Annotated in this window: 56 protein-coding genes and 2 pseudogenes (1 of these 58 cut by a window edge); 26 read left to right on the top strand and 32 right to left on the bottom strand. The window is 72.9% G+C overall.

The window, feature by feature from the left end:
* From ACIOD1_RS09720 to ACIOD1_RS09710, 3 genes and pseudogenes are all read right to left on the bottom strand, one after another.
* Positions 1-842 (bottom strand): annotated as a pseudogene (locus ACIOD1_RS09720) (carotenoid oxygenase family protein); it reaches 386 nt to the left of the window's first position.
* A gap of 134 nt (positions 843-976) precedes the next feature.
* Positions 977-1837: an alpha/beta fold hydrolase gene (locus ACIOD1_RS09715; protein WP_401901309.1), complete on the bottom strand. Its 861-nt coding sequence runs from the start codon at positions 1835-1837 to the stop codon at positions 977-979.
* A 185-nt stretch (positions 1838-2022) separates the two neighbouring features.
* Complete coding sequence (locus tag ACIOD1_RS09710) at positions 2023-3504, bottom strand: MFS transporter (protein ID WP_401901307.1); 1482 nt, start codon at positions 3502-3504, stop codon at positions 2023-2025.
* A gap of 210 nt (positions 3505-3714) precedes the next feature.
* Here ACIOD1_RS09710 and ACIOD1_RS09705 point away from each other — a divergent pair, with 210 nt between their 5' ends.
* Positions 3715-4332 carry a helix-turn-helix domain-containing protein gene (locus ACIOD1_RS09705; protein WP_365630489.1) on the top strand — a complete coding sequence of 206 codons (618 nt, stop codon included), beginning with the start codon at positions 3715-3717 and terminating at the stop codon, positions 4330-4332.
* 63 nt (positions 4333-4395) lie between these two features.
* Here the strand turns inward: ACIOD1_RS09705 and ACIOD1_RS09700 are convergent, their stop codons facing one another.
* Positions 4396-5127 carry a hypothetical protein gene (locus ACIOD1_RS09700; protein ID WP_401901305.1) on the bottom strand — a complete coding sequence of 244 codons (732 nt, stop codon included), beginning with the start codon at positions 5125-5127 and terminating at the stop codon, positions 4396-4398.
* Between the two features lie 114 nt (positions 5128-5241).
* Positions 5242-6033 (bottom strand): TetR/AcrR family transcriptional regulator, encoded by a 792-nt coding sequence (locus tag ACIOD1_RS09695; RefSeq protein WP_401901303.1) that lies wholly within the window; start codon positions 6031-6033, stop codon positions 5242-5244.
* A 150-nt stretch (positions 6034-6183) separates the two neighbouring features.
* On the opposite strand from ACIOD1_RS09695, the gene ACIOD1_RS09690 reads away from it, so the two are divergent.
* From ACIOD1_RS09690 to ACIOD1_RS09670, 5 genes are all read left to right on the top strand, one after another.
* Positions 6184-7131, top strand: a complete 948-nt coding sequence (locus tag ACIOD1_RS09690; RefSeq protein ID WP_401901407.1) for an NAD(P)-dependent alcohol dehydrogenase — start codon at positions 6184-6186, stop codon at positions 7129-7131.
* 339 nt (positions 7132-7470) lie between these two features.
* A complete protein-coding gene (locus ACIOD1_RS09685; RefSeq protein ID WP_401901301.1) occupies positions 7471-9075 on the top strand; it encodes a TROVE domain-containing protein in 1605 nt (534 codons plus the stop codon).
* Between the two features lie 331 nt (positions 9076-9406).
* Complete coding sequence (locus ACIOD1_RS09680; protein WP_401901299.1) at positions 9407-11014, top strand: alpha/beta hydrolase; 1608 nt, start codon at positions 9407-9409, stop codon at positions 11012-11014.
* A gap of 226 nt (positions 11015-11240) precedes the next feature.
* Positions 11241-12464, top strand: a complete 1224-nt coding sequence (locus ACIOD1_RS09675; RefSeq protein ID WP_401901297.1) for a sensor histidine kinase — start codon at positions 11241-11243, stop codon at positions 12462-12464.
* A gap of 48 nt (positions 12465-12512) precedes the next feature.
* A complete protein-coding gene (locus ACIOD1_RS09670) occupies positions 12513-13166 on the top strand; it encodes a response regulator transcription factor (RefSeq protein WP_365630474.1) in 654 nt (217 codons plus the stop codon).
* 24 nt (positions 13167-13190) lie between these two features.
* Here the strand turns inward: ACIOD1_RS09670 and ACIOD1_RS09665 are convergent.
* Positions 13191-13616 (bottom strand): annotated as a pseudogene (locus ACIOD1_RS09665) (hypothetical protein); the annotation flags it as partial.
* Between the two features lie 172 nt (positions 13617-13788).
* Here ACIOD1_RS09665 and sigJ point away from each other — a divergent pair.
* Positions 13789-14796 carry an RNA polymerase sigma factor SigJ gene (sigJ, locus tag ACIOD1_RS09660; protein ID WP_401901295.1) on the top strand — a complete coding sequence of 336 codons (1008 nt, stop codon included), beginning with the start codon at positions 13789-13791 and terminating at the stop codon, positions 14794-14796.
* Between the two features lie 102 nt (positions 14797-14898).
* Here sigJ and ACIOD1_RS09655 read toward each other — a convergent pair whose 3' ends face one another.
* The gene (locus tag ACIOD1_RS09655; protein ID WP_401901293.1) at positions 14899-16404 is read right to left on the bottom strand and encodes an adenosine deaminase; all 1506 of its coding nucleotides are present in this window, start codon (positions 16402-16404) and stop codon (positions 14899-14901) included.
* A 227-nt stretch (positions 16405-16631) separates the two neighbouring features.
* On the opposite strand from ACIOD1_RS09655, the gene ACIOD1_RS09650 reads away from it, so the two are divergent.
* The 5 genes from ACIOD1_RS09650 (at position 16632) to ACIOD1_RS09630 (ending at position 20446) form a co-directional block, all read left to right on the top strand.
* Positions 16632-18104: an MFS transporter gene (locus ACIOD1_RS09650; RefSeq protein WP_401901291.1), complete on the top strand. Its 1473-nt coding sequence runs from the start codon at positions 16632-16634 to the stop codon at positions 18102-18104.
* Entirely contained in the window at positions 18101-18718 is a 618-nt protein-coding gene (locus tag ACIOD1_RS09645; RefSeq protein WP_365630462.1) for a TetR family transcriptional regulator, read from the top strand. Before ACIOD1_RS09650 ends, ACIOD1_RS09645 begins: the two co-directional genes overlap by 4 nt.
* Positions 18719-18837: 119 nt before the next feature.
* The gene (locus tag ACIOD1_RS09640) at positions 18838-19221 is read left to right on the top strand and encodes a hypothetical protein (RefSeq protein ID WP_365630459.1); all 384 of its coding nucleotides are present in this window, start codon (positions 18838-18840) and stop codon (positions 19219-19221) included.
* 49 nt (positions 19222-19270) lie between these two features.
* The gene (locus ACIOD1_RS09635) at positions 19271-19999 is read left to right on the top strand and encodes a restriction endonuclease (RefSeq protein WP_401901289.1); all 729 of its coding nucleotides are present in this window, start codon (positions 19271-19273) and stop codon (positions 19997-19999) included.
* 129 nt (positions 20000-20128) lie between these two features.
* Positions 20129-20446: a hypothetical protein gene (locus ACIOD1_RS09630; protein ID WP_365630029.1), complete on the top strand. Its 318-nt coding sequence runs from the start codon at positions 20129-20131 to the stop codon at positions 20444-20446.
* Between the two features lie 83 nt (positions 20447-20529).
* On the opposite strand, the gene ACIOD1_RS09625 is transcribed toward ACIOD1_RS09630, so the two are convergent.
* The 3 genes from ACIOD1_RS09625 to ACIOD1_RS09615 form a co-directional block, all read right to left on the bottom strand.
* Positions 20530-20907 (bottom strand): VOC family protein, encoded by a 378-nt coding sequence (locus ACIOD1_RS09625; protein ID WP_401901287.1) that lies wholly within the window; start codon positions 20905-20907, stop codon positions 20530-20532.
* Positions 20908-20984: 77 nt separating this feature from the next.
* Complete coding sequence (locus tag ACIOD1_RS09620; RefSeq protein WP_365630023.1) at positions 20985-21194, bottom strand: hypothetical protein; 210 nt, start codon at positions 21192-21194, stop codon at positions 20985-20987.
* Between the two features lie 73 nt (positions 21195-21267).
* Entirely contained in the window at positions 21268-22635 is a 1368-nt protein-coding gene (locus tag ACIOD1_RS09615) for a mycothione reductase (RefSeq protein WP_401901285.1), read from the bottom strand.
* A 202-nt stretch (positions 22636-22837) separates the two neighbouring features.
* Between ACIOD1_RS09615 and ACIOD1_RS09610 the strand changes: the two genes are divergently transcribed.
* Complete coding sequence (locus ACIOD1_RS09610; RefSeq protein ID WP_365630017.1) at positions 22838-23101, top strand: protealysin inhibitor emfourin; 264 nt, start codon at positions 22838-22840, stop codon at positions 23099-23101.
* 39 nt (positions 23102-23140) lie between these two features.
* Here ACIOD1_RS09610 and ACIOD1_RS09605 read toward each other — a convergent pair whose 3' ends face one another.
* A complete protein-coding gene (locus ACIOD1_RS09605; RefSeq protein ID WP_365630014.1) occupies positions 23141-23914 on the bottom strand; it encodes a response regulator in 774 nt (257 codons plus the stop codon).
* Between the two features lie 119 nt (positions 23915-24033).
* Here ACIOD1_RS09605 and ACIOD1_RS09600 point away from each other — a divergent pair, with 119 nt between their 5' ends.
* From ACIOD1_RS09600 to ACIOD1_RS09585, 4 genes are all read left to right on the top strand, one after another.
* Positions 24034-25761 (top strand): ATP-binding protein, encoded by a 1728-nt coding sequence (locus ACIOD1_RS09600; protein ID WP_401901283.1) that lies wholly within the window; start codon positions 24034-24036, stop codon positions 25759-25761.
* Complete coding sequence (locus ACIOD1_RS09595) at positions 25758-26987, top strand: SpoIIE family protein phosphatase (protein WP_365630009.1); 1230 nt, start codon at positions 25758-25760, stop codon at positions 26985-26987. Before ACIOD1_RS09600 ends, ACIOD1_RS09595 begins: the two co-directional genes overlap by 4 nt.
* A gap of 260 nt (positions 26988-27247) precedes the next feature.
* Positions 27248-28375, top strand: a complete 1128-nt coding sequence (locus ACIOD1_RS09590) for an AraC family transcriptional regulator ligand-binding domain-containing protein (protein WP_401901281.1) — start codon at positions 27248-27250, stop codon at positions 28373-28375.
* Between the two features lie 174 nt (positions 28376-28549).
* Positions 28550-28993 (top strand): DUF2267 domain-containing protein, encoded by a 444-nt coding sequence (locus ACIOD1_RS09585; RefSeq protein WP_401901279.1) that lies wholly within the window; start codon positions 28550-28552, stop codon positions 28991-28993.
* 36 nt (positions 28994-29029) lie between these two features.
* Here the strand turns inward: ACIOD1_RS09585 and ACIOD1_RS09580 are convergent, their stop codons facing one another.
* A complete protein-coding gene (locus tag ACIOD1_RS09580; RefSeq protein WP_365630003.1) occupies positions 29030-29257 on the bottom strand; it encodes a hypothetical protein in 228 nt (75 codons plus the stop codon).
* A gap of 337 nt (positions 29258-29594) precedes the next feature.
* Positions 29595-30065, bottom strand: coding sequence for a hypothetical protein (locus ACIOD1_RS09575; protein ID WP_401901277.1), 471 nt, complete (start codon positions 30063-30065; stop codon positions 29595-29597).
* Between the two features lie 244 nt (positions 30066-30309).
* On the opposite strand from ACIOD1_RS09575, the gene ACIOD1_RS09570 reads away from it, so the two are divergent.
* Positions 30310-30780: a DNA starvation/stationary phase protection protein gene (locus tag ACIOD1_RS09570; protein ID WP_365629998.1), complete on the top strand. Its 471-nt coding sequence runs from the start codon at positions 30310-30312 to the stop codon at positions 30778-30780.
* Between the two features lie 137 nt (positions 30781-30917).
* Here ACIOD1_RS09570 and ACIOD1_RS09565 read toward each other — a convergent pair whose 3' ends face one another.
* The 5 genes from ACIOD1_RS09565 to proP form a co-directional block, all read right to left on the bottom strand.
* Positions 30918-32078: an oxygenase MpaB family protein gene (locus ACIOD1_RS09565; RefSeq protein ID WP_401901276.1), complete on the bottom strand. Its 1161-nt coding sequence runs from the start codon at positions 32076-32078 to the stop codon at positions 30918-30920.
* Between the two features lie 25 nt (positions 32079-32103).
* Entirely contained in the window at positions 32104-33168 is a 1065-nt protein-coding gene (locus ACIOD1_RS09560; protein ID WP_401901274.1) for a polyprenyl synthetase family protein, read from the bottom strand.
* Complete coding sequence (locus ACIOD1_RS09555; protein WP_401901273.1) at positions 33158-33496, bottom strand: polyprenyl synthetase; 339 nt, start codon at positions 33494-33496, stop codon at positions 33158-33160. Before ACIOD1_RS09555 ends, ACIOD1_RS09560 begins: the two co-directional genes overlap by 11 nt.
* A 172-nt stretch (positions 33497-33668) precedes the next feature.
* Positions 33669-34466 (bottom strand): GNAT family N-acetyltransferase, encoded by a 798-nt coding sequence (locus ACIOD1_RS09550; protein WP_365629986.1) that lies wholly within the window; start codon positions 34464-34466, stop codon positions 33669-33671.
* Positions 34467-34556: 90 nt separating this feature from the next.
* The gene (gene proP / locus ACIOD1_RS09545) at positions 34557-36053 is read right to left on the bottom strand and encodes a glycine betaine/L-proline transporter ProP (protein WP_365629983.1); all 1497 of its coding nucleotides are present in this window, start codon (positions 36051-36053) and stop codon (positions 34557-34559) included.
* A gap of 506 nt (positions 36054-36559) precedes the next feature.
* Between proP and ACIOD1_RS09540 the strand changes: the two genes are divergently transcribed.
* The 5 genes from ACIOD1_RS09540 to ACIOD1_RS09520 all read left to right on the top strand — a co-directional run bounded on the left by ACIOD1_RS09540 (position 36560) and on the right by ACIOD1_RS09520 (position 40378).
* Positions 36560-37096 carry an NUDIX hydrolase family protein gene (locus tag ACIOD1_RS09540; RefSeq protein WP_365629980.1) on the top strand — a complete coding sequence of 179 codons (537 nt, stop codon included), beginning with the start codon at positions 36560-36562 and terminating at the stop codon, positions 37094-37096.
* Between the two features lie 88 nt (positions 37097-37184).
* Positions 37185-38741, top strand: coding sequence for an alpha/beta fold hydrolase (locus ACIOD1_RS09535; protein ID WP_401901271.1), 1557 nt, complete (start codon positions 37185-37187; stop codon positions 38739-38741).
* 11 nt (positions 38742-38752) lie between these two features.
* A complete protein-coding gene (locus ACIOD1_RS09530) occupies positions 38753-39208 on the top strand; it encodes a hypothetical protein (RefSeq protein WP_401901269.1) in 456 nt (151 codons plus the stop codon).
* Positions 39209-39213: 5 nt separating this feature from the next.
* A complete protein-coding gene (locus ACIOD1_RS09525; RefSeq protein ID WP_401901268.1) occupies positions 39214-39699 on the top strand; it encodes a hypothetical protein in 486 nt (161 codons plus the stop codon).
* A 55-nt stretch (positions 39700-39754) separates the two neighbouring features.
* Positions 39755-40378 carry an alpha/beta hydrolase gene (locus ACIOD1_RS09520; protein WP_401901267.1) on the top strand — a complete coding sequence of 208 codons (624 nt, stop codon included), beginning with the start codon at positions 39755-39757 and terminating at the stop codon, positions 40376-40378.
* Between the two features lie 39 nt (positions 40379-40417).
* Here ACIOD1_RS09520 and ACIOD1_RS09515 read toward each other — a convergent pair whose 3' ends face one another.
* Together ACIOD1_RS09515 and ACIOD1_RS09510 are read right to left on the bottom strand one after the other, a co-directional pair.
* Positions 40418-40927, bottom strand: a complete 510-nt coding sequence (locus ACIOD1_RS09515; protein WP_365629972.1) for a DUF4232 domain-containing protein — start codon at positions 40925-40927, stop codon at positions 40418-40420.
* Between the two features lie 176 nt (positions 40928-41103).
* Positions 41104-41667, bottom strand: coding sequence for an NAD(P)H-dependent oxidoreductase (locus ACIOD1_RS09510; protein ID WP_365629969.1), 564 nt, complete (start codon positions 41665-41667; stop codon positions 41104-41106).
* Positions 41668-41799: 132 nt separating this feature from the next.
* Between ACIOD1_RS09510 and ACIOD1_RS09505 the strand changes: the two genes are divergently transcribed.
* Positions 41800-42474, top strand: a complete 675-nt coding sequence (locus ACIOD1_RS09505) for a TetR/AcrR family transcriptional regulator (protein WP_401901265.1) — start codon at positions 41800-41802, stop codon at positions 42472-42474.
* 87 nt (positions 42475-42561) lie between these two features.
* Positions 42562-43359 (top strand): hypothetical protein, encoded by a 798-nt coding sequence (locus ACIOD1_RS09500; protein WP_401901263.1) that lies wholly within the window; start codon positions 42562-42564, stop codon positions 43357-43359.
* A 10-nt stretch (positions 43360-43369) separates the two neighbouring features.
* On the opposite strand, the gene ACIOD1_RS09495 is transcribed toward ACIOD1_RS09500, so the two are convergent.
* From ACIOD1_RS09495 to ACIOD1_RS09475, 5 genes are all read right to left on the bottom strand, one after another.
* Positions 43370-44371: an SMP-30/gluconolactonase/LRE family protein gene (locus ACIOD1_RS09495; protein WP_401901262.1), complete on the bottom strand. Its 1002-nt coding sequence runs from the start codon at positions 44369-44371 to the stop codon at positions 43370-43372.
* An 89-nt stretch (positions 44372-44460) separates the two neighbouring features.
* On the bottom strand, positions 44461-45285 hold the full coding sequence (locus ACIOD1_RS09490; protein WP_401901261.1) for a class I SAM-dependent methyltransferase: 825 nt from the start codon (positions 45283-45285) through the stop codon (positions 44461-44463).
* A gap of 50 nt (positions 45286-45335) precedes the next feature.
* Positions 45336-45683, bottom strand: a complete 348-nt coding sequence (locus ACIOD1_RS09485) for a hypothetical protein (RefSeq protein ID WP_401901260.1) — start codon at positions 45681-45683, stop codon at positions 45336-45338.
* Positions 45684-45877: 194 nt separating this feature from the next.
* Complete coding sequence (locus ACIOD1_RS09480; protein WP_365629951.1) at positions 45878-46561, bottom strand: M15 family metallopeptidase; 684 nt, start codon at positions 46559-46561, stop codon at positions 45878-45880.
* Positions 46562-46605: 44 nt separating this feature from the next.
* Positions 46606-47010 carry an SsgA family sporulation/cell division regulator gene (locus ACIOD1_RS09475; RefSeq protein ID WP_365629948.1) on the bottom strand — a complete coding sequence of 135 codons (405 nt, stop codon included), beginning with the start codon at positions 47008-47010 and terminating at the stop codon, positions 46606-46608.
* A gap of 251 nt (positions 47011-47261) precedes the next feature.
* Between ACIOD1_RS09475 and ACIOD1_RS09470 the strand changes: the two genes are divergently transcribed.
* Complete coding sequence (locus tag ACIOD1_RS09470; RefSeq protein WP_365629945.1) at positions 47262-47819, top strand: pyridoxamine 5'-phosphate oxidase family protein; 558 nt, start codon at positions 47262-47264, stop codon at positions 47817-47819.
* A gap of 58 nt (positions 47820-47877) precedes the next feature.
* Here ACIOD1_RS09470 and ACIOD1_RS09465 read toward each other — a convergent pair whose 3' ends face one another.
* From ACIOD1_RS09465 to ACIOD1_RS09435, 7 genes are all read right to left on the bottom strand, one after another.
* Complete coding sequence (locus tag ACIOD1_RS09465) at positions 47878-48282, bottom strand: UBP-type zinc finger domain-containing protein (RefSeq protein ID WP_365629942.1); 405 nt, start codon at positions 48280-48282, stop codon at positions 47878-47880.
* A complete protein-coding gene (locus ACIOD1_RS09460) occupies positions 48279-49736 on the bottom strand; it encodes an ATP-binding protein (RefSeq protein ID WP_401901258.1) in 1458 nt (485 codons plus the stop codon). Before ACIOD1_RS09460 ends, ACIOD1_RS09465 begins: the two co-directional genes overlap by 4 nt.
* Positions 49733-51409 (bottom strand): FAD-dependent oxidoreductase, encoded by a 1677-nt coding sequence (locus tag ACIOD1_RS09455; protein WP_365629937.1) that lies wholly within the window; start codon positions 51407-51409, stop codon positions 49733-49735. The genes ACIOD1_RS09460 and ACIOD1_RS09455 overlap by 4 nt, the downstream gene beginning before the upstream one ends.
* 172 nt (positions 51410-51581) lie before the next feature.
* Positions 51582-52082 carry a VOC family protein gene (locus tag ACIOD1_RS09450; protein ID WP_401901255.1) on the bottom strand — a complete coding sequence of 167 codons (501 nt, stop codon included), beginning with the start codon at positions 52080-52082 and terminating at the stop codon, positions 51582-51584.
* Between the two features lie 135 nt (positions 52083-52217).
* Positions 52218-53300 carry a glycosyl hydrolase family 18 protein gene (locus ACIOD1_RS09445; RefSeq protein ID WP_401901254.1) on the bottom strand — a complete coding sequence of 361 codons (1083 nt, stop codon included), beginning with the start codon at positions 53298-53300 and terminating at the stop codon, positions 52218-52220.
* Between the two features lie 100 nt (positions 53301-53400).
* Complete coding sequence (locus tag ACIOD1_RS09440) at positions 53401-53838, bottom strand: VOC family protein (protein ID WP_401901252.1); 438 nt, start codon at positions 53836-53838, stop codon at positions 53401-53403.
* Positions 53839-53879: 41 nt separating this feature from the next.
* Positions 53880-54875 (bottom strand): YhjD/YihY/BrkB family envelope integrity protein, encoded by a 996-nt coding sequence (locus ACIOD1_RS09435; protein WP_401901250.1) that lies wholly within the window; start codon positions 54873-54875, stop codon positions 53880-53882.
* Between the last annotated feature and the right edge of the window lie 275 nt (positions 54876-55150).

Below are 55150 nucleotides of genomic sequence, written 5' to 3'. Positions count from 1 at the left end.
CGATGTCGGCGTCGTCGAGCCGGGTGCGGCGCATCGTGCCCGCCCGGGGGCTGATCACGGCGCGCACGAGGCCGCCGGGGTTGGGGCCGCCGCTCGTGGGCCCCAGCGCCAGGTGGTCCCACTGGACGTAGTCGAGGACGACGTCCCCGCCGCCGGGACCGGCCTCCCGGCCCTCGTCCTCGCCCAGGTCGTACGCGTTCACCGTGTGCCACATCCAGTACGCCTCGTCGGCTGCCTGCCGCACCGGGCCCCCGTCACGCGGAACCAGCAGGATCCGCGTACCGCGTTCGGGACGCCACGTCACGAACGAGCCGGTCCCGGCCATCGCCCCCGCGATGTCGAAGAAGGCGGGCGCGAGGACCATGACGACGAAGCGCGTCGTCAGCGCCATGTCGTGGATCAACATCGGTTCGTCGACGGTCTCGACGGTCGTCGGACCGCGCCGCACCGCGCCGTCGGGACCGATCACCGACCAGGTCGGCGGGTACGTCGGGCTCCCTCGGCATGATCAGCGATTCGAGCCCGCCCCAGAGCGCCCGGCCGGCCCGTTCCTCGGCACGGACGGCGGGGGTGCGTACGAACCGGTTGCGGTAACGGACCCTGCCCTCGGAGATCCACGCACCGTGCAGCATGCCGTCGCCGTCGAGGGGGTACAGGTAGGAGCCGATCGGGCTGAAGCGGGGATTCGGGCCGTTGCGCAGGTACGTGCCGTCCAGGCCGTCGGGCAGCCGCCCCTCCACCCCCAGGTCGACCTCGTCGACCTCCTCCGTCACCGGAGCGAACGCTCCGCCGAGGTGGGCGACCCGGGTGGGGTCGAAGGGGCGGGTGGTGTGCGGACCCATGGCAGCCTCCGGAGCGCACCGGCAGCGGTGCCGGGGACGGCACGGCTCCCGTGCGCCACATTTCAGTCAAGCCCCCCGACCCCGGTGGGGCAACCAGGGGCGCTCCAGAGCAGGCAGAAGCGACCGGGGTCAGCTCAGCCGGCGCTCTCCCGGGTGGCGGTGTGTTCGAGGATCGCGGGGACGACCGTCGGCCAGTCGGCCCGCTCGATCCCGTGGCCGGCGTCCTCCAGGGCAAGGAGTCCGGCCCGGGGGATCTCGGCCGCGAGGGCCTCCCCGTGCCGGAAGGGGAACAGCGGATCGGCGGTCCCGTGGATCACGAGCGTGGGCACGGTGATCGAGGACAGCGGCACGCGCATGGGCTCGCCGTCCGCGAGCGTGTCGTGGTTGCGGACGGCGGTGAAGTCGTGAGCGCGCTCGACGTCGCCGCGGACGAGCCCGCGGGCGGCGGTCTCGTCGAAAGGACGGCGGCCACCCGCGAGGACGCGCGCGTACGCGACCTGGTGGTCGACCACAGAGTCGGCATCCGACCAGTCCGCCTCCGCCGTGGAGGCGACGAACCGGGTGAACTCCGCGGTCGGCGCGGGGAGATCGGGGCCACCGGGCATCGCGCGGGACGTGCTGATCAGGACGAGCGAGAGCACGCGCGCGGGGTGGTCGAGCGCGAACGACTGCGCGAGGGCCCCTCCGGCCGAGATACCGACGACATGCGCGGCGGCGATCTCGTGGGCGTCGAGCACGCGGGCGGCGTCACCGACCAGGTCCGCGCCGGTGTATCCGGGACGGCCCGGCGGGTAGGTGACCGACCGGCCGGTGTCGCGGTGGTCGTAGCGGATCACGAAACGGCCGCCCTCGGCGAGCATCCGGCAGAAGCCCTCCTCCCACCAGAGCATCGACGCCCCCAGCCCCATGACGAGCAGAAGGGGCGGATCCGCCCGGTCCCCGAAGGCCTCGACGCACAGCCGGACCCCGTCCACCTCGACCACGCGCTCGGCCATCGTGCCCTCTCCTCTCCCCCGCCCCAGGGTGTCACTCCGCAGCGGGGAGGGCGGGCCCCGAGTGGGACGGTGGGGTCGCAGTGCGTCGTCGACCGCAAGGTCGACGACGCAGCACCGGTCCACAGATCCCTCGACCCGCCGGCCGGACGGCCCGCCCGTTCAAGCGACCCGCCGGCCCGCCGGAGCTACTTGCTCACCACCGTGTGGGCGGTACCGGCCGTCGGGTCCGCCGGGGCCCCCGGGTCCGCCAGGACCGGCGGGGTCAGCCGTGGCGTGCGGGGGGCCGGGATGAGGGCGGCGACGATTCCGGACAGCAGGGCGAGGGCGCCGCCCATCAGCAGGCCGGTGCGGAAACCGCTCTCGGAGGTGAAGGTGACGCCGCCGACGGTGGTGGTCATCTGGGCCAGGACGACACCGACGACCGCCGCGCCGACGGACGTACCCAGGGAACGCATGAGTGCGTTGAACCCGTTGGCCGCGCCGGTCTCCGCGAGGGGCACCGCACCCATGATCAGGGCGGGCATTGCGCCGTAGGCCAGGGCGACACCGCTGTTGATGACCATCGTGGCGACCATCAGGCCGGGGGCCGTGCCGGACAGCAGCAGCGCGGCGCCGTAGCCCGCGGCGAGGACGACCGCGCCGCAGACGAGGGTGACCTTCGGGCCTCGGGCGTTGGTGAGCCTGCCTCCGAGGGGGGAGACGGCCATCATCATCAGGCCGCCGGGGAGCATCCACAGGCCGGCCGCCAGCATGGTCTGACCGAGGCCGTAGCCGGTGGCCGCGGGGAACTGGAGCAGCTGCGGGACGACCAGCATGCCCGCGTACATGCCGAAGCCGATGCAGACCGACGCGAGGTTGGTCAGCAGGACGCGGGGACGGACCGTGGTGCGCAGGTCGACCAGCGGGTAGGTGGTCCGCCACTCGTACCATCCCCAGGCGGCCAGGCTCACCACGGCGGCGGCGATCAGGCCGAGGGTGGTGGTCGAGCCCCAGCCCCAGTCGGCGCCCTTGGACACGGCGAGCAGCAGGCACACCAGACCGATCGCGAGGCCCAGGGCGCCGACCACGTCGAAGCGCTGGCCCTTGGCGGCGGCGGGGACCTCGGGCACGAAGGCCACGATCATGACGGCGACGGTGACGGCGAGCGCCGCGGCACCCCAGAAGAGGAAGCGCCAGTCGGCGTACTGCGCCACGGCCGCGGCGAGGGGGAGGCCTATGCCGCCGCCTATCCCCATCGAGGCGCTGACCAGGGCGATGGAGGAGCTGAGCTTCTCCGCGGGAAGGACGTCGCGGAGCAGGGCGATGCCGAGGGGGATCATGCCCATGCCGATGCCTTGCAGCCCGCGCCCGATGATCATCGGGACGACGCCGTTCGACAGTGCGCAGACCACCGATCCGATGATCAGCGGCACGCAGCACGCCAGGAGCATCCGGCGCTTGCCGATCATGTCGCCCAGTCGCCCGCTGATGGGCACGCACACGCCGGCGACCAGGAGGGTGGCGGTGACGACCCACGCGGCGTTGGACGGGGAGGTGTGGAGGATCTTCGGCAGGTCGGCCAGCAGAGGGGTGACCAGGGTCTGCATGACGGCCGCGGTGACACCCGCGAGCGCGAGGGTCGCGATCACCTTGCCGGTGCGGGGGACGGCCGTGGGCGGCTGTGGCATGGGGGTCCTTGAGGCGTGTCGCCCGTCCGGCCGGCCGGACGGCGCGGGACGTACGGGGTGGGGTGCGGGGTGGTGGTGCTGAGGGGACTGACCGGCGGCGTGTGGGTGCGGGGTCGGCGCACCGCACAATCAGTAGCCAACTATCACTTCGAGGTGGTCGGCGTGTCAACATCATCCGATGGTCGACTATCAGTTGGTATGGTCTTCAGTGTGCCGATCGACCATCCCAAACCCCTGCGCGCCGATGCCGTGCGCAACATCGAGAAGATCCTGAGGGCGGCACGCGACGTCTACGCCGAGCAGGGGCCCGAGGCGCCGCTCGACGAGATCGCCCGCCGGGCCGGCGTGGGCATCGCGACGCTCTTCCGCCGCTTCCCCGACAAGGCGGCCCTCCTGCGAGCGGTGCTGGAACAGCAGTTCACCCAGGACGTGCTTCCCGCCATAGACCGGGCGCTCAAGGACGAGGACCCCCGTCGCGGCCTGGCCGGCGTGATCGAAGCCGCCCTGACCTCGGCGGCCGACGAACACCACGTGCTGACCGCGGCGAGGAACGCCGGCGTCGCCTCGGCGGAGACCAGCGCCCGCTTCTTCGACGCGCTCGACCCGCTCGTGGCGCGGGGCCAGCAGGCCGGGGTGATCCGGGGGGACCTCGTACCGGACGACCTCAAGCGGATCATGGCCATGCTCGTGAGCGTGCTGTGGACGATGGATCCGACCGAAGGCGGCTGGCGTCGCTACGTGACCCTGGTGATGGACGGCCTCACCCCCGCCGCGGCCACCCCCCTGCCGAACCCCGCTCCCCCGCTCCTGCGGAGGCAGACGGCGTAGACCGTCTCTTTCGGACCGTTTCGGAGTCTTCCGAACTCTTTGGGATCGTGCCGTTCGGTTCGGTCAGACCGGGGCGGTCCAGGCGGTGGTGAGTCCGTCCAGCCACGCCGGCGGCAGCTCCGCGGCGTCCCACTCCTCCCGCAGCTCCTGCGGCGCGGCGACGAGCCGCTCCAGCACGGCGATGCTCGTGGCGGAGTGGACGAGCGAGTAGCGGCCGTGCACCGTGATGGCGCTGCCCGGTCCGAACGCCGCGAACAGCCGCTCCAGGCGGGCCCGGTGGGCCGTGGCGAACTGCGTCAGGCGGCCGGCGTACCCGGCCCGCCAGCGGGGGGTCATCGTGGTGAGGACGGCGGCGAGCACCTCGTCGGTCACCTCCGGGTCCAGCTCCGAGACCTCGCTGAAGGCCAGGTACAGGGGTGTGACCGCCACGCGCGCCCGCTCCACCTCCATGCGCCCGGCCCGCGGACGCTCCCCGGCCGGTCCCGACTCCCCGTCCGCCCCCACGACCCGCTGCAGGGTCCGCTCGGTGACCTCGGCGAGCCCGTCCAAGACGTCCCCGGCGCCGTCGAACCGGCCCGACTCGTACGCCTCGCCCTTGCCGCCCGGCGCGGTACGGGCGCCTCCGCTCAGCTCCTCGTACGCGAGGGCCAGCGCGCCCGCCTCCAAGAGCCCGATCAGTTCCCGCGCGTCGCCGGCCGGGACCCCCGCCCGTGCGACCAGCTGCAGCAGCGTCGCCCTGGCGTTGTCGACACTGACCTCGTCCGGCCACTGCCGTCCCTCGTCGGCCGTGCTCATCGGGTCCTCCTCATCGCTCGGGTGGTGGTGCGGTGTGTCCAACTAGAGCGCGCCCCTCGACGGTTCGACGTTCGACGATTCGACGGCCCGGGTGCGCCCATGGCGGCCATGACATCAGATCGTCGGCGTGACGGTGGGAACGGGCCCCGGGGAACCGGCTCCCGGGGGTCGGGCCGGCGGGGCCCGGTGGATCTGGTGCAGGCCGAGGGGGGCCGGCGGGGGCAGCGGGGTGGGACCGGCGCCGCGGTCGGCGCGGAAGGACTGGATGAGGTAGGCGACCAGGCGGCGGGAGGCCGCCAGCGGGGCGTGCGGGGAGCCTTCGGCCGCGCCGCAGTTGGCGAGGAGCAGGAGGGTGATGTCGCTCGTGTCGAAGTCCGCGCGCAGTCCCCCGGCCTCCTTGGCACGCCGGACCAGCCGCTCCAAGGCCTCTTCGGCGTGGGTGCGTTCGTGGTCGAAGTCGACGGCGTCGGGGAAGCGCGAGAGGAACGCCGCGGTGAATCCGCGGTCGGTGGCCTGCATGGCGCACACCTTTTCGATGACGGAGCAGAACCCGCGCCAGGGATCCGGGTCGTCCAGCGCCTCGTCGAGGACCGCCACGCAGTGCGCGAGCTGTTCGGCGAAGGCCTCCGTGACGAGGTCGGCCCGGGTGGGGAAGCGCCGGTACAGGGTGGCGACGCCGACTCCGGCCCGGCGGGCGATGGTGGCGACGGGTACGTCGATCCCGTGGGCCGCGTAGGCCTCCCTGGCGGCTTCGAGGATCCGCTCGCGGTTGTGCCGGGCGTCGGCGCGCAGGGTCGGCGCCGGAGTCGACACCGCAGCCCGCGCCGGAGCCGATGCCGGAACCGACACCGCAGCCGGAGCCGGTTCCGCGACCGTCGGCCGCTTCCGATAGCGCTGAGCAGGCATGTCTCTCACTTGACCGTAAATGGAAGATGCCGTCCGTTTCGCTGGTTAGCGTACGTGGAGAAGCAAGCGGAAACCACCTTCCACTTGCGTCGCCACCCTTCCGCGTCCACCCCGATGCGCAGACCCCGTGAGGACACGACCGTGAACGAGATGCGCGCAGCCCTGTACGACCGCTACGGCCCCCCGGAGGTGCTGTACGTGGGCCGGGTCCCCGTGCCCGCCGTCCTGCCCGACCAGGTGCTGGTCCGGGTGCACGCGGCCGGTGTCAACGGCGGCGAGCTGTTCGGACGGGCCGGGAAGGTCCGCCTGGTGACGGGCCGTCGCTTTCCCCAGCGCACGGGCATCGACTTCGCCGGCGAGATCGCCTCGACCGGCGCCGAGGCGACCGGGGTGCGGGTGGGCGACCGGGTGTGGGGCATCCTGCCGCGTCGGCTCGGCAGCATGGCCGAGTACGTCGCCGTCCACCCGCGCCAACTGAGCACCGCGCCCGACAACGTCACCCTTGCGCAGGCCGTATCACTGCTGGCGGGCGGTACGACCGGCCTGACCGCACTGCGGGACAAGGCCGGACTGCGGCCGGGCGAGCGCCTCCTCGTACGCGGCGCCAGTGGCGGAGTCGGCAGCGTCGCGGTGCAGCTCGGCAAGCTCCTCGGCGCGCACGTCACCGCCCTCGCCGGGGCCGGGAACCTGGACTTCGTCCGTGGGCTGGGGGCGGACGAGGCCTTCGACCACCGTGCGACGGGTCCGCGCCGACTGGGCACCTTCGACGTGGTCCTCGACACCGTCGGCACGGAACACCCGGCCTTCCGCCGACTGCTGGCCCCGGGCGGCCGGATGGTGGCCATCGCCTTCGACGTCGACCGGATGCTGCCCTCCCTGGGCTACCTCCTCGGCTCGACGGTGTACGGGACCGGCCGGGTCAGGTTCTTCAGCGGCAACCCCCGGCACGAGTCGTTCGCCGAGCTGGCGCGGTACGTCAAGAACGGCGACCTCCGCCACGTGGTCGACACCGTCCACCCGCTGAGCGACATCGCGGTCGCCCACCGGGCCCTGGAAGCGGGCGGCGTACGCGGGAAGCACGTCGTGCGGATCCTGTGACCGCGGTGCAGCGTCGCGCCCGGATGCCGTGGACCGTCACGACCCGTCCGGCACGCCTCGGCGTGGACGGAGGCCGACGTTCAATTCGCTGGTGCGGGCCGCGGCCGTCCGCTTAGAGTGGCGCCGCGACCGCGCCCCCGATGCGCCCGGCTGCGGCTACTTCCTTCTGAAACCAAGTGACGCCGCCGCCCCTTTTGATCTCGGGAGGCGCGGCCGTCCGCATCCCGCCGTCCATCCGTCGGATCCGTCCGACGTCGCGGCCGGCGCTGTCCGTTCCTTTGGATCCGGGGGGATTCACTGCCTCGTCACACCCAACGCGTTTCCAAGGTCTGGTCCGAGATGCTCGTGGCCCCGCACGTCTCGGCGGCCGCCCGCACCGCGCCCGATCCGGTCATCCACCACGGAGGCACCGGGCAGGAGCGCCCCACCGGGGCAGCCTCCCCGACCTTCTTCCGGGAGCCCCGGGAGGAACTCTTCCTGCTGGCCATCGGCAACTTCGTCTCCCAGAAGACCTTCTACGAGGGCGGCCGGGAGCGCGACTCCCGCTACGCCCGCCTCGTCGGTGCGCTCGCCCTCGAAGACCCCGTGTGGACGGCCGGCCTGCTGCGCTGGCTCCGCGGCGAGGGCAACATGCGTACGGCGTCCCTGGTGGGCGCCGCCGCGTACGTCCGGGCCCGGCTGGAGGCCGGGGCGTCCGGCGGCCCGTCCAACCGGTCGGTGATCGACTCGGTGCTCCGGCGCGCCGACGAACCGGGCGAGCTGCTCGCCCACTGGATCTCGGAGTACGGGCGGAAGGTGCCGCAGCCCGTGAAGCGGGGCGTCGCCGACGCCGTGCGCCGGCTGTACTCCTCCCGGTCGCTGCTGAAGTACGACACCCCGTCCAGGGAGTTCCGCTTCGGTGACGTGCTCAACCTGGTGCACGCCTCTCCCGACCCGGAGAAGCCGTGGCAGGGGGCGCTCTTCCGGTACGCCCTGGACCGCCGCCACCACCCGGAGACAGCGGTCGCGCCGGCCTCCGACCGGCTGCTGAGCGCCCACCGGGCGTTGACGGAGCTGCCGGTGGAGGAGCGGCGGGCCGTGGTGGCGGGGCCGGGCGGCGCCGAGCGACTGGCCGGGGCGGGCATGACCTGGGAGGCCCTGGCGGGGTGGCTACAAGGGCCGATGGACGCCGTCGCGTGGGAGGCCGTGATCCCGTCGATGGCGCCGATGGCGCTCCTGCGGAACCTGCGGAACTTCGACGCGGCCGGGGTCTCGGACGCGGTGGCGGCCGGGGTCGCCGCACGCCTCTCGGAGCCGGCCGAGGTCGCCCGATCCCGGCAGTTCCCCTTCCGCTACCTGGCCGCCCGCCGGCACGCGCCCGCGACGCGCTGGGCGGAGCCGCTGGAGCGGGCGCTGGGCCATGCGCTGGCCAACGTACCGGCCCTGCCCGGCCGGACGCTGGTCATGGTGGACCGGTCCGACTCGATGTTCTGGGACACCGTCGGCGAGCGCTCGAAGCTGACGCGGGCGGACGCGGCGGCGGTGTTCGGGGCCGCTTTGGCGATGCGCGCCGAGCAGGCGGACCTGGTGGAGTTCGGGTGGTCCAGCGCGGTGGTGCCGTTCGCGGCGGGGGAACGGGTGCTCGACGTGCTGGGGCGCTTCCACAGCCTCGGCGGCACCCACACCGCCACCGCCCTGCGCGCCCGGTACGAGGGGCACGACCGCGTCCTGATCGTCACCGACGAGCAGGCGGCGGACCGGGGCCTCGGCGGCGCGACGGAGCCGGTGCCGGCGGGGATCCCGGTCTACACGTGGAACCTGGCGGGGTACGAGTCCGCCCACGGCCCCGCCGGCCCCCACCGGCACACCTTCGGCGGCCTCACGGACGCCGCTTTCCGGATGGTCGGCCTCATCGAGGCCGGTCGCGACGCCGCCTGGCCGTGGACCGTCGACCCGACGCCGTGAGCCCCAGGCCCAAGACCCCGGGTCCGGGGTCCGGGGGCCAAGACCCGGGTTCCGGGGCCGGGGTCCGGGAGCCGGGCCGCCGCCGATTTATCCAAGACGGGCCGGTCCCCGCGACCTCAGAATGGGGCCTCCGGCGCCCGGACGACCGGGAGGGGCCGTTCGCGCGAGAGGTGGCGGTCCCGTGCCCCGGCCGCGATCCTCGTACCACCCCGGTGGTAGCCGACGCTTCCCCTGGGGGTAAGGGGGATCACCTCCTGGTGGGCCGACGCCGGCCGCGGCCGGAGGCTACGTTGTCGCCCGTTCCGCAGCACCCATGACGGAGGATCACCGCATGCAGACCCGTTTGGCCGATGACCCCCGCAAGCGCGCCGTTCGGGGGATAGCCCTCGTCCTGACCCTGGTCGGCGCGCTCCTCGGGGCCGCGCCCGGGACCGCCACGGCGACGAGCCCCGCGCCCCCGCCCGTGCCCATCCTGTCCTGGGGCCCCTGCGACGACCCGGGGGACGGCTTCGAGTGCGCGACCGCCGAGGTCCCGCTGGACTACCGCCGACCCACGGGACGTACGATCCCGATCGCGGTCACCCGGCGGCTCGCGGCCGACCCGGCCCACCGCACCGGTGTCCTGCTGCTGCACCCCGGCGGGCCCGGCAACTCCGGCGTCAACTTCGCCCGCGACAGCTACGACGCCCTGCCCGCCTCCCTGCGCGACGGGTTCGACGTCGTCGGGTACGACATGCGCGGCGTGGCGCGCAGCGGGCAGGTGGAGTGCTGGAACGACACGGAGTACTCCGCGGCCGTCGACGCCGCGCGCGGCGTGCCGGGCCCGGGGGCTCTCCAGGTCGCCGTCCGGCAGGGGCGCGAGTTCGCCGCCGCCTGTGAGGCACGCTCCGGAGACCTCCTGCCGTTCATCGGCACCGCGTCGAACGCCAAGGACATCGACCTGCTGCGCCAGGCCCTCGGCGAGGAGAAGCTCTCCTTCTACGGCCGTTCCTTCGGCAGTTACGTCGGCACGGTCTACGCCGCGCAGTTCCCCCGGCGCGTTCGCGCCATGGTCCTGGACGGGGCCTACGATCCGCGCCACTACGCGGACCTGCCGTACGCCTACGACGCCGGGCAGTACGTCGCCCTGGACTCGGCGGTCGGCCGCTTCCTGGACTGGTGCGCTCAGAACGCCGCCGGTTGCGGGTTCGGCGACGGCCGGCCCCGGGAGGCCTTCGAGCAGCTCAAGCGGGACCTGGACGCCAACCCGGTCATCACCGCGAGCGGACGCCCGGCCACGGGCTACACCCTCGCCTACCGCCTGATGTTCAACATCAACTCGGGCAAGGAGGTCTGGCCCTACCTGGGCCAGGCGCTCAAGTCGGCCCAGGCGCACCAGGGTTCGTTCCTGCTGTCACCGCCCTCCCCCGCGTCCTTCGACTTCCTCAACGTCAACATGGCCGTCGAGTGCGCGGACCGCGTCTACCCGACGAGCAAGCTGCTCATGGGTGCGTTGGTCGGCGCCGAGGCCGCCTCCGCCCCGCTGCTGGGACCCCCCATCGGCCTCGGGCCGCCCACGTACGACCACAACCACGCGCCCACCTGCGCCCAGTGGACCGCGGAGCGCCCGAGCCGTTACGAGGGCTCCTACCGGGCGGCCGGCTCCGCCCCGATCCTGATCCTCGGCAACACCGGTGACCCGGACACTCCGTACCAGGACGCCGTGGCCCTCGCCGGGACGCTGGACAACGGACGCCTGCTGACTTTCGCCGCCGAGGGGCACACCGCATACAACCGGAGCGCGTGCGTCAGCGCCCTGACCACCGCCTACCTGGCCACCCTGGCGCTGCCCGCACGGGGAACCGTATGCGCCGACGAAGCGCCCCCGGAGCCGCTCGCCCGTCGCGCGCCGATCACGGAGGTCGACGAGACGCGCGACGTGATCCCCACGCTCCACTGACCACCGCCCACTGACCACCGCCCGCCGGCCACCACCCGCCGGCCAACCTCCGGCGCCCGAACGGGGCCGCGGCCGACCACCGGCCGCGGCCCGACGCCGTGCGCGCGGGGGCCGGCGACCCGATCCGACCCCGCCCGGCCGATGTACCACCCTGGTTGGACGAGTATCCCGAGCATGCCGCCCAAGGGCCCACCAGGGATTACGGGACAGCCCTTAGGCTCTGGCCATGGCATTCAGGGGAGGGTGGTGGGGAGCCGTGCGCGCGGTGCTCCCCCAGGTGGCCGACACGGTCTACGCGTTCGGATCGCTGGCGATCTCGGCGTCGATGCTGCACAACTGGCCCGACCCCCACCACTACTGGCGCACCCCCGACGCCTTGGCCTACGGCCTCCTCGCGGCCGTGTACCTGCCGCTGGCCGTACGTCGCCGCGCACCCCTCCTCGTCCTGGGCACCACCGCGACGGCCGTCCTGTGCCATTTCACCCTGGCCTACTACCATCCGGTGGCCGTCTGCGGTCTGGCCCTGGCCAACTACACCGTCGCCGCGCACCGTTCGCGCGAGGTATCCGTCCCCTGCACGGTCGTCACGTGGCTGATCCTGCTCTGGGGGACCCGGCTCGCCGAGCCCGGCATCGGCGCCCTCAGCGTCGCCTTCGTCACCGCCACCGCCGCCGTCACCTGGGTCACCGGAGACGTGTCGCGCCGCCTGGCCGAACGGGGCCGGCGCCTGGCGGCCCTCACCGAACAACTCCGCCGCGAGCAGGAGGAACGCACCCGTAGGGCCGTATCGGACGAATGCATGCGCATCGCCCGCGAACTCCACGACGTCATCTCCCACCACGTGTCCGTCATATCGATCCAGGCCGGACTGGCCGACTACGTCTTCACCACCGACCCCCCGACCGCGCACAAGGCCGTCGCCGTCATCACCGACAGCGCGCGCGACGCGGGCGACGAGATGCGCCGCATGCTCGCCGTCCTGCGCCACGGCGTCGAGCACACGGCGCACGGGCGCAGCGGCGCCCTCGCCGGCGCCGAAGCCGACACCGACGGCCCGCCCCCCGGCCTGGCCCGCCTGGACGAACTCGCCGACCGCGTCCGGGCGGCGGGGGTCCCCGTCCACATCACCGGGGACGCCCTCACCGGGCCGCTCCCCGCCGGCCTGGACGTGTGCGCGTACCGCGTCGTCCAAGAAGCCCTCACCAACGTGCTCAAACACGCGCCCACCGCCACCGCCACGGTCTCCCTCGCCCGCGAGCAGCGGTCCCTGCGGGTCCGCGTCACCGACACCGGCCCCTCCCGCCCACAGCCCGAAACCCGAGACGTCCCAGGTCACGGCTTGATCGGCATGCGTGAGCGGGCGACAATCTACGGTGGCACCGTGACGGCCGGTGCCCGCTCACACGGGGGATTCGAAGTCGACCTGGTCATGCCCGTACCGGACATGTGACGACCGATCGACCGCGAAGGAAGCCGTCGACCGGGGGGAGAACAGCACATGCCCAAGGTTCTTGTGACCGACGACCAGATCCTCGTCCGCTCGGGACTCGCCGCGCTGCTCCGGGCCGCCCCGGACATCGAGGTCGTCGGAGAGGCCGCCAGCGGCGAGGAGGCGGTGCGGCTGGCCGCCGAACTCCGGCCGGACGTGGTCCTGATGGACGTCCGCATGCCCGGCATGGGCGGGATCGCCGCGACCCGAGCCATCGTCGAGCAGCCGCTCGGGCCGCCGCCCAAAGTCATCATGCTCACCACCTTCGACCTGGACGTCTACGTCTACGAGGCGCTCCGGGCGGGAGCCGGCGGCTACCTCCTCAAGAACACCCCGCCCCAGCGGCTCCTGGCGGCCATCCACACCGTCCACGCCGGAGACACGCTGCTGAGCCCCGCGGCCCTCACCGAACTCCTGAAGGCCTGCGGATCAGGCCCGGCCGCGGTCCGGCCCCGTCCCGAACTCGCCGCTCTGACCGCCCGCGAGGTCGAGATCCTGACCCTCGTCGGCTCCGGTCTGTCCAACCACGACATCGCCGCGCGCCTCGTCCTCAGCCCCGCCACGATCAAGACCCACGTCCACCGTTGCATGACCAAACTGGCCCTCACCAGCCGTGCCCAAGCCGTCGTCTTCGCCTACGAGGCGGGCCTCATCACGGCTTGAGGGCGCAGCGTGACGCGTCCGGGGGCGGCTCAGGTCGAGGACGCTCAGGGCGAACATCAGGACGCCCAGGGGGATGTGCAGGCTCAGCACGTGCGCGATGCCCAGGACCACCTGGAGCGACGCGAGGAGCAGGAACCCGGTGGCGTGGAGGATCGGGCGGGGGGAGCCGCCGCCCGGACGCCACGCCAGGACCGCGGCGAGCACGTACAGCATCGAGGCGGCGTACATCCCCCGGGCACCGACACTGTGGAGCACCTCTCCGTGCTGTGAGGACAGCGCCATGCCGGAGGTGACCGCCTGGAAGAAGATCGCCGCCGTCTGCACGGCGATCGTGGCGCGCACGAACGTCGCGAACCGGGGGCCGCGCTGCCGCCCCGCCGTCCGCGCCTCAGCCGTCTCCGTTGCGGTCGCCCCCGCCGTCGTCGTCCGTGTCCTCGTCCGTGTGGCCATGGCGATCCCCATCCCTCGGCTGCTCGGGAGTGGTCGGGGCCGACGCCCCGCTCCCTCACCAGACCGACGACGCGGCCCTCCCACATGTGAGGCGTCGCGGCAGAGTTACGGTGTGACCTGCGTCTCGGCGATCACGGCGAGTGCGGTTCCGACCGAGGGGGTCACCACCATCATGAGCATCCGAACCGAGCCCGATCCCCACCCCGATCCCCACCCGGAGCCCCACCCGGAGCCCCGTCCCGCGCCGAAGCCCGGATCCGAGGCCGAGGCCCAGGCCCAGGCCGGTCGGGGCGTGAGCGTGATCGCGGGCGAGTACCGGCAGTTGATCAACCTCGCCTACCGCCTCCTCGGCTCCCTCGCCGAGGCCGAGGACGCCGTGCAAGAGGCCTTCGCCCGCTGGTACGCCATATCCCGGCAGCAGCAGGAGGCCATCGTGTCCCCCGGTGCCTGGTTGACGACGGTGGTCAGCCGGATCTGTCTCGACGTGCTCGGCTCGGCGCGGGCGCGGCGCGAACGCTACGTGGGCGAGTGGATACCGGAGCCGTTGCCCGACGCCACGGAGTGGATGACCGGACGGCCGGGCGACGGGCGGGCCGATCCCGCCGATCGGATCGCCTTGGACGAGTCGGTCGACATGGCCTTCCTCATCGTCCTCGAAGCGATGACGCCGGCCGAACGCGTCGCGTTCATCCTGCACGACGTCTTCCGGTACCCCTTCGCCGAAGTGGCCGCGATCGTCGACCGCACGCCCGCCGCGTGCCGGCAGCTGGCCTCGTCGGCCCGTCGTCGCGTCCGGGCGGCTCGGGCTCCCGTGACGCCGGCCGGCCGGCAGGCCCGTGTCATGAGGGACTTCAAGCGGGCGTGGGAGGCCCGGGACATCGCCGCCCTCGTCGGTCTGCTCGACCCCGACGCCACGATGGTCTCCGACGGCGGCGGCCTGGTCGGCGCGGCGCTCCGCCCGGTCACGGGCGCCGGGGAGATCGCCCGCTACATGGTCGCGATCGCCGACCGGGCGCCCGGCATGACGCTCCTGGTGCGGTCGGTCAACGGCCGGGCCGGCCTGGTCGCCCAGCGGGCCGGTGTCACGGTCACGGTGGCCGCGTTCGGCCTCACGGACGGTCTGGTCACGCACATCTGGGCCGTGCGCAACCCCGAGAAGCTACAGCCGTGGAGCCTGTGACACCGCTCCTCGCGGACCGCACGGGGTGAACGCGCCCCACGCGCACGGGCGGCGACCGCCGGGGCCTTCGCCCGGGCGGTCGCCGCCCGTCCCAGCTCCGGGTCAGTGCGAGCCGGGGTGGGTGGCGCGGGCGTGGGCGTTCTCGAAGCGTTCGAAGGCCGCCTCCTGACGCCATTCGACCTGCGCCTTCGGGCTCCCGGCCAGGAAGCGGGCGCAGCGCTCGCCCGGGCTCTCGACGCCCTGGTGTTCCTCGGCGCAGGGCCCGGTGGGCCGGTAGCCGGTGCGGACGTCACGGTTCCACAGGCCGCGACCGGGCAGGAACGAGTGCTCCAGCGAGGCCCGGGCCAGGTCCCTGAGCTCCGGGTAGCGCAGGCCGTAGCCCTCGGCGGCCCGGCGGTACTCGTCGGTGATCTCGATCAGGGAAACGCCCGGGTCGTCGGTGGCCAGGACGACCGGCACCCCGTGGCGGCGGTAGGTGGCGAAGGGGTGCGCGTCGCCGGAGACGCGCAGGATCTGCTCGTTGCTGTGGAAGGGGACCTCGACCGCGATCCGCCGCTCGGCCATGTACCGCATGAGTGACTCCCAGCGGTCCTCCTGCATCACGGAGACGCCGTGCCCGATCCGCTCGGCGCGGCCGGTCTGGGCGGCCTCCCTGATGTGGAAGGTGAGGTCCTCCGGCTTGACCAGGCCGGGCACCAGCTCGCCCGCGTGCAGGGTGATGTGCGCCTTCGGGTACTGGGACTTGAGGTAGTTCAGCATCCGCATGTGCAGGCGGTAGTCGCGCAGGGCGACCTCGCCGTCCTCGGGCTGCACCAGATTGACGGCTACGAAGCGCGGGTCGCGCTCGGCGAGCCGCATGGCGAGCGCCATCTGCGTGAAGACCCGCTCCGGGGTGCCGAGGCGGGCGACCTGGGAGATCCAGCGGTACGGGAGGGAACACGCCGCGTCGGGTCGCGGGGTGTCGCAGTGCGCGGCGTCGCGGAACTCGGTGTCGGTGGCGTCCGCGTCGGCGCGGGCCTGGCGGACGACCTTGTCCAGGCCGCCGCCGGCGATGAGCTTGTCGTGCAGGCGGTCCAGGTCGGCGTCGTAGCCGACCCGGTCGGCCAGCTCTCGGGCCTGGCCGGAGGCCGGGGAGACCATGGTCTCCAGGTAGAACTGGTTCTGTCGGGCGGCGGAGTTGGCGACCTCCGCGAGCATCCGACCGGGGTGGCGCCAGGTCACCTCGCCGAACTTGCCGAAGGTCGCGAAGAAGTGGTCGTGCCCGTTGCCGTCGGCCGGGAAGTCCTGCATCGACCAGGCCCGGATGACCTGCACGCGGAACGCCGCGTCGGTGACGGCGTCGGCGGCGGGCCGGGTGCCGGGACCGCACGGCGGGGGCACGGCGGTGGTCGTGTCGGTGGTGATGCACAGACCGTCGCCGGCGGCGAGTTCGATCAGGAACTCGGTGGTGACCGCGCCGGACAGGTGGTTGTGCAGGTCACCGCCCTTGGGCAGGTCGGCGAAGAATTCGGCGCCCGGGTGGGCCGGAGCGGGGGCCGGGGGCGCGGCGGGGCGCGGAGAGCGCGTACGCGGAGGAGGGTGCGAGCAGGGCGAGGGCGGAGAGCGCACCGATCAAGTGGGATGGGATCACGGGCACATGGTGGTGACACCGGCCGCCTCGTGGCGGCATGTCGGGCCGCGCGGCGGCCGCTGTCACCCGGGAGGCCCCGCAGAGGATCGTTCCTCCTGGGAGGCGCACCAGGGGTTTCACAGGGGTGCACAAGCGTTTACCCTTAGGGGTGAACGCTTGTGCACCCCCCAGGTGTGCCCCACCCCCCGTTCCCGCATGGAGCAGCATGACCGCCGAGATGCCCGAGCCCGCGTCCCCGTCGACCCCCTCCCCCCTGATCGTCCCCGTCCTCGCCTTCTGCGGCATGGTCGTCGCCGTCATGCAGACCCTCGTGGTCCCCCTCCTGCCGCACATCCCGGAGCTGACCGGGGCGAGCCCGGGCGCCGCCGGCTGGCTCGTCACCATCACCCTGCTGACCGGCGCCGTGTTCACCCCGGTCCTCGGCAGGGTCGGCGACATGTACGGGAAGCGGCGCGTACTGCTCGCCTCCCTCGGGGTGCTCACGGCCGGGTCCGTCTTGTGCGCGATCACCTCCGACATCGGCCTGCTGATCACGGGCAGGGCCCTCCAGGGCGCCGCGCTCGCCGTGATCCCGCTGGGCATCAGCATCATCCGCGACGAGCTCCCCGCGGAGCGCGTGCTCTCCTCGATCGCCCTGATGAGCTCGACCCTCGGCATCGGCGCGGCGATCGGCCTGCCGGTGGCCGCCGTCGTCATCGAGAACTTCGACTGGCACACCATGTTCTGGGCCTCGGCCGCGCTCGGCCTGCTCGATCTCCTCCTGGTCCTGTGGATCGTTCCCGAGTCCCCGCTGCGCTCCCCCGGACGGTTCGACCTCCCGGGGACCGTCGGCTTGGCCGCCACCCTCGTCGGTTTCCTGCTCGCCATCACCCAGGGCGCGGACTGGGGCTGGACCTCCCCGCGCACCCTCGGCCTGTTCGGCGCCTCCCTGGTCATCGGCCTGCTCTGGGGCCGCTACGAGCTGCGCACCGCCTCGCCGATGGTCGACCTGCGGGTGTCGGCCCGTCCCGCCGTGCTGCTCACCAACGTCGCCGCCCTGCTGATCGGCTTCGCCTTCTACGCGAACTCGCTGGTCACCGGCCAGATGGTGCAGGAGCCCACCAGTACGGGCTACGGGCTGGGCGCGTCCATCGTGGTGAGCGGCCTGTGCCTGCTGCCCGGGGGGCTGGCCATGGTGGCGCTCTCGCCCGTCTCCGCGCGGATCTCGGCGACGTACGGGCCCCGCACCGCGCTCGGGCTCGCGGCCGTCGTGATGGCCGTCGGCTACGTGGTCCGGTTCTTCACCAGTCACAGCCTCTGGGCGATCGTGGCCGGTGCCACCGTGGTCGCCTCCGGCACCGCCATCGCCTACTCGGCACTGCCCGCGCTCGTCATGCGGGCCGTGCCGGTGAGCGAGACCGGCGCCGCCAACGGCCTGAACACCCTGATGCGCTCCGTGGGCCAGGCCTGCTGCAGCGCCGTGGTCGCCGCCGTGCTGGCGCACGTCACCTTCCTCGCCGGTGGCCACACGGCCCCGACCCTCCACGCCTACCTGTTGATCTTCCTGATCGCCGCCGGGGCGGCGCTCGCGGCCCTGGTCGCGACCCTCTGCCTGCCGTCGGACCGGACCGCGCCCGGCGTGTCGGGCGGTACGGTCGTCCTGTCAGGGCCCTTGTCCGCCGCCCGGGAGAGCGCATGAGCACCACCGAGCCGACCGCCGTCGCCTCCGAGACCGAGACCGCGACCGATGCGCAGACCGGGACGACCGCGGCCCAGACCGGGCGCGAGGCGATCGTCCGCGCCGCGCGCAGGGCGTTCGCACTGCGCCCGTACGCCGAGGTGACCATGCGGGGCATCGCGGCCGACGCCGGCGTGAGCCCGTCCCTGATCGTCAAGCGGTTCGGCAGCAAGGAAGCCCTCTTCAACACCGTCGCCGACTTCCGGCCCGCCGCCGACGCGCTCTTCGCCGCACCCCTGCCCACCCTGGGCCGGCACCTGGTGCTCACCATGCTCCGGCTGCGCGACCGCTTCCGGGGCGACCCCCTGCTGCGCGTCGTCTTCTCCCTCGGCAACGACGACGAACGCAGCCTGCTGCGCCGGCGCTTCCGCGAGCAGGTCACCGACCGACTGGCCGCCATACTGACCGGCCGCGAACCGCAGTTGCGCGCCGAGCTGATCGCCGGTCAACTGCTCGGCCTGGGCGCCACGTTGAGCCTGCACCGGCCGGACGGCGCGGGCGCTCTCGCCGCTCCCGAACGCCTGGCGGACCTGTACGCGCCCGGCCTCCAGCGGCTCATCGACGACGTGCCGTAAGGGCGGGCCCGCCCACCGGCGCCTTCCCGGCGGCCCCCCTACGGCTCCCCGACGCGCGACCCGCCGCGCGACCCGCCGCGGTCTACGCTGGTGGGGCAGCACGGACCGAGGAGGCCGCCGTGAAGGCCCAGCCGCATCCGCAACGCTTCCACCTCGACCAGGACGGGCATTCGATCACCGTCGTACGGGGGGCGGGGCCCCTGGTCGAGCTGCTGGTCGACGGCAGGGTGGTGTCCTCCACCCGCACCAGGCGCGGTGCGGCGGCCGAGCTGCGGGGCCTGATCCCGGCCGACGGCGCCGAGCGGCCCTTCACGGTCCGCGTCGGACGTTCGGACATCCCGGGCGACGAACCCCTCTGCGCCCTGGAAACCGGGGGCCTGCTGTACCTCATGCCCCTGGTCCCGCTCACCGAGCGCGAACGGTGGCCGGCCGAGCCGACCCCTTCGCCGCGCACCCCGGCCGAGCTCTGGGCCCGATGGCGCGCACACCGCCGACGGGTTTGAAGGGCGCGATCCCGGTCACACGAGGCGAACGATGACGAGGGGGCCCCGTATGACCACACCGGAGGAGAACGCGCGCCCGGCCGCGGGCCGCGACGTGGTGCTCGCGGTCGGGCTGGTCGGCATATGCGTCGGCGGTCTGGCCGTCTTCCTCAAGGCGGCCAAGGCCGCGGGGACCGGGATACCGGTGGCGCCGATCGCGACGGTGGCCGTCCTGGCGGCGGGCATCGCACTGGCGAAGTGGAGCATCGCGCCCGTCCGGCGCCGCTCCCGAGCACGGGCCGCGGACTCCTGGCCCGCCCCGGACCGGGACCACCACGTCGCGCCGGTGGACGACCTGCCCGACATCGGGGGCGGTGCGCTGGACCACGCCGCGGTGGACGCCGACGGGTTCGAACACGCGGTGGCCGCCCTGTGCGCCCGGGACGGCTGCACTTCGGTGGAGGTCGTGGGCGGCGCCGGCGACCTGGGCGCCGATGTGCTGGCGACGACCGCGGACGGGCTCCGTGTCGTACTCCAGTGCAAGCACTACGCCGAGGACAACCGGGTCGGCTCACAGGACCTGCAGCGCTTCGGCGGGACCTGCTTCGCCGTTCACGAGGCCGACGTCGCGATCCTCGTCACCACCAGCTCCTTCACCGCACCGGCCGCCGAGTACGCCGCCACGTGCGGGATCATCTGCGTGGACGGCGAGGCCCTGGCGTCCTGGACCGACCTGGGCACCCCTCCCCCGTGGCAGGACGCCGACCGTGACGCCGTACCCGGTGCCTCCGGGGCCTGAGCCCGGCCCGTGCGGCCCGAACCGACCTGACCGGCCCCGTGCGGCCGGTCAGGTCGGTTCGGGCCGCCGACCGTGGGGCGCCCGGGCCGACGGCGCATTCTTTCGCGGGCGCGGGGCATCCGCTCGTACATGACCGTCTACGTCGTCACCGTTCCCGGCACCCTGTTGACCGAGCTCTCCACACAGGCGCGGGGCGAGTTGCTCCGCGCCCTGCGACCGGCCGACCCCCGCACCACGGACCTCGGGGTCGAGGAGGGGCTGGACATCCTCTCCTTCTTCCCGGACTCGCCGGCCTTCACCCTGCACCTGGAGATCGAGGCGCCGGACACCCGCGCAGCCGAACGAGAGGCGCGCGACCTCGCCTCGGCGGCCTTCCTGAGCGCCGGACTGGGCGCCGATCAGGCCCCCCTCGGCGATCCCGTCATCACCGGGATCTCCAGCGAATAGCCCCACCGGCTCCACCCGCCGTGTGCCCGGTCGCGGGTGGGCGATCCTACGGACCCGCGACCGGGCACACGGCCGTCCGTGACTCAGCCGTGGGTGGCGTCGATGACGCAGAAGCGGTTGCCCTCGGTGTCGGCCAGCACGACGAAGTCCGGGTCCTCGGGGTAGGAGTCCCAGTCGACGTGGCGGGCTCCCAGCCCCACGAGGCGTTCGACCTCGGACTTCTGCTCGGCAGCGTCCGCCGCGTAGAGGTCGAGGTGGATCCGGGGACGTTCCTGCACGGGCGTCGTACTGCGGCCGAGGGCCAGGCCCGGGGCTCCGGCGGGGCCGGCGGACGGCACCAGGACGATCCAGTCGTCCTCCGTCACACCGTCGCGCGGCACGTACCCGAGTGCTCCGCCCCAGAAGCGCGCCGCCCGTCGTACGTCCTGGGCGCCGATGACGATCGTTCCGATGTTCAGCATCCACCGATTCTCGCAAAGGCCCCGCCCGCCCGGCCGGTTGAGGCCGCCGGTACCCAAGGACCTCGGCCGTCGGTCCCTCAGGCGGCGTGTCGGCGGGCGTGCGCCCGGCGGTGCGTGGGCACCGGCTCCGACCCGACCTCCAGGTCCGGCACGGCCCGCAGGTGCCGGCCCGCCACCGGCTCGGCCCCGCCCTCGCCCTGGGGGCCGAGCAGGAACTCCTCGTACCGCCCGAGGGCGAGCACGGCGCACAGGAGCAGCGGCGGAAGCAGGAACGCGGTGAGGATCACGGAAGTCCCTTTCACGGTGGCGGCCTTCCGCGCGCATGCCCCGCTCGGGCGCCGACAAGCGGCGGACGCCCCGTCAGAGGTCGAGGCCGAGGAGGGCCTGCTTCACCACCTCGGTGAGCGCGGGGTGGATCCAGTACGGCTCCTCGGCGAGCGACGTCGCGTCGATCCCCCGCGTCATCGCCAGCACGAGGGGCTGGATGAGGAGGGAGGCCTGGGGGCCCATGATGTGCGCCCCGAGCAGCCGTCCGGTGCCACGCTCCGCCAGGACCTTGCAGAAGCCGGTGGTGTCCTCCATGGCCCAGCCGTACGCCACGTCCTGGTAGCGGGCCTCGCCCACGACGTAGTCCTCGTCGCGGTCGCGGCACTCCTGTTCCGTGGAGCCGACGGAGGCGATCTCGGGGCGGGTGAACACGGCGGCCGGCACGAGGGTGTGGTCGGCGGCGGCGAGGTCGTCCGGGTGGAGGAGGTTGTGGGCGACCACATCGGCCTCGCGGTTGGCGACGTGCTTCAACGGGACGGGTGAGCAGATGTCTCCCAGGGCGTAGACCCCTTCCACGCCGGTGCGTTGGTGGGCGTCGACCACGATCCGGCCGTCGTCGTGCGTGGAGATGCCCCCGGCAGCGACGTCCAGTCGGTCGCTCTGGGGGGTCCGCCCGGTCGCCACGAGCAGCGTGTCCGCCTCGACGGTCGTGCCGTCGTCGAGCGTCAGGGTCAGTGCGCCGGGCTCGCCCCGCAGGCCGGTGAGCGTACGACCGAGCCGTAGGTCGTACCGGGTCCGGGCCAGGTCGGTGAAGCGTTCCGCGACGCTCTCGTCCTGCCCGGTGAGCAGTCGGGGTTCCATCTCCACGATGACGATCCGGCTCCCCGCCGCGTGGAACACCTCGGCGAGCTCCGCCGCGATGTAGCCACCTCCCAGTACGGCCAGCCGCCGGGGCGGGGCGTCGATGCGCATGACGGTGTCCGAGGTCTCGTACGGAAGGCCCGACTCGGCGACCACGGGCGGCAGGGCCGGCCGGCCCCCGGCCGCGACGACGATCCGGTCGGCGCTGACCTCCACCGTCCCGTCCCCGGTGTCGATCCGCAGCTGCCGGGGGCCGGTGAAGCGGGCCGTGCCCTCGTAGACGGTGATGTGGTCGGCGTCCAGCCGGCCCTGCCGGCCCTCCGCCCGCTCGGCGTCCAGTCTGCCGAAGATCCGGTCGCGGATCTCCCGCCACCGCACCTCGCCGAGCCGGGCCTCCACCCCATAGCGGTCGGCGTCCCGGACGGTTTCGATCACGTGGGCGGTGTAGGCCAGCATCTTGCTCGGGATGCAGCCGGAGTTCAGGCAGGTGCCGCCGAACCACTTCTCCTCGACCACGGCCACGTCGTGATCCGCGAAGGACTCGCCGATCACGGCATTGCCCGAGCCGGCACCAATGACGATCAGATCGTGATGACGCATCGCCCCAGCCTACGAGGCACCCGCCCGCCTCGCCGGGAAGAGGGGCGCGGATCGGGCCTCCGGCATCCCGCGCGCGGGGTCCCGGTGACGCCGGCGGGCCGTTTTCGGCCGTCTTGCGACGGGGCCCGCGCGCGAGGGCACATGTGCCGCTTTCGGGGGCAGGCGAGGGGTGTCCGTACCCGAGGTCCCAGGAGGTTCCACGATGTTGATCAGCGTGACGCGTACCGGCGGCTTCGCCGGGAGGGAACGGACGGGTTCCCTCGACACACGGTGCCGGGCCGACGGCCCGGAGCTGGAGCGACTGGCCGAGCGCTCGATGAGCGCCGACACGACCCCGGTGCGCCCCGTGCCCGACGCCTTCGACTACGTCGTCCACGTCGACGGCAAGGTGACGGAGTTACGGGATCCGTACCTCACCGACGAGCAGCGGGAGTTGGTCGACGCCGTGCTGGGCCAAGGCCTCTGAGCGGCTTCCGGTCGGCCTCCGGCAGAACCCTGACGGGGCTCAGGCGCGGGGCGGGCGGGTTGCGGTGCCGAGGTAGAAGGCGTCGATGCTCTGCACGGCACGCTCGAACTCGTCGAGGTTGACCGGCTTGGTCACGTACGCGTTGGCGTGACTGCTGTAGGCGCCCACCACGTCCTCGGGGGCCGAGGAGGTGGTGAGGACGACGACGGGGATCGTCTGGAGCGTCTCGTCGCTCTTCAGGATCTGCAGCAGGTCGCGGCCGTTCATCCGCGGCATGTTGAGGTCGAGGACGATGAGGTCCGGGCGCACGCTGTCGGGGGCGCGCAGGAATTCCAGTGCGGCCACCCCGTCGGTGACCTGGACCAGGTTGCGGGCCCCCCGCTCGGAGAGCGCCTCCTCGATGAGCATGGCGTCGGCGACGTCGTCTTCGACGAGCAGGACGTCGAAGGGGCGTGCGGTGGCGGTCATCATCGGGTGCTCCGTGGGCTTGTCGAGGGGGTGGTTGAAGAGTCCGGGCCAGCGTCGGCGCGCACCTTGTCGGGTAATGCCGCATGCATCGCCCAGCTGGGGGTAACCGGCACCCGCACGGGCCGCGTCCTGGGCCACGTCCCGCTGGAGGCGTTCGGCGGCCTGCCGGATCTGGTCGAGGACGTGCAGCAGTGCCAGGGCGTGGCCGGGGCCGTCCGCCCGGGCCTGCGACGGACCGTCCAGGCTCAGGCGGGTGAGGTGCTGGGCGAGGCCGTGTACCGACGCGGCCGCGACGGCGGCCGTTTCCTGTGGTGTTGTCCTCAGTACGAAGCTCTTTCCCGGCATACCCGGCACTCTAGGCCCGGGGGACGACCCGCGACAACCATGGTTGTCGTCGAGGGCTCTAGAGTATGCGAGCCGCGCCTTTCACCTGGGCGCGACCGCGACAGCAGAGGGGTTTCGAGATGGCCGGCGAAGAGGGGATCCCTCGCCCGGGGTCGTTCTCCACGTGGACGACCCGACGGTGGCTCCGTGCGGGTGTGGCCGCGTCCTTGACGGTCCTGGTCCTGCTCGGAGTGATGGGCGCCTGGGTACTGGCCCGGACGGAGACCATCAGCCGGGAACTCGTGGACACGAAGTCGCCCGCGGTGACCACCTCCGTCCGCCTGGAGTCGGCGCTGCTGAACCAGGAGACCGGCATCCGCGGTTACGGACTCACCGGAACCCAGGACTTCCTGGCCCCCTACCGGCAGGGGCTGACGGACGAGCGGGCGGCCACCGCCTCGCTCGCCGAGCTGCTCGCGGGGGACGCCGCACGGCAGGACAGCCTCCGGTCGGTCGTCGAGGCGACCGAGAAGTGGCACGAGCGGATCACGCGGCCGATCGCGGCCTCGCCGTCCGGCTCGCCCGTGGCGTTGGCCGGCGAACGCGCCGCCGAGGGGAAGACGACCTTCGACACGCTCAGGGCGGCGCTGTCGGAGTTGCAGGCGGACCTGCGGACGGACCGCGCGAAGGAGCGTGCCGCCCTCTGGGACACGATGCGGGTGCGCAACTGGGTCTTCTCGGCGATCGCCTTGGTCATCGTCGCCTTGGCCTCGCTCGTCTTCGAGGGGCTGCGCCGCGGCATCACCCGGCCGCTGGAGCGACTCGGAGCGGACGCCCGGGCGGTCGCCCGCGGTGACTTCGAACACGTCATCACCCCGACGGGACCGGCCGACCTGCGTCGGCTCGGCGAGGAGATCGACTCCATGCGGTTGCGGCTGGTGCGGGAGCTCGCCCTCGTGGAGGAGGCACGCGTGCGCCTGGACTCCCAGACCGCCAACCTCCGACGTTCCAACGCGGAACTGGAGCAGTTCGCCTACGTCGCCTCCCACGACCTTCAGGAGCCCCTGCGCAAGGTGTCCAGCTTCACCCAGCTGCTGCAACGCCGCTACGGCGGCCAACTGGACGAGCGGGCCGACCAGTACATCGGTTTCGCGGTCGACGGCGCGAACCGGATGCAGACCCTGATCAACGACCTGCTCGACTTCTCCCGGGTGGGCCGCGTCCACCACCTGCACCAAGGCGTCGACCTCGACTCGGTCATGGAACAGACCCTGTCCGCGCTCAGCGTCAGCATCGAGGAGTCGGGGGCCGAGGTCACCCACGACGCGCTGCCGACGCTGGTCGCCGACCCGACGCAGATGGGCATGCTCTGGCAGAACCTGATCTCCAACGCCGTGAAGTTCCGCCGGCCGGACGAGGCCCCGCGGATCCACGTCTCGGCCGTGCGGGAGGACGCCCTGTGGCGGTTCACCGTCACCGACGACGGCATCGGCATCGCCCCCGAGTACGCCGAGAAGGTCTTCGTGATCTTCCAGCGGCTGCACACCAAGGACGCCTACAACGGCAGCGGCATCGGCCTGGCCATGTGCAAGAAGATCGTCGAGTTCCACGGCGGCACGATCCGGATCGATCCCGACTACACGAAGGGCACCCGGATCACCTTCACCCTCGCCTCCGAACCGCTCGACGACACGGCGCTGGACGGCGCCCCGCTCGCAGACTCCTCGCTCGACGGCGCCCCGCTCGGAGACCCGGTGCTCGCGGACGCGGTGCTCGCGAACGCCACGCCCGACGGCGCCCTGCCCGGCGACCCCACACCCGGCAAGGCCGCACCCGGCGCGAGCGCCCCCGAGGAGACGGCCCCATGACCGGACCCGTGTCAGCGCACCCCACCGACGAGCCGCTCTACCGCATCCTGCTGATCGAGGACGATCCGGCCGACGCCATCCTGGTCGAGGAGCTGCTCCACGACTCGGGACTGCCGTTCGAGCTGACCGTGTCCACCACCCTGGCCGGGGCAGGCGCCGAACTCGCCGCGCGCCGGGCCGACTGCATCCTCCTCGACCTCCACCTGCCGGACCTCTCGGGAACGAGCGGCGTCACCACCGTCCGCCACCTGGCCCCGCACACGGCGGTCATCGTCCTGACCGGCCTGTCCGAGAAGCAGGCGGGCACGGACGCCATGGCCGCCGGAGCCCAGGACTACCTCGTCAAGGGCCGGGTCGAACCGGACCTGCTGCACCGAGCGGTGCGCTACGCCGTCTACCGCAGCAGAACCGAACGCACCAACTTCGAGGCCCAGACGGCCCGCCTGCGGGCGGAGGAGAACGTCCGTCTGGAACGGGGACTCCTGCCTCAGCCCCTCCTGGACACCAGCGAGCTCACCGTCGCCACCCGCTACATGCCCGGCCGCGAGGGAGCCCTGCTGGGCGGTGACTTCCTCGACGTGGTCGAAGGCGACGACGGCTTGGTGCACGCCGTCGTCGGGGACGTCAGCGGGCACGGCCCGGACGCCGCCGCACTCGGTGTCTGCCTGCGGATCGCCTGGCGCTCGCTCGTGCTCGGCGGACATCGCGGCACCGACCTGCTGAACCTGCTCGACCGCATCCTCATTGCCGAACGCGGCGACCGGTTCCTCTTCGCCACCTGCGCCCTCCTCACCCTCGACCACCGGGCCGCAGCCGCCACGGTGTACCTGGCCGGGCACGACGCGCCGTTGCTGACCACCCGCGAGGGCACCCGTGAGGTCACCCGTGAGGTCACCGCGACGCACGGCATCGCCCTGGGCATCGCCCCCGCCCAGGGCGGCTGGCCCCCCACGGTCATCCCGCTGCCGGCGACGGGAGCCCTGACCCTCTACACCGACGGCCTCACCGAGGGACACACCGGAGTGGGCAACGAACGACTCGGCACCGACGGACTGCTCGACCTGATCGAGAAGCTGCCGCCGGCGGACGCGGACACGCAGGTGGACCTCCTCATCAAGGAGACCCGCGCCCTGAACTCCGGCCGGCACACCGACGACCTGGCCGTCCTGCGACTGGACTGGGCCGACCGCACCCCGTCGGACGGGCAGGCGCGGGGCCGGACCTGATCCGGGTCCGACCCACGGGCCCGTGCGCCCTCCCCCGCTACGGGTGGACACACGGGCCCCTCGCCCCCCTGGCGATGCGGCCGGACGGCTCGCAACCTCCCCGGGACCCCCGTACCGGGGGAGGTTGCGAGCGCCGTCCCCACCAGCGGGAACGATCACCACTCTAGGGCTGCGCGGACCGGCCGGCCGGGGGCCCCACACGCCGGCCGGGGGTCCTTTCGCGCCACCGGGGGCGAACCGCGCCACGAAGGGAACAACACGTGCAGGACTACGGCGACGACCCGGTGCCGAGCGCCGGCCCGTCCTCCGCCCCGGTGCTCGCGCGCACCCACCGGGGGACGACCTCCTCGGCCCTCACCCGCTTGAACGTCAAGGCCGCCGATCTGCTCGGCATCCCCTTGGAGCGCTACGCGCACCTGCTGGGGGTGGCGCCGGAGCACCTCAACGACGACCTGTTCCGCACCCCCACGATCACGAGCATCCGCATCGTGGAGCTGGCGACCGTGCACGCTCCCTGGACCGATGTGGCCCTCCTGCTGGCCCGTCAGTCGAGCATCGGCAGCCTCGGGATCTGGGACTACCTGATCACCTCCGCGCCGACCCCGCTGGAGGGGATCCGCGACGCCTCGACGTACCTCGCCACCGTCGTGGACGTCAGCGCGGACAGCCTCCAAGTCACCGAGAACGGCGAGGTGGTGACGCTCAGTCACTTCAACGCGGGCGACCGGGCCCACGAGGCGGCCTGCGCCGTCCGCGCCTGCGCGCTCGGCCTGTACCAGCGGCGTCTCGGTGACGCGGCCCGGCGCCACCTCGTTCCCGTCCGCGTCATCCTGGCCGCCCGGACCCCCCGCCGGCACGACGCCCTGATCGAGCTGTACGGGACCGACGCCATCGAGTTCGAGGCGCCCGTCAGCTCGATCACCTTCCTCGCCTCCGACCTCAAGTCACCCACCCCACACGCCCAACCCGGCCTGTCCACCGTGCTGCGCCGGCACGCCGACCAGACCCTCGCCACCTCGATCCCGCTCCACAACTGGCTCGACCTCTTCCGCACCGCCCTCGCCTCCGTGCACGACGAGACCGCCGTGACGATGCCGACGGTCGCCCGACGCCTGGCCATCAGCACCCGGACCCTCCAGCGCCGCCTCGACGCACACGGCACCACGTGGAGCGACGAGGTCGAGGGCGTACGGCGGGACCACGTCGACCGGCTCCTGCACGGCAGCGACCTCAGCATCAACGCGATAGCCGCCCGCAGCGGTTACGCCGACGCCCGGGGCCTGCGCCGAGCCGTCCAACGCTGGTACGGCACCACTCCCGCCGCCCTGCGAAGCGCCGGTCGGACCCACCACCGGACCATCCGGGCCGAAGCCGGGCCCCTCCGGTAGCCGCAGCCCGCTCCGCGGAAGCCTTCCGGGGTGTGGGAACCGTTCCGGCGGGCAGGCGCTCGGCGACACGTGGCACCGCCGCCCGCGTCCACCCGCCCGCCCCCACGGCGCCCGGGGCCGGTGTTCCCGCCCGCGCAACCCGACCGGACCGCTGACACGCGAGAGGCATCACCTGTGACCGATCAGCCCGCACTCCGCCGCCAGGCCGTCACCCTGACCTACGACCAGATGGTGGAGGCGGTGCGCTACGAGGGCGCCTACCCCACCCGGGACCGCCCCGCCGAGGCGGTCCGGAGCGTCATGGCGGCCCTGGGCCGCCGGCTCACGGGGGACGAACGGGTCGACCTCGCCGCCCGCCTCCCGGTGGAGGTCGCCGCGGTCTTCGCTTCCCAGGTCCCCGAGGCCGGGACCGTCACCGGCTGGGGCTTCGTCGAGGACCTCGCGTCCCGCACCGGGGCGAGCCTGGCCACCGCGCGGTGGGAGACGGGCGCCGTCCTCACCGTGGTCGCCCGTGTCGCCGGCCCCGCGCTGGTCGTGCGGATCCTGGCCGCCCTCCCCGACGGATGGGCCCTGCTCTTCGGCCAGGCACAGCTGTTGCCGCCGAGGACGTCCGCCTGAGCGGTCGGCCCGGTCAGCGCGCGGGCGCCGGGTCCGTCATGCGGCCGCGACCACCGCGGGGAGCAACGCGTGGGCACCCAGCCCCCCGGTCTGGCGCCGGTACGCGTGTCGCCGACCGCGGTGGACGGTCCGGCGGGACCGGCAGAAGGCGCCCGCCTGAGCGGAACACTCCGGGCAGGCGACCCCGTACGCGCCGTGCCGGTAGAGGCGAAGGGTCTCGTACACCGCGTCGAGTGCCGACTCCGTGACGGTCATGTCGCTCATGTGTCGCCTCCAGGCGTCGCGCGGACGGGCAGGTCCGTCTCTCCTCCCGTGTGCCCGAGACGGCGAGAACCATGATCGCAACAGTAGAAGAAGGCTCTGACAACCGTCCCGGAAGAGTGGCCCGACGTTTACGCCGAGGGTCGCCGGCAAGGCGAAGGAGACGTGTACCGAACGAATGGGAGCGCCGAGATGGGAACGCTGATTCTGTTGGTCGCACCGATGATCCTGGCACTCGCCCTCGCCTACGGGCGCGGCAGCCACGCCCGTCACCGGGCCCGCTGACCGGTCCCGCGGCCGCGCGCCGTCGCGCGCGGCCGCGGGATCGGCGGCTGCCGGATCAGTAGCGCAGGGCCGTCCCGACCTCGGCCTTGACGTCTCCCGAGAGGCCGCGGGTGCTGCGGGCCTGACCCTCCCCGGTGGCGCCCGGGGCGACGTCGGAGACGGTCACGACGACCGTGTCGAGGAGGTTGCCGCCGCTGTCGCGGAAGTTCACCTGGACGGCGAAGGACTTCTTGTCCGTCGCGGTGTTGGAGACCTTCACGGGCACGATGCTCCTGCCGTCGGCGTCCTTGGTCGGGCTGCCCAGGCTGACCTCCGCCCTGGCGTCGACCCCGTCCTTCACACTGTCGAGCTTCTTCTTCGCGTCGGCGGCGGCGGCGTCGAGACCCGCCCCGACCGATTGGACGGCCGAGGCCGCCTTCGAGGCGACACTCGAGGGGGTGCTGTCGTCGGAACATCCCGCGGCGCCCGCCGTGAGGGCCGTCAGTACGGCGGCTACGGACAGGGCGCGCGTCCACGAGCGGGTCATACGGGCCTCCATGGGGCTCCTCCGGTGTCCGGCCCGGCGCGAGGTCGGGCCGAGGGGCGTCAGCGGCCACCCATGATGTCGCGCGCACCACACCTCGGCCCGGCGAGCCCCGCGCCATCGGGGCGGTTTTCATCCGTCTGATTGGGGTAGGCGGCGTTTTGACCGATTACCGAGGTCTTCGGTGTGGCAGTCCTCTGTCGAGTGCTGTGGGACCACCGTCGACCGCGTGAAGAATGGAGACCCCGTGTCCGTCGTGAAGAGCGCCCTCCCGGAAGCCGACCTGAAGATCGTCGGCGAGGCCCTGCAAGGCGCGCTGGTGGACCTGATCGACCTGTCGCTGGTCGCCAAGCAGGTGCACTGGAACGTGGTGGGCCCCCGCTTCCGGTCCGTCCACCTCCAGCTCGACGACGTCGTGGTCTCGGCCCGCGCCCACTCCGACGTGGTCGCCGAACGCGCGTCGGCGCTCGGCGTGACCCCGGACGGCCGCGGGTCCACGGTGTCCTCGTCCAGCGGCATCTCGGAGGTCCCGGCGGGCTGGGTGAAGGACGTGGACGCGGTCCGGGTCCTCGTCGACGCCCTCGGCTCCGTGATCACCCGCATGCGCGACCGCATCCGCGCCACCGGCGAAGCCGACCCGGTGACCGAGGACATCCTGATCGGCCTCACGGGCGACCTGGAGAAGCACCACTGGATGTTCCAGGCCGAAAGCGCCTGAGCGGGCCGAAGGCCCCGTCCGGCCACCTCGTCAGGCTTCCGACGCCCCCTCCCGGCCCCCTGGGTCGCGCGGGGGCGTCGTGCTGCCGTGGGTGAGGGTACGGAGCGGTGGGCGGCCCGTGCGGCGGCGGGTCGCCGTCAGCCCACCGTGGTGGGCGGTGGGGTCCAACGGCGGTTGCGGGGCAGCGTGTCGGAGACCCCGTAGTCCTTCCGGAGCTGCTCGGGGATCGCGTAGTGCATGACGCGGCCCCGGGTGAGGGAGGACAGCTCCAGAACCGTGGTGAGGTGGCCGAGGCGGTCCAGCGCCCAGGCGCCCATCGGGGACCGGTCCTCGATGGTCTCCAGGACGCCCAGCAGGTGGGGGACGGCCTTGACGACGGTGTCCCACGGGGTACGGGGCACCCGGAGCCAGTCCGCGCCGGTGTCTCCGACGAGGTGGCGGATGAGCGCGGAGACGATGGGGTCGAAGAAGGTCCCGGGCACCACCTCCTCGTAGAGGTCGATGAGTTGCCGGGTCAGGTGCGCACCCTCCTCGGAGGGCCCCATGTGTCGGAGCATGTACAGGTCGAGGAACCGGCGGGATGCGTCGAGGGACGTGGGGACGGCGTCCTGGTCGACGCCGAGCATGGCGCCGACCACGCGCCAGGCGTAGGAGTAGGCCTCAGCGCCCTCCGTCGACATGTGGATGCCGAGTCGGTGCAGGCTGTCCAGGACGAGCATGGAGAAGAACATCTGCCCGCCGATCATGTCCTCCTGACAGATCGGCGTTCCCAACGCACCCGTGTCCCACCGGTCCTCGCGTACGAGGTGGTGGCGGATGGAGGCGTGCAGGAGGCGGACCTTCTGTGCCGCGGGGATGAAGCGGCTGCCGGCCTCGAAGGCGTCGGGCTGCATCAGCTGGACGGTGAACTGCCCGGTCTCCGCCATCCGTTTGGACGGGTACTTCAGTCCGTGGGTGGTCGAGAGCAGCTTCGCCACGTGCGGGACGAGGTAGCAGGCGGGCATGGAGGCGAAGGACAGCGCGGTGGAGATGTGCACGTTGTTGTCGATGAAAAACAGCCGCGCCTGCTCCATCACCCCCCAGTCCACCCAGGCCGGTGGGACCCGGGTGGCCTCCAGGTACTCCCGCGCGACATCGGGCAGCCCCTCCGGCAGCGGGGCGCCGGCGGTGGAGACGTAGCGCATGAGGGTGTTGAACGTGCCCACCTCGCCACGTTCGAAGAGTGCGGCGACGGTGGCATCGGCGAGTTCGTCACCGCTCTGCCGGAGGGCGTCCATCGACGCCTCGGTGTAGGTCATGCGGGGTTCCTTCTCTTCCACGGGGTCACGACAACCGGACCGACGCCGAGTGCGCGAGCGCGGTCAGGGCGGCGACGGCCGGCGCCGGGGCGTCCAGGTGGTGGAGGGCGTCGAGGGCCTCCTCGACGCGTGAGCCGATCATGTCCTCGATGCGGTCGGGGGCCTTGAGCGCGCGCATCACCGCGCGGACGGCGTCCAGGCCCTCCTCGTCGAGGTCGCGCCGCCCGAGGAGGGCGCGCAGCAGTTCGCGCTCGTCGTCGCCGGCGAGCCGCCAGGTCTCCGCCAGCAGGGCCGTGGGCCGGTGGCCGCGCACGTCGTCGGCGTTGGCCTTGCCGGTGCTCAGCGGGTCTCCGAACAGGCCGAGGAGGTCGTCCCGCAGTTGGAAGGCCTCGCCCAGTGGCAGCCCGTACGCGGAGTAGCCCTCGCGCAGTCGCGCGCCGGCTCCGGCGAGGACGCCGCCGATGAGCAGGGGTTGTTCGACGGTGTATTTGGCGGTCTTGTAGCGGATCACCTTCAGCGAGGCCGCGGTGTCCGGGCCCGCTCCGGTGCGCAGGATCTCCAGGCACTCGCCGGCGACCAGTTCCCGGGCCATCAGCGACCACAAGGGGCGGGCCCGGGCGAGGTAAGCGGCGGGCAGCCCGCTCGTCGCGAACAGCTGCCCCGCGAGCGCCATCAGCAGGTCCCCCACCAGCATCGCCAGCGACCTCGCGGCATCCGCCGCGTCCGCGGGATCCGGTCGCCCGCGTACGGCGTCTCGCAGGGCGACGTGCGCGGTGGGCCTCCCGTGCCGCAGCGGGCTGTCGTCGATGAGGTCGTCGTGCGAAACGGCGGCGGCGTGCACCAGCTCCATGGAGGCCGCCGCCCGCAGCAGCGCGTCGCTGTCCGGTTGTCCCACCGCGCGCCAGCCCCAGTAGCAGAACGACGCCCGCAGCCGCTTGCCGTCCACGACGGCGGCCTCCAACTGCTCGGCCACCGGGCCCAGGAGCGGGTCGATCTCGGCGAACCGGTCGGCCTCCTCGGCGACGAACCGGTGCAGGACCCCGTCGACACGGGTCTTGAACGCGGCCGGCGCCCACCGGTCAGAGGTCATCGGCGTCGCGCCGGGCCCGGGCCTGGCGGGCCAGGACCTCCAGGGTCGGCGGGGGCGCGGCCGCGTACCGGTCCAGTGCGAGCCGGCCCCGGGCCATGAGGTCCTGCTCGGCGTCGGCCGCCAGATCGGCCGCGTCCGAGCGGCGCAACAGTCCCCGTACCGTCCCGACGGCGGATCCCAGGGCGGATCCCAGCGTGGTCACCGCCAGGTCGGCCAGTCCGGCCACCAACAGCACCGCCTTGTCCGCCGGTGTTTCTCCGCTCTCGCCTCCGGTCTTGCCCCCGGCCCGCTCTCGCGGGCCCCCGTGCGGTCCCGTCTCCTGTGGCATGCCGTCTCCCCCACCCGCCGCGCGTCCGGACGGCGTCGGTCACACGCCGTCCTTGCGAGCATCGCGTCGCGGCGGGCGCGAGAGCGGCACTACTCACCATCGAGTGACCGGGCGCTCACCCGTGCGGATCTCGACCTTGGCCGTGGGGGCCCTGTGGGGCCTACGGGAAGGGCTACGGAAGGAGTTGCGCGAGTGCGGTGAAGACGCCCTCGGAGAATTCCGTGACCTCGGAGAAGCCGAGTTTGCGGTAGAGCCGGACGGCCGTGGCGTTGTCGGCCCGGACGTTGAGGCCGATGTGGTCCACGCTCTTCCCGAGCTGCCGGCACAGGGCGGCGACGCAGGCTTCGGCCGCGCCCCGGCCCCGCGCGTCGGGGAGGGTGGCCACGTTCCCGATCGCGGCGACCCGGTAGGCGGCGGAGTAGACGTGCACTCCCGCGACCGCGACGAGGCGCTCGTCACGCCGTGCGCCCACGTACTGTCCGGTGTCGAGCATCCGCGGGTCGAACCAGTTGCCCGGGTAGGCCTCTTCGAACAGCGCGAGCAGTTCGGGCAGTTCGGCCCGGCCGAGGGGGGCGGGGCGCCACGGGCCGCTCGCGGGCGGGACCCGGTCGGGGTCGGTGAGCGCCATCCGCAGGAGGGTGCCGTGCGGCTGTTCCCCGTACGCCCTGCGGAAGACCTTGCCGACCTCTCCCGTGGTGTGCCCGAAGAAGCTCCGGGGCAGCACGGGCAGGAGCGCCTCGGCCAGGTCCTCCAGCTCGGCGGCCTGTCCGGGGCGGGAGAACGCGAGCAGGGTGGGGATGTCGCCGACCGAGTAGAGCAGGGCGACCGGACCACCCTCGGACACCGTGTACCAACTGGTGTGGGGCCACAGCAGGTCGTCGAGGTCGCCGAGTTCCATCACGTGCATCGCCGGATCGCGGCCGAAGCGGTCGGCCAGGGAGCTTCGGTCGTGGAGGCTTCGCAGGGTCACCCGACCAGCGTACGGGGCCGGCCGGCCGGGCCCCCGGGCCACCCCGCCCGGCGGGAGAACCCCACGGGGCGGGGATGCGGGGGCAGGGCGTCAGAACCTCGGGTCGGGAGACTGGGCCGCGCACAGTTCCGCGGCCTCCTCCTTGGTCTCGACGGAGGGCGGGGAACCGTCGAGGGGCTTGCGCGCGGTCTCCTTCATGCAGGCGACGGAGACGATGCCGACCAGTGCCGCGCCCATCGCGTAGTAGGCGGGCATCAGGTTCGAGCCGCTCCAACTGATCAGGGCCGTGATCACCAGCGGGGTCGTACCGCCGAAGACCGACGCCGACACGTTGTAGCCGACGGACAGGGAGCCGTAGCGGACGTGCGTGGGGAAGAGCGCCGGCAGGGCGGCGGACATCGTGCCGAGCAGGCAGACGAGGGAGACGCCCAGCATCAGCATGCCGAGGGTGATCGCGGGGATGCCTCCCTGACGGATCAGGAGGAACGCGGGGAGCGAGAGCACGAGGAAACCCACCATGCCGGCCATGAGCAGCGGCTTGCGGCCGAAGCGGTCGGAGAGCTTGCCGACGCTGCTGATGGTGAGCATGAGGAAGACCATCACGGCGAGCAGGATGAGCAGGCCGTGCGTCTCGCTGTAGCCGAGTTCGTCCGACAGGTAGGTCGGCATGTACGACAGCAGCATGTAAATGGCGATGTTGTAGGCGCCGACCAGACAGACGCAGAGGACCAGCGTGGGCCAGTAGTCGCGGAAGATCTTGGAGAGGTCGCCCTTGCCCGTCGTCTCGACGCTGTCGGCCGCCTCGGTGGCGAGCGCCTTGCCGCCTCCCAGCTTCTGGAAGGCCGGGGTCTCGTCGAGGCGCAGCCGCAGGTAGAGGCCGACGAGGCCGAGCGGTCCGGCGACGAGGAAGGGGATGCGCCAGCCCCACGTCTCCATCTGGGTGTCGTCGAGCACGGCGTACAGCGTGGTGACGAGGCCGGCCGCGCCGATGTATCCGGCGAGGGTGCCGAATTCGAGGAAACTGCCGAAGAAGCCGCGTCGCTTGTCGGGGGCGTATTCGGCGATGAAGGTGGCGGCTCCGCCGTACTCTCCGCCGGTCGAGAAGCCCTGGAGCATCCGAAAGACGATCAGCAGGACGGGCGCCCACAGGCCGATCATGTCGTGCGAGGGGATGAGGCCGATGGCGAAGGTGCCGACCGCCATCATGATCATGGTGAGCGCGAGCACCTTCTTGCGGCCGAGCCGGTCGCCCATCGGGCCGAAGAACAGCCCGCCCAGGGGCCTCACCAGGAACGCGACGGCGAAGGTGGCGAACGAGGAGAGCAACTGGGTGGTGGCGCTCCCGGACGGGAAGAAGACGTGCCCCAGGGTGACGGCCAGGTAGGAGTAGATGCCGAAGTCGAACCACTCCATGGCGTTGCCGAGCGAGGCCGCCTTCACGGCGCGCTTGACTGCGCGGTCGTCCGTGACGGTGATGTCCGTCCTGCGAAGTCTGGGGTTCCGGCGCTGCCTTATCGCTCGGAAGAGTATGGGGTGGCGCTTCACCGCTTCCGGATCGGCCACCTGTGGGGGTTGGGGGGCCGCCATGGCCGGTCCTTTCCTCGGTGGATGTTCCAGGAGGAGCGCTTGCGCGATCATGGCGGTCGCAAACCCGATCAAGGCTCAAATGCGATGCGCGTCACATCGCGCCGGCCTGAACCCCACGCATGACAGGACCCGGCCTGGTGACTACGGGCCCTGGCCGGGTCCTGCGTGTGCGGGGCACCCGGCGATGGGGCTGCGCCGAGGTTCCTTCCCCCAGATTGGCACAGGTGGTGACCTTCCGCATTATTTGCGTCACGGAGCGTGGTGGGCGAGAGCGCTCCCCCGGCGCGCCGCGAGACCTACGAAGAGTCGTTCGACCTCCGCCGCCCGGCCGTCGGGGCTGAAGTCCGGACGGAGGCGGTTCTTCGACGTGCCGGCCTCCCTGCCGGTCGCCAACAACGCGCAGCCACCGCCCGATTCACCCTCCCGAGCGGACGCTCCGGGCGACTCTCGGAAGCTGATCCACCCGTGAACGCCGTGGTCGGCCGCGGGGAAAGTATGCTCGCCCAATGTCTGACACCACGGAAACCACACCCGGCTGGCTGAGCACGGACGAGCTGGAAACGGCTCGGGCCCGGATGCCGATCCTGTACGTGGAGGCCGTGCCCGTACGCGTAGACGACAGCGGCGAAGTCACCAGCATCGGGCTGCTGTTGCGCATCGGGCCGGACGGCACGGTCAGCCGGACCCTGGTGTCCGGGCGGGTCCTGCACCACGAGCGGGTGCGTGACGCGTTGTTGCGCCACTTGGAGAAGGACCTCGGTCCGGTCGCCCTGCCCCACGTTCCCGCTTCCCTGCAGCCCTTCACCGTCGCCGAGTACTTCCCCACGGTGGGCGTGAGCTCGTACCACGACCCGCGCCAGCACGCCGTGGCGCTCGCCTACGTCGTCCCCGTGACCGGCGACTGCCGCCCCCGCCAGGACGCCCTCGACCTGGTCTGGTTCAGTCCGCAGGAGGCGGCCTCCCAGGCCCTGCAGAGCGAGATGCCAGGCGGGGCCGGGGTGCTGCTGAGGCAGGCACTCGCGTACGTCGGGCACACGTACTGACGGCACCCGCGCCGGGTCGTCCGGGCGGGCGGGAAGGACCCCGTCCGCCCGTGTGCGGGTGTTCGAGTCAGCCGGTATCGTCCTTTACGTGCCATCCGCCCGAAATTCCGCGGTGCACCGGGCGGCCGCCACGGCCGCCCTCGTCCTCCTGGCCGGCGCGCTCCCGGCGCCCGCCGTCGCTTCCGCGGAGCAGCAGGTGCAGCAGGTGCGGGGCGACCGGGCCGCGCGGTTCGTCCCGGGCCCGTGTCCCGCGACGTCCGGGCCGGTCGCCGTACCGGCCGGCGCGCGCTGCGGCTTCCTGGAGATACCCGAGAACCGCTCGCGCAAGGCCGGCCGCACGATCCGGTTGGCCGTCGCGATCGTTCCCGCCGCCTCACCGCGGCCCGCCGAGGACCCCGTGGTGTACATGGCGGGCGGCCCCGGGGGCGACGCCTTCGGTGACATCCCCTTCCTGGTCGACGCCGGCCTCAACCGCGACCGCGAGCTGATCGTCATGGCCCAGCGCGGGAACCTCCACTCGCAGCCCGACCTCGCCTGCCCGGAGATCGACCGGATCTCCGCTCGGGTGGTGGGGCTGCGCTACGACGACCCGTCCGCGCGGAGCCTGATGCTACGGGCCGCCAAGGAGTGCCGGGACCGCCTCACGGCCGACGGAACCGACCTGGGCGCCTACAACACCACCGAGAACGCTGCGGACTTCGCCGACCTGCGCACGGCGCTGCGCATCCCCCGGTGGAACGTCTACGGGTACTCCTACGGGACCGACCTCGCGCTCACCTACCTGCGCGAGCACCCCGAGGGGATCCGTGCGGTGGCGCTCGACTCGGTCACGCCTCCGCAGACCGTGAGCCTGCCGTGGACGTGGAGCAGCGCCGGGGAGGGCATCGACACCGTCCTCGGGGCGTGCGCGGCGGAGCCCCGGTGCGGGAGCCGGTACCCGGACGTCGCCCGTACCCTCGCGCAGCAGGTGCGCAGGCTGGAGGAACACCCCCTGACCCTCGACGCGGCCCCGCCGGGCGGCGGGAAGCCCGTGAAGGTGGTCCTCGACGGCGGGGCGCTGCTGAACCTGTTGGTCGCCAACGCCGTCCCGGCGGCCGAGGTCCCGGCCGCCCTCGACGAACTCGCCCACGGGCGGCCCGAGCGCTTCGCGCGGGCACGGGCCGCCACCGCCCGTCCCGCCGTCGGCGAGACCGCGCACGGTCTGACCGAATCGGTGGCGTGCGGCGAATGGATTCGCGGGCACGCGGAGTCCGACGTGTTGGCGGCGGGGCGTCGCGCTTTCCCCGGCTGGCCGGACACGGTCCTGGCCCAGGCACCACAACTTCCGTTCCAGCACGAGGTGTGCCGGATCTGGAACGTCCCGGACCGCACCGCCTCCCAGCGCGTGGTCCCCGTCAGCTCGGTGCCGACGCTCATCGTCTCGGGGACGTACGACGCGAAGACCGGGGCGAGTTGGGGGGCTCGTACGGCGAAGACCCTGTCCCGTTCGACCGTCGTGCGGATCCCCGGCGTCGGGCACTTCGTCGTGCCCCAATCGCCGTGCGCGCAAGAGGTGCTGGCGTCGTTCCTCGCCCGTCCCACCGCGCCCGACACCACCTGTGTGGCGGGCCTCAAGCCGAAGCCGTTCACGATCGGCTCGAAGTGACCGGAGGCCCGATGGCACCCACCGATGCGCCCCGCTCCCACCACCGCCCCCGCCGCGCCGTACGCGGTCGCCACGTCGTGTCGGCCGGGTTGGCGACCGGCATCCTCGTCACCGGCCTGGTGGCGGCGGTACCCGCCCACGGCGCGGGCGACGCCGCCGGCGCCCGTGCGGCGGCGATCGGCGCCGTTCCCGGGGTCGCGGGTGACGCCCACTACGCGCCCGGCCCCTGTCCGACCACGCCGGAGCCGGACCCCGACCTCAAGGAAGCCCACTGCGGGACGCTCACCGTGCCCGAGGACCGCCGCGAGCCGGACGGCCACACGATCACCCTCGGAGTGGCGGTCGTGCCGGCGGCCACGGACAAGCCGAAGCCGGATCCCGTCGTCTGGTTGGCCGGCGGTCCGGGGGACGACGCCGTCTCGGAGATCCCGATGGCGATCGGCGGCGGACTCAACCGCGCGACGTGATCTTCATGTCGCAGCGCGGAACGTACTCGGCCGATCCGGCGCTGACCTGCCCCGGCGTCGACGAGTTCACCGCGCGCTCGGTCGGCCTCGTCTACGACGCGCCGTCCACCGGGCGGCTGCACGTGGACGCCACCCGGGCCTGTCGCGACCGTCTGACGGGCCTGGGGGCGGACCTCGGCGCCTACGACAGCTCCGAGAGCGCCGCGGACTACGCGGATCTGCGCGTCGCGCTGGGCCTGGCGCGGTGGAACGTGTTCGGCATCTCCTACGGCACCGACCTGGCCCTGATCTACCTGCGCGAGCACCCGGAGGGCATCCGGTCCGTCCGTTGGCATCGACGGCGTCCTGCCCCCGTCCACGGCCGGGCCCGCCCTGACCTGGGCCAGTGCCCGACAGGGTTTCGACGGCCTGTTCCAGGCGTGCGCGCGACAGCCCGCCTGCGAGCGCCGCTACCCGAACCTGTCGGCGCGCTTCGACCACCTCGTCCGTGAACTGGAGGCCCGACCGGTCACCACCTCCGTCCGGGTTCCGGGTCGCCCGGAGCCGGTGAAGGTCGTACTGGACGGCGGGACCCTGGTGAACTGGCTGACCTCCGCGACCCACCTGGCCGCCGGCGTGCCCCGTTCCCTCGACGAGCTGGACCACGGCGATCCGCGGCGGATCGCCGAACAGTGGGCGGCCGGCAAGCTCGGCCCCCAGGCCGTCGGCCGGATCGCGCACGGGCTCGCGTACGGGGTCTTCTGCCGCGAGTGGGTGCCCTTCGAGAGCCCGGCCGAGGTGCTGCGGGCCGGCCGGCAGGCTTTCCCGACCTTCCCGCGTTCGGTCCAGGCGCAGGCCCCCCAGCTCCCGTTCCTCCACGAGGACTGCGACGCCTGGAAGGTTCCCGCCGCGCCGCGCTCGGTCCGCGACGTCACGCGCAGCGATGTCCCGGCCCTCGTCCTGTCGGCCGGGTTCGACGCCCAGACCGGGGCGGACAGCGGCGCGTACGCCGCCCGCACGTTGAGCCGGTCCACGGTCGTCACCATCCCGTACGTGGCCCACGTCGCCTTCGCGGCGTCCCCGTGCGCACGGGAGATCACCCTCTCGTTCCTCGACTCCCCCACGACCCCGAAGACCGGATGCGTCGGCGCCCTGCGGCCGCCGGAGTTCGAGATCGGTCCGAAGGCCTGAGCCCCGGCTTCCGACGGCTTCGCACGGCCCGCGCGAGCGCTAAGCGGTGACCGGTGCCACCGGAGTGACGGTGAAGCGGTTCGAGCAGACCTGGAAGGACGTGTTGAGGACGGCCGCCTCCTTGGAGGCCGGCGGGTAGACCTTCAGGAACGTGCCCTTCGGCAGGCACGGGCCCCCGATGGGCCCGTTCGTCGTGTGGAGCGTGGCCGTCGCACTGCGCCCGGGCGCCAACGAGACCGGGGCGGCCGTCTGGCCGTCCCGGTCGGCTGGGGTCCCGATCTGCCGGTGCGCTCCGTCCAGCACGCTCACGCCCGGGTAGCCGAGCAGGGTGCACGGGCGGGTGCCGACGTTGGTGAACAGGAGCGGCACGTACAACTGTCCCGCTCCGACGTCGGGCGCCCCGGCGGACACGCGCAGGGTCGCGAGCGCGCACGTGCTCTCGCGCGCGAGTGGAGCGGCGGCGGCCGCCGCCGGACCGACGCTCAGCATCGTGGCCCCGACGGCCAGGGACAGCAGGGCGGGAATCGCCGTTCGCGCGGACGTCACCATGACTTGACTCACCCCGATCGACCGGCTGACTCGAACGTCAGCTCAGGTGGTTGTTGTGCGTCACGTCTACCCACAGCGGGCGTCCGCAAGCGGGGTGTTCGCACCGCGGACGATCTCGGGGCACGAAAGAGCCCGGAGACGGCGCGGCGAACGCGCTGTCTCCGGGCTCCTGTTCGTCAGACCGCGGCGGGCGCGGAGGCGTGCGCCGCCAGCTGGGCAATGACGTCGGTCAGCTGGGCGACGACCTCGGCGTCGTCGGCCGGGTGGAGTTCGGCGAAGCGGGTCACGGAGCCGGGGATGGACAGCTTGACGTCCTCCAGGACGGCGCCACCGGCGATGCCGGCGACCTTGCGGGCGTCGTCCTGGGCCCACACGCCGCCGAACTGGCCGTAGGCGGTGCCGACCACGGCGACCGACTTGCCGGAGAGGGCGCCGGAGCCGTACGGGCGCGACAGCCAGTCGATGGCGTTCTTCAGGACGGCCGGCATCGTGCCGTTGTACTCGGGCGAGAAGAGGAGGAAGGCGTCGACCTGACCGGCGGCCTCGCGCAGGGCGGCGGCGGCGGCCGGAACGTCACCCGCGACGTCGAGGTCCTCGTTGTAGAACGGTACGTCGGCCAGGCCTTCGAAGACGGTGATCTCCACGCCCTCGGGGGCGTGCTTGACCGCGGCCTCGGCGAGCTGACGGTTGTGGGAGCCGGCGCGGAGGCTGCCGACGAGGGCGAGGATACGAACAGACATGGGAGCTCCTGATAAGTGCGTACGGGACTCAAGGACGGCACGAGCGGCACAACCGGACCGAGGTCCGTTTAAAGTTGTACCACCTATCCGGACCGCGGTCCACTTGTTCCCGGTCGAAGCTACCCTGAAGACATGACCGGCTCCGTCCCACCCTTCACTCCCCCGGCCGACGCCCATTACGGACCGGCCGATCTCACCCTGACTCCCGTCGGCGAGGCGCCCGCGCTGCGCGCCGACGCCGCACGCAACCGCACCCGCCTGCTGGAGGCCGCCTTCGAGCTGATGGGGAGCTGCGGGGCGGCCGCCCTGACCATGGAAGCGGTGGCCACCGCGGCCGGCGTCGGCAAGGGAACCGTCTTCCGGCGGTTCGGAGACCGCACCGGGCTCCTGATCGCGCTGCTCGACCACCGCGAGGAACTGTTCCAGGGCGCCTTCCTCTCGGGGCCCCCGCCGCTGGGACCCGACGCGCCCGCCCTGGAGCGATTGCACGCCTTCGGCCCGGCTACGGTCCGCCACGACCGCGACCACCACGAGCTGATCCTGGCGGCCCGCACCGATCCCCGGCGCAACCACACGGTCCCGGCGGCCCGCCTGCGCCTGACCCACGTCACGATGCTGCTGCGGCAGGCTCACACGGACGGCGACGCCGCCCTCCTCGCGCACACGCTGCTCGGGTACCTGGACACCGCCCTCGTCCACCACCTGATCTGCGAGCAGTCCATGCCCGTGGAGCGGTTGGAGGCCGGCTGGCACGACCTCGTCCACCGGATGGTCCCGGAGCCCGTGGCGCCCCCCGGCTCGGCGTAGGGCCCCTCCCGAAAGAATCCCCGTGGGATCCTCGGCAGGGCTCGGACCGCCCGACGCCCGATCGCCCTGTGAGGAACCCCCATGACCGTGCCCGCGTTACCGACCCGCCACGCCCTCCTGCCCGACCGTGGGCGTTCCCGCGCCGTGCTCGTCGGGTGCGACGCCGACACGGGCAGCCGGCCGTCCCTCGGGGGGCCCGAGAATCTGACGGCCGCTCTGGCGACGGCGCTCACCCCGGGCGGCCCCGGCGGAGCCTTCCGCCGGGGGAACACCAGAGTGCTACGGGGGCCCCGGCGGCCGGCCGACGTACTCGACGCCCTCCGGCGCGCCGCCGAGGAGGCTTCGGACGTGCTGCTGTTCTCGTACGCCGGAAGCGGCTTCCTCCAAGACGGCGGGCTCGCCCTCGGCGTCACGGAGACCGACCCGCTGCGCCCGGCCGACACGGGCGTCGACCTCGATGCCGTCGCCGAGATCATGCGCGCCTCTCGCGCGGCCCGCCCCCTCATCGTGCTCGATTGCGACCACGCGGCCCCGGCCACGGCCCGGTTCACGGGAACGGCCGGCGCGCCGGCGGTGATGGCCGCCGACTCGTCGAGTTTCCGGCCCATGGCGGACCACTTCACCGAGACCCTCGTGGAGGGCCTGACCCACGGGGTGCAGGACGGGCCGGAGGTGCTGGACCTGGCGACGCTCCAGAACGCGGTGGAGGCGGCCTACACCCTGATCCGCTACCACGTGGAGAACGAGCACATCGGCGGCCCCGCCCGCGTCCTGCGGTCCGGCGGGCGCGAACTGGCCCTGGGCGTCAATCCCGCCTTCGGACGGACCCTCGCCCGCGCGCTGCCCCCGCACCCGGACGTCGTCGACGCGCAGGAGGCCTGGTGATTCCCCGGCGTCAGGCCGACGGGTGGTGGGGCCCGGCCGGGCAGGCCGACACCCGGTCGCCGGCGGGACGGGCCGACAGCGGCGGGAAGGCGAGGCCGGTCGGCGTGTTGAGGCCGGTGGCCGGGAGGGTGACCTGGTCGCCGCCCGTCTCGCGGACCCGTACGACCCGATTGTTGAAGCCGTCGGCCACGTACAGGCCGCCGCAGCCGTCGAGCGCCAGTCCCAGCGGGTCGCTCAGGCCGGTGGTGGGCACCGTGCTCTGCGCTCCGCCGCCCGCGGCCAGCCGCACCACGCGGTTGTTCCCGCTGTCGGAGACGTACAGGTCGCCCGCGGCGTTCAGGGCGAGCCCGGTGGGCTGGGAGAGTCCGACGGTGGGCACGGTGCTCTGACCGCTCCCGTCGCCGGCGATCCGGACGATCCGGTCGTTGACGAAGTCGGAGACGTACAGGTCCCCGTCCGGCTCCAGCGCCAGCCCCCAGGGGTGCAGCAGGCCCGTCGTCGGGACGGTGGTCTGGCCGCTGCCGTCGGCGGGGACCTTCACGACGCGGTCGTTGAAGCTGTCCGCGACGTACAGGTCGCCGGCGGAGTCGACGGCGAGGCCCAATGGGCGCGACAGCCCGGTGGTGGGCACGGTCGACTGCCCGCCGCCCGGGGCCAGTTTCACGACGCGGTTGTTGCCCGTGTCGGAGACGTAGAGGTCGCCGGCGGAGTCCCAGGCCATGCCGGTCGGGCGCACGAGGCCGTCGAGCGGGACGGTCGTCTGCTCGCCGCCGGCCGCGGGCAGGACGACGACCCGGTTGTTGCCGTAGTCGGACACGTAGAGCGGCGGACCCACGGGGGAACTCGCGCCCGCCGGCGCGGTCGGGAGGGCGCAGAGGACGAGCAGACCCGTCACGGCCGCCAGCCGCCGGGCCCATCCGGTCCGCGTACGGTCCCGCGCGCCCGTGGGCGCGCCCGCCGTCGCCGTACGCTCCGCCGCCGTACGCTCCGTCATCGTGTTTCGGTTGGTCATGTGTTGTTCCATCGTCGCGCGCTCCACGGCTCACCCACCTGTTCCGGGCGACCGGCCCGCTGCCGTTCGACCCCGGTCAACCGCCGACCCTAGGGAGCGGCGGGGGTGGAGGGGGGAGCCACGCCCTCGGCCGTCGCGGCGGCCACTCCAATGCGCCGACGGGCGAGGTGGACGGTGATGTCGGCCGCGATCTCGACCGTCTGCGGCAACACCCGGCCGATCCGCGCGAGCGCCTGCTCGCGCTGCGGGGCCGGCAGGACGAGATAGGCGGAGACCGTCGAGAGGTAGCCGACGTACGCCTGCGCACTCGTCGTCAAGCGATCCGCGATCACCTCCTGTTGGACGTCGGTGAACCACTCGGACCGTCGCAGTTCCGTACCCGGCCACTGCATGGCGTCCTCGGGGGGCGTCCCGTCCGGTGAGGGAACCTCGTGGCTCTCCAGGAACGGCGCCCGCGCCGCGCGGACGGCTTCCTCCACGTCCGGGTCGGCGAGTCGGACCGGACCCCCGAACGAGGCGAACACCCCGCCCGGCTCCAGGAGCGCGGCCACGCGCGCCCACCGACCCTCCGGGGCCGTCCAGTGCAGCGACGCCGCCGCGTAGACCAGCCCGTACGCCTCGCCCGGGGCCGGCCGCAACTCCTCGAACGCGGCCCGCCTCGTCCGGACGTCCGCCGGCACGTGTCTGCGCAGCTCGGCGAGCATGGCCGCGTCGGGCTCGGTCGCGGTGAGGGTGAGCCCCCGGCCGGCGAAGAGGCGGCTCGCCTTGCCCGTGCCGGCGCCGATCTCCAGGGCGGTCCGGAGCGGGTGGCCCGCGTACGCCGTCACCCGGTCGAACAGCTCCGGGGGGTATCCCGGCCGGAACCGTTCGTACGCGTCCGCCATCGCTCCGAAACTCAGGGCGCGTTCAGTCATGCCGGGCATCCTGACACGATCGGGGCACGGTCCGGGCGCGATCCGGGCCGTCAGCGCCCGGCCCCCGCGCGCGACCCGTCGGGGTCGGCCGTCGTGAGGAGAGCGGCGACCCGCCGCGCCGTCCTCTCCCCCGCCCGCTGCTTGATCAGCCCCTCCTTCGCCGCTCCCCGGACCGACACCGCGGTGCCGCCCTGGCCGCCGGCGGTCAGCGTCACCGTGACCAGGACCGGGTTCATCTTCCCGAAGCCGCCTCCGATGACGGCCCTGACCACCCGCCGGACGGTCGGGTCCGCTCCGCGGGCGGCCCGCCGGGGGCTGCCGAGCCGGGCCAGGACACCCGACACGTGCCGTGTGGCCGCGTCCAGGGGGGCGGCCAGGGTCAGGGGCACCTCGTGCACGTTCTTCCTCAGCCGCTCCGCCGCGAAGCGGGCACCGAACCGACCGCCGCTCCCGCCGCCCCCACCGCCGCGAGGGCCTCCGCCAGGATCCGGTCCTCGTCGTCGATCACGGCGACAGGGTAGCCCGCGACGGCGTCCGTCCCGCCGGGCGCGGGCACGGGCGCGGGCGCGGGCGCGGAGGGGTGGTGCGGGGGTCAGCCGCCCTCGGCGGAGAAGTGCTGGTGGTCGGGAGGGGTCCAGCGGCCGCCCCAGTACCAGCCCTCCTCCCGGAAGGCCCGGGTCACGACGTTCTCCGGGGTGATCATCCCGGGGCGCAGGCGGTCGCGGTCGAGGTACGTTCGGCCGTTCGGGGGATGGCTGGTGCCCTGGACGTCGACGTACGGGTTCTCGACCGGGTTGATGTCGACGGCGTCGCCCCAGGCGTGCCGTGACACCCGCCCGGGGTCACCGGTGACCTGCCGGCAGTTGAAGGCGGAGGTGTTGTCGTCGGCCATCGCGTCGAGGTCACTGCCGCCGTACTCGGCCGTCACCCGCATGCGGCGGATCGGGAAGCGGGCGGCGTAGGCCTTGCCGAAGACCCGGAGCACGGGCGCGACCACGTCCTCGTGGACCACCAGCTCGCCGCGGTGGACCTTGCCGTCGAAACCCCAGTGGTTCATGCGTACGAGGCGCAGCCGCTCCGGCGGTACGGGGCACCCGGCGCGGTGGGTGGCGCCCAGCTTCTCCGGGGGAACCACGGTGACCCGGGCGGCGAGGGTCCTCGTCTCGGCCTCGGACGCGGCCCGCAGGCGGGCCTCGGGCTTTTCCGCCGCCGTGCAGGACAGCGCGGTGGCGCAGAGCAGGCCGGTCAGGGCGGTGCGGGCGAGGCGATGGCTCACCGCTCCACCGTAGGTTCGCCCGGCCGCCCGGGCATGCCGGTCGCTCAGCGGGCCAAGAGCTCGTCGATGAACCCGTCGGCGTCGAAGGTCTCGGAGCCCGGCGCGATGACGGCGTAGGTCTCGGCGAGGAAGCGGGCCAGGGCCGGGGCGTCGACGAAGAGCACCGCGCCCGCACCCTGCCCGGCGGTGGTGTCGCGCAGCCCGACCCGGACGGCCTCGCCGTCGGCCGTCGGCTGGGGCCGGAAGGTGACGTCGCCCTCGCCCACCGGGCGGTGGAGCCCCTCGGCCAGCATCTGACGGTCGAAGCTCCAGGACGGCAGGACCGCGTCCTGCGTGAAGAACTCCGCCCGCACCGCGTACGGGTCGGCGCGGTCGTAGGAGAAGCGACCGAGGAGCGGAACCCCTTCCCCGACGGCGGCGTGGAGACGGACGGCGATCAGGGCGGACACACAGGACAGCAACACGGACCTCCGGGGGTGGTTGGCTCAGCCGCAGCCGTCTGCCCCTCCTCCGGCGAGCCACACTGCGCCATCCGGACGAACCTCGACGGTGCACCGTCGCGGGCGGGGTGGCGGGGGGCGGCGATGCGTTCAAGCAGCTCCTCGACCTGATCTGACGTCGGGCACCCCCCGAATGGGGGTGGCGATGATTTCCGTCCGGCCGGTCGGTCGTTGTGAGGGCCGGAGAAGGGAGATCCGCCATGTCGGCACCAGGATCCGCGCAGCACCCCACGTCCGAGCTCGACAGCCGCTACAGCTCCGCGCTCCACCCCCGCCCGGGGGCCGCGGACGTCACCGCCACCGAGTGGTCGCGGGCCCTGCGGCTGCTGGAGGCCGCCGAGATCTTCTGGGTGTCCACGGTGCGGCCGGACGGACGGCTGCACGTCACCCCCGTGATCGCCGCCTGGCACGACGGGGTGCTGTACTTCTCGACCGGCGCGAAGGAGCAGAAGGCGCGCAACCTCGCCCACGACGCGCACTGCGCGCTGACCACCGGCGGGAACTCGCTCACCGAGGGCCTCGACCTCGTGGTCGAGGGGGCGGCGAGCGCGGTGTCGGATCGGGCGGTGCTGGAGGAGGTGATCGCGGCGTACGAGGCCAAGTACGGGGCGCACATCACCTCCCCCGAGGGCACCTTCCACGGCATCGGGGACGCGTTCCGCTCGGGGGACGTGGTGGTGTTCGCGGTGGCCCCGGACACGGCGTACGGCTTCGGCCGCGACGACGGGGTCTACAGCCACACGCGGTGGACGTTCTGAGCGGCGCCGCCGCGTCGCGGGAGCGGCGGCGCCGTGAAGGGGCCCGTGCAGCGGCGGCTCAGGGGTGCAGGAGCCGGGTCCAGTCCTGCGGAACGCGGTCGGCCGGCCCCGGGGTCGGCTGGTCAGCCGGGTGGGCCTGCGGGGCCGCCAGTACGGGGCCGGACTCGTACAGTTCGTTCCCGTCGTAGTCCCAGAACCACTCCTCGCCCGGTTCGAAGCTCTGCACCACGGCGTGACCGGTGGCCTTCCAGTGGGCGGTGGCGTGCTGGGCGGGCGAGGAGTCGCAGCAGCCGATGTGGCCGCATTGGGCGCAGCGCCGCAGGTGGAACCACCAGCCGCCGGCCGCGTCGCAGTCGACGCAGCCGTTGCCGGAGGGCGGGACGCTCGGGTCGATGCCGGCCGTGTTCCCCTGGTCGTTGCCGGTGTCGCCGTCGTTGCCGGCGTTGCTGTCGTGGTCGGTCATGCGGGCTCCTCGGTGGTCTCGGACGGTGGGGCGGTCAGGGGCAGCAGGACCTGGAAACGGGTGTCGCCCGGTACGGACTCGACCTGGAGGCTGCCGTGGTGCTTGCTCACGACGATCCGCCAGGAGATGTCCAGGCCGAGTCCGGTGCCCTCGCCGACGGGCTTGGTGGTGAAGAAGGGGTCGAAGATGCGGCTGCGGATGTCCGCCGGGATGCCGGGCCCGGTGTCGCGGAACTCCACGAGCAGCCGGTCCCCCTCCCGTGCGGTGCGGACGGTGAGCGTGCCGTCCTGGCCGGTGCTCCCGATCGCGAAGACGGCGTTGTCGATGAGGTTGGTCCACACCTGGTTGAGTTCGGCCGGATAGGCGGGCACGTCCGGGACGGTGCGGTCGTAGTCCTTGACCACGCGGACCCGGGAGCCGATCTTGCCGGACAGCATCAGCAGGGTGCTGTCGAGGAGTTCGTGGACGTCGACGACCCGGTGCGGGGCCCGGTCGAGCTGCGAGTACTGCTTGGCGGCGTCCACGAGGTGCGAGATGCGGGTCGTGGAGTCCGCGATCTCGTCCATCAACAGCTCGGTCTCGACGGTGTAGTTGAGCCAGCCGATGGCGCCCGGCAGGACCTCCTCGGCCACGGTCGCCGCGACCTGGTCCAGCCAGTCCGTGTCCAGTCCGGCCTGTACGAAGGTCGGTGCGATCCGCCAGCCGTCCGGGATGTCGTGGTCGTCCAGCCAGTCGGCCAGCTCGTCCTCCCGGTCGGACGCCTCCATGGGGCTCAACACCGGCGCCTTGGCGACACGTTCGGCGGTGCGGTCCTGGATCTCGATGAGGTCGGCGATCTGCTCGCGGGAGTAGGAGCCCTGGGCGATGACGGCGAGCTTGTGCCGCATCTTGCCCACGCGTTCCCGTAGCGTCGCGGTCGCCCGGACGGCCGCCGCGGCCGGGTTGTTCAGCTCGTGGGTGAGTCCGGCGGACAACGATCCCAGGGCGAGGAGCCGTTCGCGCTGTCCGATGGCCCGTTGGGTGTTCTTCGACCCGAAGAACAGCCCCTCCAGCAGGTGGGCGGCCATCGGGAACCATTCCCGCATGACGTCCGAGAACGACTGCGAGGGCAGTACGAAGAAACGCGTCGGCTCGGTCACCCGCATCGAGTTGGTGTACGTCTGCGGCACCCGGTCGCCCAGGTAGGCCTGCATGGCCCCCGCGTACACCCCGCGCTGCGAGGTCCGGCTGACCTCCACGTCGTCGGCTCCGACCCGGCGGGACATGACGACGGTGCCCTCGATCATCACGTAGAAGCAGGTGGCCGGATCGCCCTCGGTGTAGACGGGTCCGGGGTCGAACCGTTCCACCCTCCCCTCGGCGCAGAGCCGTCCGAGCTGTTCCGGGGAGAGCTTCTCGAACAGGAACAGCGAGGTGATCTCCTGCGGACTGCAGGGCATGGTCCGTCCGCTCATGACTGCTCCAGGTACCGGTGGACGAGCATCACGGCCATGGCTCCCTCTCCGACGGCGGACGCGACGCGCTTCGCGGATTCGGCGCGCGCGTCGCCCGCCACGAAGACGCCGGGAACGTTGGTCTCCAAGTGGTAGGGCGAGCGGTCCAGTTGCCAGTCTGCCGGCGGTCGCCCGTCGGGTGTGAGGTCGGGCCCGGCCAGGATGAAGCCGTGCGCGTCGCGCAGCACCGTACCGTCCAGCCAGTCCGTCAGGGGGGCGGCGCCGATGAACACGAACATCCATTGCGCGTCGACGAGTTCGCTCGCGCCGCTGTCCACGTCCCGCAGCGTCAGCTGCTCCAGGTGTCCGTCGCCGTGGGCCGCATCGACCACCGTGCGGGCCCGTACGGTGATGTTCGGGGTCTCCTGGATCTGCTGGATCAGGTAGTACGACATCGACGCCGTCAGGGACTCCCCGCGCACCAGCAGGGTGACCGACTTCGCGCTGCGGGCCAGGTACATCGCCGCCTGCCCGGCGGAGTTGGCGCCGCCGACGATGTAGACGTCCTGCCCCTGGCAGGAGGCGGCCTCGGTGAGCGAGGAGCCGTAGTACACGCCGCAGCCGGTGAGGTCGTCGCAGCCCGGCGCGTGGAGCTGCCGGTAGGACACTCCGGTCGCCAGGATGACGCTGTGCGCGGCGATCGCGGAGCCGTCGGAGAAGCGGACGACGCGGGACGCGCCGTTGACCTCCAGCCCCGTGACCTCGCGTGCGGTGAGGATCTCGGCCCCGAACCGGCCGGCCTGGCGGCGGGCGCGGTCGGTGAGCTGTGCGCCGGACACCCCGTCGGGGAAGCCGAGGTAGTTCTCGATGCGGGAGCTCTGGCCGGCCTGCCCCCCGGTCGCCGAGCGCTCGACCAGGACGGTACGCAACCCTTCGGAGGCCCCGTACACGGCGGCGCCGAGTCCGGCCGGGCCGCCGCCGATCACGACGAGGTCGTAGAAGTCGGTGGCCGGGGTCGTGGCGAGGCCCACGTGGGCGGCCAGATCGGGCACCTCCGGCTCGACCAGGACCGTGCCCTGCGGGGTGATCACCAGGGGCAACCGCTGCCCGTCGACCCCGGCGGCTTCCAGCAGTCGCCGTCCCTCGGGCTCGTCGGAGGAGTACCAGCGGTAGGGCACCTGGTTGCGGGCCAGGAACTCCCGGACGTTCGAGGAGGGCGCCGACCAGCGGTGGCCGACCACCTTGGTGATGGGAACGCTCCGGCGGTCGCTGGTGCGCCAGGCGGCGAGGAGGTCGTCCAGGACGGGGTAGAGCTTCTCCTCGGGCGGGTCCCACGGCTTGAGCAGGTAGTGGTCGAGGTCGACGACGTTGATCGCGTCGATGGCCGCGTTGGTGTCGGCGTACGCGGTCAGCAGCACGCGCCGGGCGCCCGGATACACGTTCAGGGCTTGTTCGAGGAACTCGATGCCGTTCATCTGCGGCATGCGGTAGTCGGCCAGGATCACGGCCACCAGGTCGCCGCGCAGCTTGAGCTCGCGCAGCGCCTCCAACGCGGATTCGCCGGACTCGGCGCGGACGATGCGGTGGGTGGCTCCGTAGCGGCGCCGCAGGTCGCGGGCGACGGCGCGGGACACTCCCGGATCGTCGTCCACGGTCAGGATGACGGTCCGCGCGGTGTCGGCGCCCTCTGCCATACGTGTACTTCTCCCGCCCCGAACGGTCTGCATCGGCGGCGCGGCGAGCCGCCCGCCCGGTTCCCGCCCATCGTATGTTCGATCGTTCGAGCCCGCCCCGGGAGGCGACGGACCGCCCGCCATCCGGTCGGGAGGGCGGGGGCGCGTCGCCGCGCCCCGGCCGTCGCGTTGCTCAGCTGGCGGAGCCCGCTGCCGAACCCGTCGTGAGGTCCGCGCCCCAGCGCGCGATCTCGGACGCCAGGTCGAGCGGGCCCGAGCGCAGTTCGGAGTCCGCGGCCAGCCAGTCCTCGCGGGGGACGCGCCACATCAGTTCGAACTCGTTGCCGTCGGGGTCCTTGGCGTAGAAGGACTTCGAGACCAGGTGGTCGGTCGCGCCGACCAGCGAGCCGAGCGCGGTGAGCTTGCGGCCCAGCTCCGCCAGCTCGCCGAGCGTGCCGACCTCCCAGGCCAGGTGGTAGAGGCCGACACGGCCCTGCTCGGGGCCGGGCGCGTCGGCGCCTATGGCGAACAGTCCGAGGTCGTGGTCGTTCAGGCTGCCGGGAGCGCTCAGGAAGGCGGCGCGGCCGGGGATCAGGTGGTCGACCTGGAACCCGAAGACATCGGTGTAGAAGGCGACGGAACGGTCGACGTCGCGGATCCAGAGCACGGCGTGGTTCAGACGGCGGACAGACATGAGACGGAGCTCCCGTGGCTCGAAGGGACTGACTCGACGTGGACCCCTCCACCATACCGTTCAAATTCGAACTACTGCCGGCCGATCCCGGTCACATGGCCGACGGCGCCCCCGCGAGGCGCTCGGAATCCGCTCCTACAGCGCGTCCCACAGATCGGCCTCCTCGAAGCCGAGGGCCCACAGGCCGACGCCGCGCACCCCGTGGCGTGCCAGTACGGCCAGGTGCGTGGCCGCGCCGTTCGCGTCCTGGTACCAGACCTCGTGCCGCTCGCCGTCCGCGTCGACGTACGTGAAGTGCGGCGTGCCCGATGCGGCGTCGAGCGCGTACGGAGCGCCCACCCGGCGTCGTAGCGCCTCGGCCTCCCGTGCCGTCACGTGCGTGGCCCGGGCCTTCGAGCCGACCGTCCAGTTCCACCCGTAGGCGGGCAGGGCCACCTCCAGCTTGTCCCGGGGCACGACCGCGGTGGCGTAGCCGACGAACTCCTCGTACCAGGCCGTCGAGGACAGCGGGCCCGGCGCGGCCAGGGCGTTGTGGAGGTTGTAGCCCATGATGCGCAACCGGTCCGCGACGCGGCCGAGACGGGCGTAGTCGAAGGCCTGCCCCGCGTCCTCGGTGCGGGGCATCACCGTGATCACGCATTGCTTGCGCAGGGCGTGGAGGCGGGCGCAGAGCTCGGTGGTGAGCGTGTTGTAGCCAGTGCGGACCCGTTCGCGCAGGGCGGTGTCCTCGGTCTCCGTCATCCGCTCGTAGTCCAGGTCGAGCCCGTCGTACGCGCGGCTGGTGGCGACGCCGACGAGGGCGTCGACGTGCGCCGTACGGCGGGCCGGGTCTTCCAGCAGATCGACCATGGCGGGGGCGTACAGGCTCTCGGTGACGGTGGGGACGACCTTGACGCCCTCGGCGTGCAGGCCGTCGATGATCCGGCGGTCACCGGCGCCCGTCTCCCGAGTGACCTCGACGCCGGCGCCGCCGTCACCGCCGTCCACGTCCACGTCCGTCGCGTACCAGAAGGGGCTGACGGTGTGGAGCCGGTCCGCGTGGGCGAGGGCGTCCCGGTAGCCGGTCTCTACGTCCCACCAGGGCAGCCAGGCGGACACCGTGCGGGTGGCCTCGGTCCGCGACACGGGAGCGGGTGCGGGGGCGGGGGTGGGCTCGGGGGTCGCCGCCGTGAGGCCGAGGGCGGCGGTCGCGAGGGCGGCGGTGAGCGCGATCTTCATGGTCCCGACCCTGGCGCGCGGCGGGCGCGGGGCCGGCGGCGACGCGGCGGGCAGTCGGGTGGTGGGCCGCCGGGCCGGCGCCGCGGTTCGACCCACGCCCCTACGAGGACGCTCCGAAGTCCGGGAGCGTCAGGGCGCCGGCGGGGTCCAGGGAGAAGCCCGGGTTGTGGGCGACCTCCCAGAGATGGCCGTCGGGGTCGGCGAAGTAGCCGGCGTAGCCGCCGTACGAGGTCGGCGCGGCTCCCTTGGTCACCGTGGCGCCGGCCCGTCCGGCGGCGTCGAGGACGGAGTCGACCTCGGCGGGGGTGCGGGTGTTGTGGGCCAGCACGATGCCTCCGAAGCCGGCGCCGGCGCCGTCGGGCCGACCGGAGTCGCGGGCGAGCTTCTCCCGGTCCCAGAGGACCACCGCGAGGCCGCCGGCCTGGAAGAAGACCGTCTCCTCCACCTCTTGGCCCCGCCAGCCCAGCGCTTCGTAGAACGCCCGGGAGCGTGCGAGGTCGGTGACGGCCAAGGTGATCAGACTGACGCGCTGTTCCATGAGCGGAAATTAACAGGCGTACGCGTCCGGTCCGAGCCCCTTCAACGGCGCGGCTCCTTCTTGTCGCGATGTGGCTTGTCCCGGCGCGGCTTGTCGCGGCGCGGCTTGTCGCGGCGCGGCGCGAACTGTCGTCGGGCGGTGCGCCAGCGCGAGCGCATCTCGGCGACGACGGCGTCCCACTCCCGGCGCACCTCGTCGTCCGCCGGGCGCTGACCGTCCCGGATCCGGCCGAGCTCCTCGTAGACCTCCCGGCCGAGCGCGGCGGACCCGACGAGGACGAGCATCGCCCCGAAGAGCGCGGAGATCAGGGCGAAGACCGCGCCGAGGGCCCCGTAGCTGGTGGCGTAGGAGTTGAAGAGGTGCGGGAGGTAGATGCTCGCGCCGACGGAGTAGCAGGCCGCGAGCACGGCGGCCAGCACGCCGAAGGGCACCAGTTCGCGCCAGGCGAGCCGCTTGGCGGACAGGATCCGGCCGGTGACGACGAGGAAGGCCGCCGCCAGGACGGCTTGGCACGCGGCCGATGTCAGCCCCACCCGCCCCTGGTCGAGGACGGCGCCGATCCAGCCGGTCAGGGCCAGGTAGACGGTGGAGCACAGGATCCACAGCAGCCCGTTCAGCGTGTTGCGCACGCTCAGGGGCTTCAGCTCCCACGCCTGCTCGAAGACCCGTTGCGCGGCCCGCGAGAAGCCCAGCACGGAGATCATCACGAAGATCGTGCCGACGATGCCGACCCCCGTGCTCGTGGCGGGGTCCGCGGTGGAGGCGAACAGGTCGGTGACGGCTTCGGCGCCGCTTCCGGTCAACCCGTAGCGTTCGATGATCTGGCTCGCGACGTCGCGGTTGCCCACCAGGTTGAGCAGGGCGCCGCCGAGGATCGCGAGCGGGATCAGGGCGGTCAACGCGCTGGAGGCCAGCGACATCGACCGGTCGAAGCCGGCGACCTTCTGGAAGCGGTTGACGACGCGGAGCGTGAAGGCCGGTCGCAGCCAGAACGTGAGCGTCCTGGTGAGGCGTTCGCGGTTGACGGCGGCCGTCACACCCTCCTCCGGTCCGGGCGTCCACGACGCCCTGGCGCGCCGCTTACGACGACCCGGGCGCGCGGCCCAGGCCGGTGCGGCCGGCCCGGTGCGGCCCGGCCCAGTGTGGCCCGGACGCCACCGCCGGCCAAGCGCGCCGCGCCGCATCCCCGAAGGGCCGCCGGGTTTTGCCCCGGGTGGGGGGCGCCATCGCCTCGCGCGGCCCCCGGAGCGGGGCGTGGGGGGGGGCGGGGGGGGGGCGCCCCCCCCCCCCGCCGCCCGCGCCCCCCCCCCGG

The sequence above is a fragment of the Streptomyces sp. NPDC088097 genome, from assembly GCF_044741845.1.
Lineage (GTDB): Bacteria > Actinomycetota > Actinomycetes > Streptomycetales > Streptomycetaceae > Streptomyces.
The sequence above is the reverse complement of the archived record's forward strand: the minus strand, read 5'-3'. Positions and strand labels throughout refer to the sequence as shown.

Excerpts from the sequence above, each read along its gene's own strand:
- ACIOD1_RS09715 (WP_401901309.1), bottom strand. The coding sequence starts at position 1,837 with ATGGCCGAGCGCGTGGTCGAGGTGGACGGGGTCCGGCTGTGCGTCGAG.
- ACIOD1_RS09710 (WP_401901307.1), bottom strand. The coding sequence starts at position 3,504 with ATGCCACAGCCGCCCACGGCCGTCCCCCGCACCGGCAAGGTGATCGCG.
- ACIOD1_RS09700 (WP_401901305.1), bottom strand. The coding sequence starts at position 5,127 with ATGAGCACGGCCGACGAGGGACGGCAGTGGCCGGACGAGGTCAGTGTC.
- ACIOD1_RS09695 (WP_401901303.1), bottom strand. The coding sequence starts at position 6,033 with ATGCCTGCTCAGCGCTATCGGAAGCGGCCGACGGTCGCGGAACCGGCT.
- ACIOD1_RS09690 (WP_401901407.1), top strand. The coding sequence starts at position 6,184 with ATGCGCGCAGCCCTGTACGACCGCTACGGCCCCCCGGAGGTGCTGTAC.
- ACIOD1_RS09685 (WP_401901301.1), top strand. The coding sequence starts at position 7,471 with ATGCTCGTGGCCCCGCACGTCTCGGCGGCCGCCCGCACCGCGCCCGAT.
- ACIOD1_RS09680 (WP_401901299.1), top strand. The coding sequence starts at position 9,407 with ATGCAGACCCGTTTGGCCGATGACCCCCGCAAGCGCGCCGTTCGGGGG.
- ACIOD1_RS09675 (WP_401901297.1), top strand. The coding sequence starts at position 11,241 with ATGGCATTCAGGGGAGGGTGGTGGGGAGCCGTGCGCGCGGTGCTCCCC.
- ACIOD1_RS09670 (WP_365630474.1), top strand. The coding sequence starts at position 12,513 with ATGCCCAAGGTTCTTGTGACCGACGACCAGATCCTCGTCCGCTCGGGA.
- sigJ (WP_401901295.1), top strand. The coding sequence starts at position 13,789 with ATGAGCATCCGAACCGAGCCCGATCCCCACCCCGATCCCCACCCGGAG.
- ACIOD1_RS09650 (WP_401901291.1), top strand. The coding sequence starts at position 16,632 with ATGACCGCCGAGATGCCCGAGCCCGCGTCCCCGTCGACCCCCTCCCCC.
- ACIOD1_RS09645 (WP_365630462.1), top strand. The coding sequence starts at position 18,101 with ATGAGCACCACCGAGCCGACCGCCGTCGCCTCCGAGACCGAGACCGCG.
- ACIOD1_RS09635 (WP_401901289.1), top strand. The coding sequence starts at position 19,271 with ATGACCACACCGGAGGAGAACGCGCGCCCGGCCGCGGGCCGCGACGTG.
- ACIOD1_RS09630 (WP_365630029.1), top strand. The coding sequence starts at position 20,129 with ATGACCGTCTACGTCGTCACCGTTCCCGGCACCCTGTTGACCGAGCTC.
- ACIOD1_RS09625 (WP_401901287.1), bottom strand. The coding sequence starts at position 20,907 with ATGCTGAACATCGGAACGATCGTCATCGGCGCCCAGGACGTACGACGG.
- ACIOD1_RS09615 (WP_401901285.1), bottom strand. The coding sequence starts at position 22,635 with ATGCGTCATCACGATCTGATCGTCATTGGTGCCGGCTCGGGCAATGCC.
- ACIOD1_RS09610 (WP_365630017.1), top strand. The coding sequence starts at position 22,838 with ATGTTGATCAGCGTGACGCGTACCGGCGGCTTCGCCGGGAGGGAACGG.
- ACIOD1_RS09605 (WP_365630014.1), bottom strand. The coding sequence starts at position 23,914 with ATGCCGGGAAAGAGCTTCGTACTGAGGACAACACCACAGGAAACGGCC.
- ACIOD1_RS09600 (WP_401901283.1), top strand. The coding sequence starts at position 24,034 with ATGGCCGGCGAAGAGGGGATCCCTCGCCCGGGGTCGTTCTCCACGTGG.
- ACIOD1_RS09595 (WP_365630009.1), top strand. The coding sequence starts at position 25,758 with ATGACCGGACCCGTGTCAGCGCACCCCACCGACGAGCCGCTCTACCGC.
- ACIOD1_RS09580 (WP_365630003.1), bottom strand. The coding sequence starts at position 29,257 with ATGAGCGACATGACCGTCACGGAGTCGGCACTCGACGCGGTGTACGAG.
- ACIOD1_RS09575 (WP_401901277.1), bottom strand. The coding sequence starts at position 30,065 with ATGACCCGCTCGTGGACGCGCGCCCTGTCCGTAGCCGCCGTACTGACG.
- ACIOD1_RS09565 (WP_401901276.1), bottom strand. The coding sequence starts at position 32,078 with ATGACCTACACCGAGGCGTCGATGGACGCCCTCCGGCAGAGCGGTGAC.
- ACIOD1_RS09560 (WP_401901274.1), bottom strand. The coding sequence starts at position 33,168 with ATGACCTCTGACCGGTGGGCGCCGGCCGCGTTCAAGACCCGTGTCGAC.
- ACIOD1_RS09555 (WP_401901273.1), bottom strand. The coding sequence starts at position 33,496 with ATGCCACAGGAGACGGGACCGCACGGGGGCCCGCGAGAGCGGGCCGGG.
- proP (WP_365629983.1), bottom strand. The coding sequence starts at position 36,053 with ATGGCGGCCCCCCAACCCCCACAGGTGGCCGATCCGGAAGCGGTGAAG.
- ACIOD1_RS09540 (WP_365629980.1), top strand. The coding sequence starts at position 36,560 with ATGTCTGACACCACGGAAACCACACCCGGCTGGCTGAGCACGGACGAG.
- ACIOD1_RS09530 (WP_401901269.1), top strand. The coding sequence starts at position 38,753 with ATGGCACCCACCGATGCGCCCCGCTCCCACCACCGCCCCCGCCGCGCC.
- ACIOD1_RS09525 (WP_401901268.1), top strand. The coding sequence starts at position 39,214 with ATGTCGCAGCGCGGAACGTACTCGGCCGATCCGGCGCTGACCTGCCCC.
- ACIOD1_RS09515 (WP_365629972.1), bottom strand. The coding sequence starts at position 40,927 with ATGGTGACGTCCGCGCGAACGGCGATTCCCGCCCTGCTGTCCCTGGCC.
- ACIOD1_RS09510 (WP_365629969.1), bottom strand. The coding sequence starts at position 41,667 with ATGTCTGTTCGTATCCTCGCCCTCGTCGGCAGCCTCCGCGCCGGCTCC.
- ACIOD1_RS09505 (WP_401901265.1), top strand. The coding sequence starts at position 41,800 with ATGACCGGCTCCGTCCCACCCTTCACTCCCCCGGCCGACGCCCATTAC.
- ACIOD1_RS09495 (WP_401901262.1), bottom strand. The coding sequence starts at position 44,371 with ATGACCAACCGAAACACGATGACGGAGCGTACGGCGGCGGAGCGTACG.
- ACIOD1_RS09490 (WP_401901261.1), bottom strand. The coding sequence starts at position 45,285 with ATGACTGAACGCGCCCTGAGTTTCGGAGCGATGGCGGACGCGTACGAA.
- ACIOD1_RS09470 (WP_365629945.1), top strand. The coding sequence starts at position 47,262 with ATGTCGGCACCAGGATCCGCGCAGCACCCCACGTCCGAGCTCGACAGC.
- ACIOD1_RS09465 (WP_365629942.1), bottom strand. The coding sequence starts at position 48,282 with ATGACCGACCACGACAGCAACGCCGGCAACGACGGCGACACCGGCAAC.
- ACIOD1_RS09460 (WP_401901258.1), bottom strand. The coding sequence starts at position 49,736 with ATGAGCGGACGGACCATGCCCTGCAGTCCGCAGGAGATCACCTCGCTG.
- ACIOD1_RS09455 (WP_365629937.1), bottom strand. The coding sequence starts at position 51,409 with ATGGCAGAGGGCGCCGACACCGCGCGGACCGTCATCCTGACCGTGGAC.
- ACIOD1_RS09450 (WP_401901255.1), bottom strand. The coding sequence starts at position 52,082 with ATGTCTGTCCGCCGTCTGAACCACGCCGTGCTCTGGATCCGCGACGTC.
- ACIOD1_RS09445 (WP_401901254.1), bottom strand. The coding sequence starts at position 53,300 with ATGAAGATCGCGCTCACCGCCGCCCTCGCGACCGCCGCCCTCGGCCTC.
- ACIOD1_RS09440 (WP_401901252.1), bottom strand. The coding sequence starts at position 53,838 with ATGGAACAGCGCGTCAGTCTGATCACCTTGGCCGTCACCGACCTCGCA.